A 57,671-nucleotide genomic window follows, 5' to 3' on the forward strand; every position below is an offset into this window, starting at 1 on the left:
CATGAATCTTGGAATAGCAGGACGCTGGGCGCTGGTGTGCGCCGCCAGCAAAGGCCTGGGTAAAGCCTGCGCACAGGCACTCGTCAGCGAGGGCGTGAACGTGGTGATCACCGCACGGGGCGAGGACACGCTGAATGAAACAGCCCGTCAGCTCAGGGCGATCAATCCTGAAGTGACGGTCATCGCCGTGGCCGGAGACATTTCCACGCCCGAGGGTCGGGCGGCAGCGCTCAAGGCCCATGAGCATTTCGATATCCTGATCAACAACGCCGGCGGCCCTCCTCCCGGGGATTTCCGCGAATGGAATCGCGACGCCTGGCTCAAGGCGCTGGATGCCAACATGCTGACCCCTATCGAGCTGATCAAGGCCACCGTAGACGGCATGGCGGCACGCGGATTTGGCCGGATCATCAACATCACTTCGAGCGCCGTGAAGTCCCCGATCGAAAGCCTGGGCCTGTCCAATGGCGCGCGCAGTGGCCTGACGGGGTTCGTTGCGGGGCTGGCCCGGCAAGAAAACATTGCCAACCGCAATGTGACGATCAACAACCTGCAACCGGGCTCGTTCGACACCGATCGACTGCGCGACAACCTGGTCGCCGCTGCCCACGAAATGGGGCAAGACAGTGAGGCATTCCTTGACGAATGCCGTCGCGAAATTCCTGCCAAACGCTTCGGCTCACCCGAGGAGTTCGGTGCGCTTTGTGCCTTCGTCTGCAGCAGCCATGCAGGCTACCTGACCGGGCAGAACCTGTTGATTGACGGAGGGGCCGTTCGCTCCAGCCAGTAATAACCGCCAGTACCCCGGGAGCGGATGGCACAGAGACTTTCGCCATCCGTCCCGCCCCTCTCGACACGCCCCCCCTCCCCCCCAAACAATCTTTTTTTGGTGCTTTCACTGGTTTGGAGGTCACTTCATTTTCTGCGTGGGCACGTTCCCTTGTAGGAGCTGGCTTGCCAGCGATGGTCGTTAACGATAACGCGTGCGAACCGGATAAACGCGGCGCACTGGAGTCCATCGCCAGCAGGCTGGCTCCCACAGTTTCAGAGTGGGCAACCCCCTTGTAGGAGCTGGCCTGCCAGCGATGGTCGTTAACGATAACGCGTGCGAACCGGATAAACGCGGCCCCCTGTAGGAGCTGGCTTGCCAGCGATGGTCGTCAACGATAACGCGTGCGAACCGGATAAACACGGCGCACTGGAGTCCATCGCCAGCAAGCTGGCTCCCACAGTTTCAGTGTGGGCACACCCCCTGTAGGAGCTGGCTTGCCAGCGATGGTCGTTAACGATAACGCGTGCGAACTGGATAAACACGGCGCACTGGCGTCCATCGCCAGCAAGCTGGCCCCTACAGTCACGCCCGAATCTGATATGTTTTTTTTCAGTTATCTTGCATATGGATTTTTATTGTGTCATTTATAGCCTCGCCGATCACAGGACTGATCCACCGCGCCAACCCGGATGGCGGGCACCCGTTCCCCCCAATGCCCTCCAGGGAGTCAACAATATGAACAAGACAGAACTTCTAGGTGCTCTGGCGCTATGCGCTTTCAGCTTTCTGGCACATGCCGACGAAGACAGCCTGCGTATCGGTATCGAAGCCGCCTACCCGCCCTTCTCCTTCAAGACACCGGAGGGCAACGTCAGCGGGTTCGATTACGACATCGGCAACGCCTTGTGCGAAGAAATGAAGGTCAAGTGCGAGTGGGTCATTCAGGAGTTCGACGGCATGATCCCGTCGCTCAAAGTGCGCAAGATCGATGCCGTGCTGTCGTCGATGTCCATCACCGAAGACCGGATGAAGTCCGTGGACTTCAGCAAAAAGTACTACCACACGCCGGGCAAGTTCGCGATGAAGGCCGGCAACGTGATCAACGACCCTCTGGTCGACCTCAAGGGCAAGAAACTCGGCGTGCAACGCGCCTCGACCTACGATCGTTTTGCCACCGAGCAACTGGAAAAAGCCGGCGTCGTCGTGGTGCGCTACTCCTCGCAGAATGAAGCCTTCCTCGACCTCGCCTCGGGTCGTCTGGACGCCACCCTCGCCGACATCGTCAACACCGATGAGAGCTTCATCAAGACACCGGCCGGCCAGGGTTTCGCATTGACCGGGCCCGACATCAACGACCCGAAATATTTTGGCCGGGGCGCCGGGATCGCCGTGCGCAAAGGCGACAGTGCCAACGTTGCGCGCCTGAGTGCCGCGATCGACGCCATTCGCGCCAACGGCAAGTACCAGCAAGTGATGGCCAGGTACTTCGCGTTCGATATCTACGGCGAGTAAGCCTGCGCCCTGAAACCTGAAACCTGACCCCGGCGCCGGCCCCTGCAGGCGTCTGCCGGGGCTTGTCCTGCGCGCCTCGCGGCGCTCGCTTGAGGAACTTCATCATGCTCCACGGCTACGGATCGAGCATTCTCGATGGCGCCTGGCTGACCATCAACCTGGCCTTGACCTCCATGTCCCTGGCGATTGCCCTGGGCCTGATCGGTGCGGCCTTTCGGCTGTCGCCACTCAAATGGCTGGCCATGCTCGGGGAAAGCTACACCACCCTGATTCGCGGCATTCCAGACCTGGTGCTGATCCTGCTGATCTTCTACGGCGGCCAGGACCTGGTGAACCGCCTCGCCCTTGCGCTCGGTTACACCCGCTATATCGACATCAACCCCTACATCGCCGGCGTCTGCACCATGGGCTTCATTTTTGGCGCCTACCTCTCGGAAACCTTTCGCGGCGCCTTCATGGCGATCCCCAAGGGCCAGGCCGAAGCCGGCGTGGCCTATGGCATGGGCGGTGCGCAGGTGTTCTGGCGAATCCTGGTACCGCAGATGATTCGTTTCGCCATTCCCGGGTTCACCAACAACTGGTTGGTACTGACCAAATCCACTGCGCTGATCTCGGTGATCGGCTTGCAGGACATGATGTTCAAAGCCAAGAACGCAGCGGATGCCACACACGAGCCCTTCACGTTCTTCCTCTCGGTGGCGGCGCTGTACCTGATGCTCACCAGCCTGTCCTTGCTGGTGCTGCGCTATCTGGAAAAACACTATTCGGTCGGCATCAAAGCCGCCGAATTGTGAGGGGAGCCACCCATGATTCTCGACTACAACCTGATCTGGGAAAACCTGCCGCTGTACTTCAACGGCGCCTTGTTGACCCTCAAAGTCCTGCTGATTTCCCTGGCCCTGGGCCTGGTGTTGGCGATTCCGCTGGCGCTGATGCGGGTGTCGCGATCGCCGCTGATCAACTTCCCGGCCTGGCTCTATACCTACGTGATTCGCGGCACGCCGATGCTGGTGCAGTTGTTCCTGATCTATTACGGCCTGGCGCAGTTCGAAGCGGTGCGCCAAAGCGTGCTCTGGCCTTACCTCTCCAGCGCCACCTTTTGCGCCTGCCTGGCCTTCGCGATCAACACCAGTGCCTACAGCGCAGAGCTACTGGCCGGCAGTCTGAAATCGACCAACCATGGTGAGATCGAAGCCGCCAGGGCCATGGGCATGTCACGCCTGACCCTGTACCGGCGCATTCTCATGCCGTCGGCCTTGCGCCGGGCATTGCCGCAGTACAGCAACGAAGTGCTGATGATGCTGCAAACCACCAGCCTGGCCTCCATCGTCACCCTCGTCGACATCACCGGGGCCGCGCGGACTGTCAGCTCACGGTACTACCTGCCGTTCGAGGCGTTTATCACCGCCGGCCTCATCTACCTCGCCCTGACCTTCATTCTGGTGCGTCTGTTCAAGCTGGCCGAGCGCCGCTGGCTGGCGTACCAGGCACCGCGCAAGCACTAAGGAGCTGACATGGAGCACATTCAACACCTGTTGCCGTGGAGTGCCTCGGGCACCGAACGCACGCTGTCGCTGTTCCGCTTTGGCAGTGGACCACGCAAAGCCTACATACAGGCGTCATTGCATGCCGACGAGTTGCCGGGGATGCGCGTCGCCGTGGAACTCAAGCGCCGTCTGCTGGAACTGGAGACTCAAGGCCGCCTGACCGGGGTGATCGAGTTGGTGCCCATGGCCAACCCGATCGGTATCGCCCAGATGTTCCAGGCCACCCATCAGGGGCGCTTTGAGTTCTCCAGCGGCAAGAACTTCAATCGCGACTTCCCGGAGTTGGTCGATGCCGTTGCACCGCTGCTGGAAGGCAAATTGACAGACGATGCCGACGCCAACATCGCCCTGATCCGCCGCGCCATGGGCGATGCCCTCGCAGCCATGCCGGCACCGGCCTCGGAACTCGACGGCCTGCGCCGCCTGTTGCTGCAGCATGCCTGTGACGCCGATGTAGTGCTGGACCTGCACTGCGACTTCGAATCGATCATGTTGCTGTATGCGATGCCGCAACACTGGCCACGCCTGCAGTCACTGGCCGCACGCCTCGGCGCGCAAGTCACATTGCTGGCCGAAGGTGCCGGCGGCAGCGCCTTCGACGAAGCCTGCGCCATTGCCTGGCTGCGCCTGGCCGAGCGGTTTCCCGAAGCCGATATTCCCCTGGCGTGCGCAGCCACCACCATCGAATTGCGCGGCATGGCTGACACCGAGCGCGAGCAATGCGTCGACAGCGCCCAAGCCATTCTCGGCTATCTCGCCGAACAGGGCCTGATCAGCGGTGACTGGCCAGCGGCACCACCGAGCCGTTGCCAGGCCATGCCATTCGCCGGCGCCCAGTACGCCTGTGCGCCCCATCCCGGTGTGGTGAGCTTTCTGCAACCGCTGGGCGCGCAGGTCAAGGTCGGCGATCCGCTGTTCGAGGTCATCGACCCGCTGACCGACCGCCATAGCGTGGTAAGCGCCAGCACCGACGGCATTCTCTATGCCCGCGAACGCCTGCGTTTTGCCCAGCCTGGATTGTGGCTGGCCAAAGTGGCAGGCGTCACCCCCATTCGCCAGGGTCGCTTGCTCAGCGACTGATTCCAGAGAGTTCAAACCATGTACAAACTTGAAGTTCAGGACCTGCATAAAAGCTACGGCGCACACCAGGTGCTCAAGGGCGTGTCCCTGCAAGCGCAGGCCGGCGACGTGATCAGCATCATCGGCTCCAGCGGCTCCGGCAAAAGTACCTTCCTGCGCTGCATCAACCTGCTGGAGCAACCCAATGCGGGCGATATCGTGCTCAATGGCGAACCGCTCAAGCTGGTGGCCAACAAACTTGGCGGGCTGAAAGCGGCCGAACCCAGACAGTTGCAGCGCATGCGTTCGCAGCTGTCGATGGTGTTTCAACACTTCAACCTCTGGTCGCACATGAGCGCTCTGGAAAACGTCATGGAAGCCCCGGTGCATGTGCTGGGCCAAGGCAAGAAAGAGGCACGGGAAAAGGCCGAGCACTACCTGGACAAAGTCGGTGTAGCGCACCGCATGCACGCCTGGCCGGCGCACATGTCCGGTGGCGAGCAGCAGCGCGTGGCGATTGCCCGTGCACTGGCGATGGAACCGCAAGTGATGCTGTTCGATGAGCCGACGTCGGCCCTCGACCCCGAACTGGTCGGCGAAGTGCTTAAAGTCATGCAGGACCTGGCGCAGGAAGGCCGCACCATGGTGGTGGTGACTCACGAAATGGGCTTTGCCCGCGAGGTTTCCAACCAACTGGTGTTCCTGCACAAGGGCATTGTCGAAGAGCGCGGCGACCCGCGTGAGGTGCTGGTCAACCCGCAGTCCGAACGCCTGCGGCAGTTTCTGGCCGGGAGCCTGAAGTAAGACCGCCACCCGTCCACTGCTCGGCGCTGCCCTGACAAGGCAGGCTTGGGATACACTCCGGCCAACCTTGTCAGGGCATCAGGCACAGCCCTTCTCTCACCTTCAGGAAACGTTGAGCCGGATATGCCAACCCCATCGAAAGACACCACCGTCTATGCCGCGCCGGTCATGCGCAAACTGACGGAAATCGTTTCCGAACTGCCACCGTCACTGCGCAAGGTAGCGGACTTCATCCTGCGTCACCCGCTCAAGGCCGCGACGCTGACCATCGAGGAGATGGCTCAAGAAACACTGACCTCGCCCGCCGCCGTCAACCGCCTGGCCAAAGCGCTGGACCTCGGTGGCTACAGCGGCATGAAGGCCGAGCTGGTCGCCACCTTGCAGCAGATGGTGTCGCCGGTGGACAAACTGCGCAACGAACTGGCCCATCGTCCGGGCGGCGCGTTTGGCCTGCATGAACAACTGCAGAGCGCCAGCAGCAACCTGGCCACGGCGGTGACCAACAACCACGCCGACACCTTTGAAGCCTTCGTCACTCGCCTGACCACGGCACGCAAAATCTACATCCTGGGGTTCGGCAACAGTGTTTACTTCGCCGGCCTCGCCGCGTCGACCCTGATGCCCTTCTGTGCCGAGGCCACGGCCATCAGCATGGAGGGTGGCAACGAAAATGCCGCGTACCGCCTGGCCGCGATTACCGATCAGGACGTGTTGCTGGCGATCTCCCTGCCCCGCTACTCCCTCGACACCCTGCAACTGGCACGCTTCGCCAATGAACGCGGCGCATCCGTGCTGGCAATCACCGACTCTCCCGCCTCGCCGCTCACCGGCATTGCCGAGCACACGCTGTTTGCCCCTTGCGACCACCCGGTGCTGACCAGCTCCAACATCGCCGTGCTGGCCCTGATCGAAGGCCTGGTCGCCGGCGTGATGGCGCGTAATAAGGAAGCGGTCAAACTGGCAACCGAACTGACTGAAAGCGTGATGTCGTACCTGCACATCCCTGCCAGCGGCAAACCTGCGAAGAAGTGATTGCGTTGTGGATTTGCCTTGCAAACCCGGGCCGTCACTGACAGCCATGGGTTGAATCCACAGTGGTTTTCTGCCTCTTGCGACGGGCAGAAAACGGCCAAAAGGGGAAATTGAAGATTGGCCGATAACGGGCGGTGCTTAATGTAGTTCGCGGGTACTGGATACCGGGAGTGAACAGCATGGGCAGTGGCTTAGCTCTCAGGTCAAGCCGATAAGCACTCTCCACTTGCTTCAACAAGCCTTGGTCCCTCAGGCCCTCTGCAAAGCACACGGCTGCACGCATCGGCCCGACAGCGTGCGAACTGGAAGGACCGATGCCAACTTTTAACAGATCAAAAACACTCCAGCGGCAAACTTATTCCGTAGCTAACGCTGGTGGATGATCAGGCTTTGTAGACCGGAAAGCGTTCGCACAGCTCTGAAACGTGGCGAGCGATGCGGGCCTCTACGTCGGCATCACCGAGTTTATCGAGGATGTCGCAGATCCAGCTGGCAAGGACACTGCATTCTGGCTCCTGGAATCCACGCGTAGTCACCGCAGGAGTTCCTATGCGCAGGCCGGAAGTAACGAAAGGCGACTGTGGGTCGTTCGGCACGGCATTTTTGTTCACGGTAATGTGAGCCCGACCTAAGGCGGCGTCAGCATCCTTGCCCGTTAGGCGCTGGCGGATCAGACTGACAAGGAACAGATGGTTGTCGGTTCCACCCGAAACCACGTCATAACCTCGGTGGATGAATACGTTTGCCATCGTCCTGGCGTTTTTGATGACCTGTTGTTGATAGGCTTTAAAGCCTGGCTCCAGCGCTTCCTTGAAACACACAGCCTTGGCGGCGATCACATGCATCAATGGGCCACCCTGCCCACCTGGAAAGACTGCGGCGTTAAGTTTTCGCTCAAGGTCTTCATTACCTTTGGCGAGAATCAAGCCACCACGGGGGCCGCGCAGCGTCTTATGAGTGGTAGTCGTGACCACATGCGCATAGGGAAGCGGATTCGGATACAGCCCTGCCGCTACCAATCCGGCCACGTGGGCCATATCGACGAACAGGTAGGCGCCGACCTTATCGGCGATGGCGCGAAACCGCGGAAAATCCAGGGTTTTCGAGTAAGCGGAAAACCCGGCGATGACCATCTCCGGCTGATGTTCGACCGCCAGTCGCTCCACCTCGTCGTAATCAATCAATCCCGTGACGGTATCGATACCGTATTGCACCGAGTTGTAGAGCTTGCCGGAGAAACTGACTTTGGCACCATGGGTCAAATGCCCACCGTGGGCCAGGCTCATCCCCAATACGGTGTCACCCGGCTGGAGGAGCGCCAAGTAAACAGCGGCGTTGGCCTGACTACCTGAGTGCGGCTGAACGTTGGCGTAATCTGCACCAAACAGTTCCTTGGCTCTGTCGATCGCCAACTGCTCAACCTTGTCGACGTGCTCGCAGCCGCCGTAGTAACGCTTGCCTGGGTAACCTTCAGCATACTTGTTGGTCAGCCCGCAGCCTTGGGCTTCCATCACACGCTGACTGGTGTAGTTTTCTGAAGCAATAAGCTCGATGTGCTGTTCCTGACGGCGCTCTTCGGCATCAATCGCACTTAGCAGTTCATCATCGTAGCCCTGAATCTGGTCTTGCTGGCTGAACATTGTTTATCTCTCCTTCAACTTTTATTTTTGTTCGGATCAGGAAATCCAGCGCGCAGAAACGCTTCCAACAGCGAACGTGAACGCGCTGGATGAACGACTTGGGAATGTTTTTAGTTGATCAGCTCGTATAGGCCGTAAAAGCATTGACGCCTGCTTGCGCCACAATTTCATCCTGATCGGGAGTACCGGAACTGCACCCTACCCCACCCACGATAAACTCTTGCATGAAGAGCGGCAGCCCGCCGGCGACAATGGAAAAGCGACCCTGGTTGCTGGTATTGATGCCGAAGGCCGGTTTGCCTGGCACGCTGATGTCGCCATAGGCGCGCGTCGATTTACGTGCGGCCGCAGCCGTGAAGGATTTGCTGATGGCAATGTCGATACTGGTGATCCGCGCATTGTCCATGCGCTGAAACATGATCAGATGTCCCGCGTCATCGGTAATGGCGATGTCCATATCAACTGCCAGTTCCTTGGCTTTCGCAAGGCAAGCTTGCATGATGTGCTGAGCATCAGCCATTGTCAGTCTGGGTACCATTTTCATTGTCTTCGACCTCAGATTTGATGAATTAAAACCACTCCAACCCTATGTGTTTAAAACTCCAGAATTCTCTTCTTGGTTTTTACTTCTGCACGTCCTCGCTCAATCTCTGCAAAGAACTCAGGCAGTGACGTCGACAGCGCGGACAGGATCTTGCCCAGCGTATTAACCCCAGGACTTGCTTGATTCTTTTCTATGACTGATATGGAGCTATGGGTAACCCGTGCTTTTTCGGCGAGCTTGCGCTGTGTAAGGCCCTGTCGAAGACGTATTGATTTGAGCGTTTGCGCCATCACAAAATCATCCGCCTCAGCGGCTTGCAGGGTCAGCACGTCGCTGGCGACAAGGACAGGTTTTTGCTCGGCAGGCATGTCCCGCTCGAACTCAAGCCAGGTGGCTTTATAGGTTTTACCGGTGACGGGATGCACTCCATCCGGGGCGAGCACAGCAAGCGGCATCATCACGTAAGGTCTATCGATGAGATCCGACCTTGGGAGCACCCCATGCTCGTAAACACCCACAAAATCCCCGTACAGCAAAATATCGATATCCACCGGCAAGACGATTCGAGGAGCCAGTCCCCGTGCGTACCTGGCCTCAAAACGCTTTAGAACATCACTCAACTGGTCCAGTGTTAGATCAGTGCGACCGGAAAGAACAACGTTAAAAAAATCGTCGCCCACGCAGCCGGCAGCCACGGAGGAATAGACCGGGGAGCACTGAACATCCACTAGCAATGCGGCCAGGAAATCCCACGCCAGCCCCAAATGATGATCTCGGTCCTGGTTACTCCCTAGCCCGAGGTAAATCAAAGTCGACATGGCGTTGGACTCCTGAGAAGGCTGTAAAGGCAAAGGTTTACTTTGTCAGCCAGGCATTGAAGCGTTCATTGAGTTCGTCGGCGTGGTCCCCCCACCACTCGGCATTCATTTGTAATGCTGTCTTGAAGTTTTCCGGGGAGGTCGGCAGATGCGGTTTCATCTCCTCGCTGACCAGAGCTTGCGAAGATTTACGCGTCGGGCCATAGGCGATGTATTTGCTTTGCTCAGCCAGCACCGGGGTGCTCGTGGCGAACTTGAGGAACTCCATGGCCCGCGCTTTGTTCTTGCTGCCGGCCGGCACAGCCCACACATCCATGTCGTACAGCTGACCGTCCCAGATAATCTTGAACGGTTGCTTCTCTTGGGTCTGGGCCGTCCAGATACGTCCATTCCATGCCGAGGTCATTACGACCTGGCCGTCCGCAAGCAACTGCGGCGGCTGGGCACCTGCTTCCCACCAGATCACCTGACTCTTGATCGAGTCGAGTTTGGCGAATGCCCGCTCGATACCCGCCTCGGTTTCCAAGGTGGAATACACTTCATTACGAGGCACCCCATCAGCCAGCAGTGCCCACTCCAACGTGCCTTGAGGCGCCTTGCGCAAGCCACGCTTGCCAGGGAATTTGTTCAGGTCGAAGAAATCCTTAAGCGTTGCGGGCTGCTCACCTTTGAACGCGTTGACGTTGTAAGCGACCGCCGTCGACCAAATGATGTTTGCCACCGCACAGTCGGTGACGGCGCCGGAGATGAAGTCCACGTCAACCGGGGCGCCGCCCGTCCCCGCTTCCAAGTCCTTGCTCGGGTTGATACGTTCGAACAGCCCCGCATTGCACGCCCGGACGGCATCCGGTAATTCCATGTCGACAACGTCCCAGGTGACGTTTTTGGTATCGATTTGAGCCTTGAGCTGAGCGATGCCACCGGAGTAATCCTCCAGCGTGGTTTTCACTCCGGTTTTCTCGCTGAATGGCTTGATCGCTGCCTTGGTCTGGGCAGCAGCCAATGAGCCACCGTACGTGACAATCGTCAGATTCTCCTGCGCCATCGCAGACACACACGCGAGGCTTGTTACCGCGCATATCAACATCTTTTTCATAACTGCTTCCCTAGATCTCAGATCAATTAGTGATTCCACGAACGCGGAGCGAACGACGGCGCAGGACTTCGATAGACAGCAACAGCAGGACAGACAAAATGATCAGCAACGTTGCAGCGGCGAGAATCGTGGGACTGATCTGCTCACGCATTCCGGACCACATCTGACGAGGGATGGTGCGCTGCTCGACCCCACCCAAAAACTGAACGATCACCGCCTCATCGAACGAAGTGATGAATGCGAACAGCCCGCCTGAAATGATGCCGGGGCGAATGAGGGGAAACGTCACGTTGAAAAACGTATAGGTCGCCGATGCCCCCATGCTGGCGGCGGCACGGGTCAGTGAATGATCGAACCCCACGAGCGTTGCGGTGACGGTCAGAATCACGAAAGGCGTACCCAGCACAGCGTGCGACAGGATCAGCGCGAGCAGGCTCTGGCCAATCCCCAACTTGCTGTAAAAAAAGTACATGCCAGCGGCTGAAATAATCACAGGGACGATCATCGGCGAAATCAGAATGCCGGTGAGCAGGCGCTTGTACGGCAGGTCAGCGCGGCTCAGCCCAATGGATGCGAGAGTACCGAGTGCGGTAGCGATCACCGTTGCACCACACGCCACCAGGAAACTGTTCTTGATCGACAGCACCCAAAGGGGGTCGTTGATCAGCTGGTAATACCAGCGTAGGGAAAATGCCTCCGGTTTCAGATGAAGCATGTCCGACGTGAAGCTGAAATACGGCTCGACGTTAAAGGACAACGGGATGATGACCAGAATCGGCACCACCAGAAACAGCAGGACGAGTAGGGCAAATCCGCGCACGGTGAAAAACCAGCAGCGTTCGAAAGGTCCGATGTATTTTGGAAGGCTCATGGCTCACCCCAACTTCATATTGGTAATGCCTACGAATCGGTCGTAGACCCAGTACATCAGCAGCACCACCACCAGAAGCAGGCTGGCGATTGCCGAAGCCAGGCCCCAGTTCAAGGACGTCTGCATGTGATAGGCGATGAAGTTGCTGATCATCTGGCCGGTTCGGCCGCCCACGAGTGCGGGCGTGATGTAGTAGCCCACCGCGAGAATGAAGACCAGAATCCCCCCCGCACTGACGCCCGGTAGGGACAGCGGAAAGTAGATTTTGAAAAAAGTGCGCATGGAGCTTGCGCCCATTGAGTGCGCAGCTCGGATGTAGGTCTGGTCGACACCACGCATGACGCTGTAAAGCGGCAGCACCATGAACGGCAGCAGGATGTGGGTCATAGCGATGATCGTGCCGTAAAGGTTGTACATCAGATCGAGCGGCTGATTGATGATGCCGAGACTGCGAAGGACATCGTTGAAAACCCCGTTTGACTGGAGAATCACGATCCAGGCGCTGGTCCGGACCAGCAACGATGTCCAGAACGGCAGTAGCACGAGAATCATCAGCAAGTTGCTGAAGCGGTCCGGCAAGCTGGCCAGGAAGTACGCCAGCGGATAGCCCAATAGAAAACAAATGAAGGTGATCGCGACACTGACCGCCAGCGTCTTCAGCAGGTTGTCGACATAGATCTGCCGGCTTTCCGGCTGCTGGGCGATGTCGCCGTTATCGTCGTATTGACGATCCACCGCCGCCAGGTAATGCACTGCGGAAATCGAGGGCGCCATTACCTTGAGCTGCGACCACGTCGCGGTTTCACCCCAGCGTTTGTCGATGCTGATCATTAGCGGCTTGAATTCGGTGATCCCAGCCTGACTCTGTTTTTCCAGACCTCTCGCCGTCTTGTTCAACAGCAGCTTCATGCCGCTTTGCACGCGATTCAAGTCAGTCCCAACCCGATCCAGGTTCTGCGATTTGAGCAGGGAGAGAATATCGTTGCCGAGGACTGCAAACGTCTTCTCTTCAGGCAGTGCCTGCCGATCCCATTGCTTCAACTCAACCGCACTGTTCGGCATGTAGTCTGCGAGCGTGCCGTTTTGCACGCTACGCATCAGCATGTCGCCAATAGGCATGAGAAAAAACACGGCGATAAACGCAAGCAGTGGTAACACCAGGAGCACGGACTTGAACTTGTTCCGACGCTCGGCCTTGTCCAGGCTTTCCTTTATTGACTGGCCAACCTTCGGCTGCACAAACAGCCGATCCGCAGGCCCTTCAGACATTACAGGGCGATTCATGGAGTGATCTCCGTGTGAGCGGTGACGAAAGTTAGATAACGGTGTTGAGCGCTCGACAGTCGTCAGCACGCCACCCTACGGTCACCAGGGCGCCGGGAGTCGGCGTCGACTGGTTGACGCCGTTGACCACTTTGACGATGAAGTCATCCTGGTCCGCGACGCTCAACCGCAGACGCAGATGGTCCCCGTGATAGATCAGCTCTTGAATTTTTGCCGGTAGCCGGTTGTCGCATTGACCCTCGGTTGGATCGAGGTAGACGCGCTCCGGACGAATCGACAAGGTGGTTTTCGTGCCACGGGCGGTACTCGCGGATTTCGCCGCAACGGCCTTCACTCGAAGGTTGCCGATTTGCACTTGGCAGTAATCCCCGTCGCGCTCGATGACCTCCCCCGTCAGCCGGTTGTTTTCACCGATGAAGCTGGCAACGAAGGCGGTCTCGGGTTTCTCGTACAGGTCGGACGGATTGGCCAGTTGCTGAACCACACCATCGTTGAACACCGCAATGCGATCGGACATGGTCAGTGCTTCAGTCTGATCGTGGGTGACGTAAACAACGGTAATGCCCAGTTGCTTGGAAAGGCGCTTGATCTCGTACTGCATTTGCTCGCGCAGTTGTTTATCGAGCGCGCCGAGCGGCTCGTCCATGAGCACCAGGCGAGGTTCAAAAATCAGCGCCCGAGCCAGGGCCACTCGTTGTTTCTGCCCACCGGACAGTTGTGCCGGCATGCGATTGCCCAGCGGGCCCATGGCGACCATGTCCAGGGACTTCTTGACTTTGCCCTGGATGTCGCTTGAAGACAGGCCGCGAACCTTGAGCGGAAAAGCCAGGTTCTCAGCAATGGTCATGTGCGGGAACAAGGCATAGTTTTGAAAGACCATGCCGATACCCCGCTTCTGTGGCGAGATGTCGTTGACCGGCAGGCGGTCGATGGAGATTTCCCCGTGAGTGACGGTTTCAAAACCCGCCAGCATCATCAGGCACGTTGTCTTTCCAGAGCCGGACGGCCCAAGCATGGTGATGAATTCGCCACGCTGAATATCCAGATTGAAGTTTTTGACCACGAGGTTTTCGCCGTCGTAGCTCTTCTGCACATTGCGAAAACTCACAAAGGATTCTGTTTGCATGTGAACACCCTTCTGCAATTCTTTGATCAGCTAAGTGCGAAGCCGTCCTAAACGGCGCTCACACGGTTTCTCTTGTTCGCGTGGACTCAGGACAGCCATCAATCAGGCGTACGGACGCCCGTGTCTGTTGGTCAACGCGGCAAACTCAAGAGGAATCTTTCGGCAGAAAAGGCTCAGGGCGAGCCCGGAATCGATAAGGTGTGATGGAGCGGCACGAAGTGGCGAACCCTGTTGGATTGTCGACGACTTCGACCTGACGATGCATTTTGCATTCATGGTTGTCTCCGGCGATTTTTGCGCCTGGCCCGGAGTCGAACCTCCGGGCACTGCGCGACTCAATCGACTTGTTGTTATGAGGTTTCTATACCGTGCCTGACCGCCGTTAATACGGTTGGCCCAGGGGGGTCAGCACTTGATTTTGTTCATTTCAGGGTCGTAGAACGCACGAAGGCTGGCCTCAACCTCATACCGTTTCGTCGCCACCTCAATCTCGTACTTGCCTTCTTTCACCCAGTCAGTCGTTGCACCTTCGGCGTTGCAGACATACCCCATGGCGACGTTGCCGCCGATGTAATGGCCGTACATCCCAGAGGTCGTGCGGCCGACGATCTCTCCGTTCCGATAGATCGGCTCTTCGTGATAGTTGGTAGCTTCCGGATCGAGGAACTTGAACAGGACCATGCGTTTTTTCACGCCTTCGGCTTTCTGCTTGAGCAAAGCCTCTTTGCCGATGAAACCGCCGGCCTTGTTGAAGTCCGAGGCAAACGACAGTCCTGCTTCCAGCGGGGTGTCCTCCTCCACCACGTCGTGGCCGAAGTGGCGATAGCCCTTTTCGATACGCAGGGAGTTCAGGGCGTGATAACCACACAACTTAAGGCCGTGTGGCTCGCCCGCGGCAACGATTCGGTCAAATACATCCGGAGCGAATTCAGTTGGGATGTACAGTTCCCAGCCCAGCTCGCCCACGTAGGTAATCCGTGACGCTCGTACACGGGCATAGCCGAGTTCAATCTCCCTGGAGGTGGCAAACGGGAAGCCCTCGTTGGAGAGGTCGTCGGTGGTCAGCGGTTGCAGCAAATTGCGGGCGTTAGGGCCCATCACGCTGATCACGGCCATCGACGAGGTGACATCGGTGTAGACCACATTCGCCTCGTCCGGCGTGTTGCGGCGCAGCCAGTTCAGCTCGCGAGTCTGCGTCCATGGACCGGTGACGATGAGGAACGACTCCTTCTCAAGACGTGTCACCGTCAGGTCGGCCTCGATACCACCTCGCTCATTGAGCCACTGGGTGTAGACGATCTTGCCCGGCTCGACATCAATGTTGTTGCTGCAGATCCGGTTGAGCACCGACATCGCATCGCGGCCCTGGACCAGGATCTTGGCGAAGGAACTTTGATCAAACAGGCCGACGGTTTTGCGCACCGCGTTGTGTTCGGCTGCCGACCACTCGAACCAGTTTTGCTTGCCCCAGCTGTACCCGTATTCCGGCTTCTGACCCTGCGGTGCAAAGAAGTTCGCGCGCTCCCAGCCGACCACTTCGCCGTAGCAGGCATTGGCGGCCACCAAACGGTCATGGAGGATGCTTTTGCGTGCGTTGCGAGCGGACTCGAACTGACGGAATGGCCAGTGCATGGCATACAACAGGCCCAAACCTTCAGTGGTGCGGTCATACAGGTACTGAGAGTTGCCCTGAAAAGGCAAATTACGCTTGATATCGACGTCCCACAGATCCATCGGAGCATGACCTTTAGCGATCCACTCGGCCAGCACCTTGCCGGCGCCACCCGCTGACTGGATGCCCACCGAGTTGAAGCCTGCGGCGACAAAATAGTTGCGCAACTCAGGTGCTTCGCCCAAGTGGTAGCGGTCATCGGGGGTAAAGCTTTCTGGACCGTTGAAGAACACTTGCAGCCCGGTCTTCTCCAGCGCAGGGATTCGGCGAATGGCCGCTTCCAGGTAGGGTTCCAGGTGATCGAAATCAGGTGGCAACTCGTCAAAACTGAAGCTGTCAGGAATGCCTTCATGCCCCCAAGGTTTGGCGTTGGGTTCAAAGGTGCCGATCAACAGTTTGCCGGCGTCGGTCTTGAAGTAGTTGTAGTAGTCCAGGTCACGCAATGTCGGCAGCATGATGCCGTTGATTTCCGGCATCGGCTCCGTGACCACGTAGTAGTGTTCTGCGGCATGAAGGGGAATGTTGACCCCGGCTTTCTTGCCGAAATTACGCGCCCACATACCGGCGCAGTTCACCACGAACTCAGCGTCGATATCGCCCTGAGCCGTGACGACGCCTGCGGCCTTGCCATCCTTGATTTTGATATCCAGGACTTGGGTATTTTCAATGATTTTAGCGCCGCCCATTCGAGCGCCCTTGGCGAGTGCCTGGGTGACGTCAACCGGGTTGACCACACCGTCCAATGGCAAATACACGCCACCGACGATGTCTTCGATGTTCAGCAGTGGCCACAGGTCAAGCGCTTGCTCAGGGTTAACCACTTCACATGGAAAGCCACAGAGCTTGGCCATCGACGCGCCGCGCTTGAGTTCGGTGAAACGCTCCTGGTGAGTCGCGACGCTCAAGGAACCGTTACGCACGAAGCCAGTGGCCTGGCCGGTTTCTGCTTCAAGGCCCTCGTACAGACCAGCGCTGTACTTCGCCAGCATGCTCATGTTGTAAGTCGCACGCAGGGTCGGCACCAGGCCGGCGGCATGCCACGTCGTGCCACAGGTCAGCGTCTTGCGCTCCAGTAGCACGACATCTTTGATGCCCAGTTTGGTCAGGTGGTATGCAACGCTGCACCCGATAACCCCACCACCGACGATGACGACACGAGCCGAACTCGGAACGGTATTACTCATTTTAAACTCCAGGGCCAGCACCCCAGGCAGGGCAACTGGCTCGACGATTGGGGGTGCTTAGAACACGATGGTTTTATTGCCGTACACGAGCACGCGATCTTCGAGATGGTTTCGAAGCCCACGGGCCAATACGGTTTTTTCGACGTCTTTGCCTAACCGCACAAGATCATCGACAGACTGTTCGTGGCTGACGCGCGCGACGTCCTGCTCAATGATCGGCCCCTCGTCGAGGTCTTCGGTCACGTAGTGACAGGTCGCGCCGATCAGCTTTACTCCACGACGGGACGCCTGGTGATACGGCTTTGCGCCGATGAACGAGGGCAGGAAGCTGTGATGGATATTGATCACTTTGTGGCGGTATTTTTCACACAGGTTCTGCGGCAGGATTTGCATGTAACGCGCCAGAACGATGCAGTCCGCGCGGTACTCATCGATCAGTTGTTCGGTTTTGGCAAACCCTGCTGCCTTGTTGTCTTTGTCGACCGGTACGTATTCGAATGGAATGCCGTACCACTCAACCAGGCTGCGTAAATCCTCATGGTTGGAAATCACACAGGCGATGTCACAGACCAAGTCACCGGTCTTCCAGCGGTCCAGCAAATCGGTCATGCAGTGCGAGCCTTTGCTGCACATCAACACCACTCGCTTGAGCTGGTCACTGTCGACCAGACGCCAGTTCATCGACATCTCCTGTGCGAGCGGTTCGACTTTGCGTTTCAACACTTCGATGTCAAACGGCAAGGTCTCCGCGCGAACAACCATACGACTGAAGAAGCGATTGCTCTCTTCGTCAGAGAACTGCGAGGCCTCCTCAACCCAGCCGCCATGACTGGCGAAAAGACCCGCCGTGCGGGTGATGATTCCCACCCGATCCGGACAATCGAAAGCAAATGTATAGGTACGCTTGGCGCTCATTTCAGACTCCTTAAGACAGGGCAGCTTCAAGAGCCGGAACGGCTTCGAACAAATCGGCAACCAGACCGTAGTCAGCAACGCGGAATATCGGTGCTTCTTCGTCCTTGTTGATCGCGACGATGATTTTGGAATCCTTCATGCCCGCCAGATGCTGAATGGCACCCGAGATGCCGACAGCGATGTACAAGTCAGGCGCCACGATCTTGCCTGTCTGGCCGACCTGCATATCGTTGGAGACGAAACCGGCGTCGACGGCTGCGCGAGAGGCACCCACCGCGGCACCCAACTTGTCGGCAACTTTTTCCAGCAGGGCGAAATTTTCGCCACTGCCCATGCCGCGACCGCCGGAAATGACGACTTTGGCCGAGGTCAATTCGATGCGGTCAGAGACGCTGAAATCGGCACTCAGGAATTTGGAAAGACCGGTGTCGTGAGTGACGGAAATGGTCTTGATGGGCGCCAATGCCCCCATCCGTTCGGCAGCTGCAAACGCTGTGGTCCGAACGGTCAGCACCTTGACTGCGTCAGAGCTTTCAACGGTCGCCAGGGCATTACCGGCGTAGTACGGCCGAACGAATGTGTTCGGGGAAACGATTTCCACAACGTCACTGACCTGGGCGACATCCAGCAATGCAGCCACACGAGGAAGCAAATTTTTGCCGTACGCCGTAGAGGCGGCAATGACATGACCATAGGTCGAGGTCCTCACCAGCTCGGTAACCAGAGCGGCCACATTCTCGACACCTTGATCGGCATACTCAGGCGCATCTGAAATCAGTACGCAACTCACACCTGCAAACGCAGCCAATGTCTCCGAGACACTGCCCGCTTGCTGACCTGCTACCAAAACGTCGATGTCGGCTCCAAGGCTCGCAGCCGCTGAAAGAGCGTTCAAGGTGCCTGACTTAAGAGTCCCCTCGTGGTGCTCAGCAATCAATAAAACAGCCATCAGATCACCCCCGCTTCGTTCTTCAGCTTCTCGACCAGTTCTTGAACGCTATTCACACGAATACCTGCCTTGCGCTCAGGCGGCGCCGAGACCTTGATGACTTTCAAACGAGGAGCGATATCGACACCGAGGTCGCTGGCATCAATCACCTCCAGTGGCTTTTTCTTCGCTTTCATGATGTTCGGAAGTGAGGCGTAGCGCGGCTCATTGAGGCGCAGGTCAGCGGTGATCACTGCTGGCAAACGCAGGCTTCTGGTTTCCAGCCCGCCGTCGACCTCACGAATGACATTGACCCAGTCACCGACGACGTTGATTTGCGAAGCGAAGGTGCCTTGAGCGCTGCCCATCAATGCGGAAAGCATTTGACCGGTCTGGTTGTTATCACCATCGATGGATTGCTTGCCCAGGAGAACAATGCCGGGTTCTTCACGCTGGGTGACCGTGTAGAGAAGCTTGGCAATCGCAAGGGGTTCCAGATCGTTACCCGTCTTGATCAGCACGGCTCTGTCTGCGCCCATTGCCAGGGCGGTTCGCAACTGTTCCTGACAAACGTCAGGGCCCACCGATACAGCGATGACTTCGCTGGCCTGCCCGCTTTCCTTCAACTGAAGTGCGGCCTCCACAGCGATCTCGCAGAAGGGGTTTATCGACATTTTTACGTTGCTTAACTCAACGTCAGATTCATCCGCTTTGACACGGACTTTGACGTTGGCGTCTACGACACGCTTCACCGCCACCAGCACCTTCATAGCAACCTCCGAATAAGTCCAAACCTCTGGAATCCGATGCTATAAGCCCCTATACCCTCTTACAAACGATCTATATTGAGCACATGGATAAGCAGCACTTATTCGTCGATACGTCTTGCAGGTCACTTTTTTGTTTTTGCGCTGAAATAAAAAAACCCGACGCAAGCGTCGGGCAAAGTGCACCAAGCAGAGAGCAATTCCTTTGATCAGCTCGGCTAATAGCCGCTATCCATCACCGAATCTGGTACTTCGATGGCAAGCCTACCCACACGGCTTAACGGCTAAATTCAGAGGATCACTTTGCAAGCCAAGCATTAAACCGTTCGTTCAGCTCGTCAGCATGATCGCCCCACCACTCGGAATTAACCTGCAATGCCGTCGCAAAGTTGGCCGGGTCTGTCGGCATACTCGACTTCATATCGGCGTGAACCAGTGGCTGGGACGACTTGCGTGTAGGGCCATAAGCGATGTACTGACTTTGGTCAGCCATAATTTGAGTCGAGGTTGCGAAACGCAGGAAATCCATGGCCTTGGCTTTATTGGGAGCACCCACCGGCACGGCCCACACATCGATGTCATACATCTGACCGTCCCAGATGATTTTGAATGGCTGTTTTTCTTTCGCCTGTGCGGCCCAGATCCGACCATTCCAAGCGGAAGTCATCGTGACCTGACCATCTGCCAGCAACTGCGGAGGTTGCGCACCAGCTTCCCACCAAATGACCTGGCTCTTGATCGAGTCGAGCTTTTTGAAAGCACGCTGAAGCCCCTCATCGGTCTCCAGAGTGGCGTACACCTGATCACGAGGAACACCATCCGCTAGCAGAGCCCATTCGAGGTTCGCCTGGGGCGCTTTGCGTAAGCCACGCTTACCAGGATATTTTTTGAGGTCGAAGAAATCAGCCAGTGTTGCGGGGGGCTGCCCTTTGAAGGCATTGGTGTTGTATGCCACCGCCGTGCTCCAAATGTAGGCACCGACCCCGCAATCGTTCAGCGAACCTGGTAGAAAATCCGTCGCCGTGGAGCCATCGGGCGCGGGGGCAAGATCTTTCGCTGGGTTGATACGCTCCAACAGGCCGGCATTACAGGCCCGCACGGCATCCGGCATTTCCATATCGATTACATCCCAAGCCACTTTTTTCGAGTCAACCTGAGCTTTGAGTTGGGCAATACCCCCTGAGTAATCTTCGGTACGGATCTTGACGCCTGTTTTATCGGCATAGGGTTTGATCGAGGACTGTTGCTGAGCCGCTGCGACACTCCCGCCATATGTGACAACCGTGAGGTTTTCTTGCGCCATCACGGCGAAGGAGGTCAAGCCAGAGACGAGGACTAACGCTAATTTTTTCATGATGCTCCCGATAGATTTCTAGTAAGGAAGGCAGTGTGTTCATTGAGTCGTTATTGTTTTGTTCCACGCATCGCACTAGTCACGCTTCGGTCGCTCAATCGCGTAGCGACTCTTTCTCCTCTACATGCTGGTGTAGTTGGGCCCCCCGCCTCCCTCGGGTGCGCGCCAAATGATGTTTTGACTCGGGTCCTTGATGTCACAGGTTTTACAATGCAGACAGTTCTGCGCATTGATCTGGAATCGGCTCGCTGATGCATCCTCCACAACCTCGTACACACCGGCAGGGCAGTACCGTTGCGCCGGTTCGGCATAGGTGGGCAGGTTGAACGCGATGGGGACCGAGGAGTCCCTGAGTGTCAGGTGGCAGGGCTGATCTTCTTCATGGTTTGTGTTCGACAGATAGACCGAGGAGGTCTTATCGAAACTCAGGACGTTGTCGGGTTTCGGGTAGTGAATAACCGGAGCCCAATCGGCAGTAGCCATAGTCGAGTAGTCGGGGCGCTTGTCATGGAAAGTCCAAGGCAATTTCCCTTTCAAAAGATTCAGATCAACCCAGGAGTATACGGCTCCGACTAAATTGCCAAATCGGTGCATGGCAGGACCAAAATTACGCTGCTGGTATAGCTCGTCGTAAATTGATGACGCTCTGAATTTTTCCGCATACGCTGCCAGATCCTGACCGGCCGATTGATTGACAGCAAGCGCTTCATAGATGGTGTCAGCCGCCAGCAGCCCGGACTTCATGGCTGTGTGGGAACCCTTGATCTTTGCAAAATTCAAGGTACCTGCATCACACCCAATCAGCAGACCACCCGGAAAGTGCATCTTCGGCAACGACTGAAGCCCGCCTTTCGCAATAGCTCGCGCGCCGTAGCTGATGCGCGAGCCACCACGCAGATACTGCTCATAAAGAGGGTGATGCTTGAGCTGTTGAAACTCATCAAAGGGCGAAAGATGGGGGTTGCGGTAATTGAGATCTACCACCTGCCCAATTACTACTGTGCCGTCTTCCAAGTGATACATGAAGGCGCCGCCCTGAGTGGCACTCTCGCTCAATGGCCATCCAGTGCTATGAATCACAAGCCCTGGAACATGCTGCTCAGCAGGTATCTCCCAAACTTCTTTGATGCCTAACCCGTAATGTTGAGGGTCGCATTCGGCATCAAGGGAATACTTACTAATCAGTTGTTTTCCTAGGTGTCCCCGACAACCTTCAGCGAAGACGGTTTGCTTACCGATCAGCTCGATGCCTGGCGTAAAGCCCCCCTTTTGCTCACCAGTTCGACCGACACCCATGTCAGCGGTCACAACGCCCCTGACCCTGCCCTCCTCGTCATATAGGACATCGGATGCAGGAAAGCCTGGAAACACATCGACACCGAGAGTCTCAGCTTGCTGACCCAGCCAACGGCATACATTGCCAAGGCTAACGATATAGTTCCCATTGTTGTGCATCGTACTAGGAGCAAATACTCCGGGAACCCGAATGGAACGGTGTGAGCACGACAGATAGAAGATTTCGTCTGACTGTACCGGGGTGTTCAGTGGCGCGCCCATGTTTCGCCAGTCGGGAAACAATTCATTTAGTGCGGAAGGTTCGAACACTGCACCGGACATGATGTGCGCACCGACCTCTGCGCCTTTCTCGACCAGGCATACTGATAACTCCCGGCCTTCTACCATTGCCAATTGACGCAGGCGAATGGCAGCAGACAGCCCGGCAGGCCCTCCTCCTACTACGACGACATCGAATTCCATAGACTCGCGTTGCATCAAAAACCTCCACAGGCATCGAACATAGCCTCTGGAGTGAATCGTACGAGCGGTTTTACACCCACAACAAACGATGTATCAGGTGCTTATTAATAAGCTGTACTGATTCGTAGGTTGCCACGTTGAGGGTTCCACAATCCGTCAGCCGCTCATCGCGAGGGATTCGAGAAAGGTCTCCAATACCAAATGGGGACGGCGACCTTTTCGGGTGGCAGAAGCCAGCGTCAGGTCGTAAAAACAGGAGTAGGGCTTCAACGCTCTGAGCCTACCTTCTGCAACCCAGCTCCGCGCGTAGTGATCAGGCAGGTACCCAATGTATTGGCCAGTAAGAATCAGGAATGCCATTCCCTCTCTGTCCGATGCGCTGGCCGTGCAGTTCAGCGCTTGATAATGCTCCTGGATGGTTGCAGGTAAGCGGAATGTCGGGGCTATGGCGTCCTGCTCCTGAATACGCTGCTCTCTTAAATCCAGATCCTTGACGAAAAACAGAGGATGGCCAACACCGCAATAGAGCTGAGAACGCTCGCTATACAGCGGCTGGTATTCAAGGCCTGAAAGCGCACCGACCTGAGGGATTACGCCTACGTGCAGACGGCCGTCCAGCACGCCTTGCTCCACTTCACCAGGTGTACTCATTCGAATCTGGATCTGAACATCAGGCCCTTTTTTCTTTAGGGAAGCCAATGCATCCGTGACGCGCATGTGAGGCATCGTTACCAGGTTATCCGTCAAGCCAATGATCAACTCGCCCCGGAGATGACTGTGCATCCCGTTGACCTCGCTTCGAAATCCCTCCATCGCCGACAACAAGCGTAAACAAGCCTCATACACCTGCTGCCCATCCTCCGTCAGGGAGAACCCGGCACGTCCCCTCTGACATAACCGTAAGCCTAATCGCTGCTCAAGCTCTGTCATTTGCTGACTGATTGCGGACCTGCCAATACCGAGAACGCTCTCTGCAACGGAGAATCCCCCGCACTCCACGACACTGCGAAATATCTTGAGCATCCGAATATCAAAATCAGTGACTTGAGCAACTGGATTGGGACGGCGCGCTTTCATAGTTTAGGCAACCTGAAACTAATGGTATCGAAAGGTGTGTTTTATCGAATCTAAGCGCGTGTCAGTTTCTAGGCAAGCCTTGAATTCCATTTCAGGACGCTCAACAAGGCCATCTATCCGATTGACCACGATGAGTATCTCTCCACGAGGACCACTGCTCATGAACACACAACAGGCTCACGAACTTCCCTTGGCCAGCCAGCTGAAACTGGATTCACACTGGATGCCGTTCTCCTCGAATCGCAACTTTCAGCGTGACCCACGTTTCATCGTTTCTGCGCAAGGCAGCTGGCTGACAGATTCCGACGGCAGAAAGGTCTACGACAGTCTGTCAGGCCTGTGGACCTGCGGTGCAGGCCATTCGCGCAAGGAGATCCAGGAGGCCGTAGCCCTTCAGTTGGGCACGCTTGATTACTCGCCTGCATTTCAATATGGCCATCCGTTATCGTTCATGTTGTCAGAGCGCGTCGCTGACCTCATGCCCGGCGACCTGAACCATGTGTTCTATACCAACTCGGGCTCCGAGTGCGCGGACACTGCGGTCAAAATGGCCCGGGCGTACTGGCGCCTCAAGGGTCAGTCGACCAAGACCAAAATGATCGGTCGAGCACGCGGCTATCACGGCGTGAACATCGCGGGCACGAGCCTGGGTGGCATCGGTGGCAACCGCAAGATGTTCGGTCAGCTGATGGATGTCGACCACCTGCCCCACACGTTGCAGCCGGGATTGGCCTTCACCAAAGGAATGGCGGAAACCGGTGGTGTGGAACTGGCAAATGAGCTGCTCAAACTCATTGAACTGCATGACGCGACGAACATCGCAGCCGTTATTGTCGAGCCGATGTCGGGCTCCGCAGGTGCCATCGTGCCTCCCAAAGGCTACTTACAGCGCCTTCGTGAAATCTGCACTCAACACAACATCCTGTTGATCTTTGACGAAGTGATCACCGGGTTCGGGCGGATGGGCACCTGGAGCGGCGCGGAGTATTTCGGCGTGAAGCCGGACATCATGAACGTGGCCAAGCAAATCACCAATGGAGCCATTCCAATGGGCGCCGTGATCGCCTCCAGTGAGATCTACCAAACCTTCATGAATCAGACGAGTCCGGAATACGCGGTCGAATTTGGCCATGGCTACACCTACTCGGCGCACCCGGTTGCCTGCGCTGCGGCCCTCGCAACATTGGATCTGCTGGAGAAGGAAAACCTCATCCAGCAATCAGCTGACCTGGCGCCGCATTTCGAACGCACATTGCACGGCGTCAAGGGCGCAAAACACATCGTTGATATCAGGAACTGCGGCCTCGCAGGCGCTATTCAAATTGCACCCCGCGAAGGTGATGCAATTGTTCGCCCGTTCGAGGCGGGCATGGCGCTTTGGAAAGCGGGGTTCTACGTGCGCTTCGGTAGCGACACCCTTCAGTTCGGACCGACCTTCAACGCTAAACCTGAAGATCTTGACCGGATGTTTGACGCCGTCGGGGAAGCCTTGAACCACATCGATTAACGCAACAACGTACAGGCAAGCTGGTGGGTCAACTCCGCCAGCATCACTTCTAGTTTCAATCTTGCAGGTTTTCATCCATGAGCATCATTCAACACCTGATCAACGGCGAACATATCGCCACCGCCGGCCGCACTGCAGACGTGTTCAACCCTTCCACGGGTGAGGTCATCCATCAGGTCTCACTCGCGGATCGCGCCACCGTTCAACATGCCATTGACGTCGCGACAGCCGCCTTTCCAGCATGGCGCAAGACACCGGCCGCCAAGCGCGCTCAGGTCATGTTTCGTTTCAAGCAGTTGCTGGAGCAGAACGAAGCCAAAATCGCGCAGATGATTAGCGAAGAGCACGGCAAAACAATTGAAGACGCCACCGGGGAACTCAAACGTGGTATCGAGAACGTCGAGTTTGCGTGCGCGGCCCCTGAAATCCTGAAGGGTGAGTACAGCCGCAACGCTGGCCCGAACATCGATGCGTGGAGCGACTTTCAACCCGTCGGCGTGGTGGCTGGTATTACGCCGTTCAACTTTCCGGCGATGGTTCCACTCTGGATGTATCCGTTGGCCATCGTCTGCGGCAACTGCTTCATCCTGAAGCCTTCGGAGCGTGACCCAAGCTCGACCCTTTACATTGCAGAGTTGCTGATAGAAGCGGGTTTGCCTAAAGGGGTGATGAGCGTAGTTCACGGTGACAAAGAAGCCGTCGATGCGTTGATCGAGGCGCCTGAAGTTAAAGCATTGAGCTTCGTAGGGTCGACGCCTATCGCTGAATACATCTACGCCGAAGGCACCAAACGCGGCAAGCGTGTCCAGGCCTTGGGCGGCGCTAAAAACCATGCCGTGCTAATGCCGGACGCTGACCTGAACAATGCCGTTAGCGCCCTGATGGGAGCAGCTTACGGCTCCTGTGGCGAACGCTGCATGGCGATTTCCGTCGCCGTTTGTGTGGGCGACCAAATCGCCGATGCTTTGATCGATAAGCTGGTACCGCAGATCCAGGCGTTGAAAATTGGCGCCGGCACATCTTGCGGTCTCGACATGGGACCACTGATCACCGGCGCCCACCGTGACAAAGTGAAGGGCTACGTGGACGAAGGCGTTGAATCCGGGGCCGAGTTGGTCGTAGATGGTCGTGGGCTTCAGGTAACCAACAACGAAAATGGCTACTTCCTGGGTGGATGCCTATTCGACCGCGTGACGCCTGAAATGCGCATCTACAAGGAAGAGATTTTCGGTCCCGTGCTGTGCATCGTACGCGTAGCGAGCCTTGAACAGGCCATGCAACTCATCAACGATCACGAGTACGGCAACGGTACTTGCATCTTCACTCGCGACGGTGAAGCTGCGCGCTTGTTCTGTGACGAAATCGAAGTCGGCATGGTGGGTGTGAACGTTCCGCTACCGGTTCCGGTGGCGTACCACAGCTTTGGCGGCTGGAAGCGCTCGCTGTTTGGCGATCTTCATGCGTATGGTCCGGATGGTGTTCGTTTCTACACGCGTCGCAAGGCTATCACACAGCGATGGCCGCAACGTGCCAGCCATGAGGCTGCGCAGTTCGCGTTTCCAAGTAACGGTTAAGGGAAAGGAGCCCGCCTATGGCGGGCTCCTGACTCCTCACCCAGTCCGCAGAGATTAGCGAAGCTCCGACTCCAGCCAAGTGCAAAAGGCTTGTGCAGCCCCTGATAGCGGCTTGTTGTGCGGCTTCAGCAAGTAGAACCCGGCAAGACACTCAATGCTCTGATCGAGCGGCGACACGAGCTGTCCACGCAGCCTGGATTTCTCCACGAGTTCCTCGTTAAGCAGACACACGCCTGCGTTTTCAATCGCCATACTCGCCGCAATTGCGTAACTGTCGACGTAGAAACGCTGATAGTTTTCTGCCTCGCCTTGCGGGTAATTCGCCAGCCAGTCGCTCCAGCCATTGGGTGTACCCAACACATCGATCAAGGGCAGGCTGAGCAATCCCCCGGCACTCCGAAGTTTGGCAGCAACGTCCAATGAGCAGTACGGTTTCAGCTCAGTCGAGAGCAGCTGTTGGATGTCGTACTGCTGCCAGTTACCCGCACCGTAGCGAATCTCCAGCTCTGCGCTGGAAGGTGGAGCATCTGCCTCCCAGTTAACGCCGTACATGCGAAGAGAAATTTGCGGATACAGCTCAGCAAACCGCTCCATACGGGGGGCGAGCCACAACTGCGCAAAGGAGTTGTTTACGCTCAATTCAAGTACGCCTTGGGCGACCGAGCTGAAGATGTTGTTCATCCCTTGGTGCATATGCCAAAGGCCTTCCCGGACCACTGCCAAATACGCCCGCCCCGATACGGTCAGCTGGATCGAACGTGTTTGCCTTAGGAATAGCGCCTTGCCAAGTTTGTGTTCGAGCAATTTTATCTGCTGGCTGACCGCAGACTGGCTCATGTTCAGTTCAATCGCCGCAGCCGAAAAGCTCAAATGTCGCCCTACTGATTCAAACGTCCGAAGCCAGTTGAGCTGAAGATTGGTCAACGACATCGCGGCACCCCGGCATAAGCCCTACTTATAAATGACACCGGTATACATCGTTTGTAGTGCCATCTCAAGCACCTTAGCATCGAATCCAGACGCCCGGAGCCCCGGCGAATCATGTCTCCAATTGACCCGTCAAAGGATCCCCCCGAGATGAAATCGGAAGCCAAAGTTATAGTGATTGGTGGTGGTATTACTGGTGTGAGCACGCTTTACCATCTGGCCAAATCCGGCTGGACGGATGTCATGCTGGTGGAGAAGCTTGAACTGACATCTGGATCAACTTGGCACGCCGCGGGCAACCTTCCTTCGTTCAGCACCAGCCTGAACATCATGAAGCTTCAGAAAAACAGCATCGAGCTGTACCAACAACTCGCGGAACAGACGGGTCAATCGGTCGGTCACCACCAAACAGGTTCGATCCGGCTCGCGCATACCAAGGAACGTCTGGATGAGTTCAAACGGGTCGCAGGCCTCGCTACGCTTGCAGGTTTAAGTGGCGTAGAAGTTGTCGACAATGAGCGACTGAAGGAACTGCATCCCTTCCTGGACACCACCGGATTGCTGGGTGGGCTTTGGGACCCGTATGACGGTCATATTGATCCGACCAGCGTGACCAATGCCATGGCGCAATTGGCACGTGGTTACGGCGCTACCATTGTTCGGCACAATCCGGTTACCGCGATTACTCAACTCGCCGACAAAAAATGGGAAGTGACTACCGAACAAGGTGTCATTCACGCGGACATTATCGTGAACGCCGCAGGTTTCAGGGCCAATGAAGTGGCTGCGATGATCGGCCATCAATTCCCCATCTGTTCCCTGGAACATCAGTATCTGGTCACCGACAATATTCCAGCCTTGGTGGACAGAGCCCACCACCTTCCCCTGCTTCGTGATCCCGATATTTCCTACTACCTTCGCCAAGAGGGCAAGGGGCTGATCCTCGGCCCGTACGAGAGAGAGCCGGTGGCCTGGGCAGTCGATGGGGTTCCAACGACGTTCGGTCAGGAACTGCTGCAACCAGAACTGAACCGTCTCGAAGGCATCATCGGTGCAGCGATGGAACAGGTGGGAATTATTGGTGACGGTGGGATCAAGACCGTGGTCAATGGGCCTATCGTGTACACCCCAGATGGCCTTCCCCTGCTCGGTCCCGTGCACGGCTACGACAACTACTTCGCTTGCGCGGGGTTCAGTTTCGGAATTACCCAGGGCGGCGGCGCAGGCCGTTATCTTGCTCAGTGGATCATCGACGGGCACCCCGAGGTTGAACTTTGGGAGCTGGATTCCCGACGCTTTGGTAGCTACGCCAATCTTTCCTACACCGTCACCAAATCGCTTGAGCTGTACGCCAACGAATACCAACTAAGCTGCCCGAACGAATACGCGATGCGCCCGGCGTGTCGCGAAGTGAAGACCACGCCGATTTACGAAATACTCAAGCACAAGAATGCCGTGTTCGGCGCTTATTACGGCTGGGAGCGTGCCAGCTGGTTTGCACAATCTGCCAATGCCCCTGTCGAAAACTTCAGCTACAGCCGGGGCAATTGGGATGCGGCAGTCCGGTCGGAATGCGAAGCCGTGCAGAATCGTGTAGGTATCCTCGATCTGAGCGCCTTCACAAAATTCGAGATCTCTGGAAAGGATGCTCGTTCATTTCTGGATCGGATCAGCCCCAACCAGGTTCCTGCCAAGTGCGGGGATATAGCTCTCGCCCATGTACTCACCCCATCAGGTAGCGTGGCGTGGGAGTTCTCCATGACGCTGCTGGAAAGCGGCGCATTTTACCTGATGTGCCCGGCGGCTTGTGAGCTGCTAATTGAAGATTGGCTGCGGCAACGGGCAACAAAGTACGCAGATATCTCCATCGCGAACATCACTAGGGATTGGGGCACGCTAATCCTGGCAGGCCCTAGAGCACGAGAAGTACTGGCAAAACTCACCGACGCCGATCTAAGCAATGAGGCGTTCCCATGGTTTACCGGCCAGGAGATCCAGGTTGTCGGCGCTCCCGTTCGAGCATTGCGGATGAACTTTGTCGGCGAACTGGGGTGGGAACTTCACCACCCACTCCAACATCAGCAAGCTCTATACGAAGCCCTCGTCTGGGCGGGAGAAGCACATGGAATCGTCGACTTCGGGCTGCGGGCCATGGACTCGATGCGTATCGAAAAGGGCTATCAAATCTGGGGCCGCGAGCTGACAACAGAGTACTCGGCGCTGGCTGCCAACATGAGCTACTTCATCAAGACCGATAAAAGTGATTTTGAAGGGCGTGCGGCAGTGCTGGCGGAAAAAGAGAAGCCGAGCACCCACCGTCTCGTGCTGATGGAAGTTCAAGCGGGCCCAGCTGATGCATTGGGTAGCGAGCCCATTTTCCATCAAGGGAAACTGGTAGGGCTTACCACATCCGGAGCCTATGGTTATCGCGTTAATAAGAGTTTGGCCATGGGCTTCATCAAGCGCGAACTTGCATCCCTGGATACTGAACTCACCATCACAATTCTGGGTGAAGAATGCTCCGCGAAAGTCATTCGTGGATGCCTTTACGACCCGAAAGGCGAACGCCTGAAATCTTGATTATGCAACTGCCTTCAAGAACCTGGAGGCAGCTTTCTGACCGCTAATGGGTAGGACGAAATGACCACTACACAACCTTTGGATAACGCGCCCAATGCAGAGGCCTCCATAATCGATGGGAAGGCGTTTGCCGAAATCTTGCGCAAGAATGTTGCAGTCGGTGCAAGGGCCTTCAGGGAGAAGCGCGGTAGGGCACCGGGGCTGGCTGTCGTCCTAGTCGGGAGCGATCCTGCTAGCCAGGTTTACGTGAAAACCAAAATGAAAAAGGCGCTTGAGTCCGGGATTGACTCCTTCCCTCACCTACTCGAAAGCGATACGTCCGAAGCGGACCTGCTGAACCTGATCGATAAGCTGAACAATGACCGCTATGTACATGGGATTTTGGTGCAGCTCCCGTTGCCCGCCCATATTGATGAGTCGAAGGTTATTGCGGCAATCAACCCGGCCAAAGATGTCGACGGTTTCCATCCGATCAATGTGGGTCTGCTAGGTCAGGGGAAAGCCAAACTGATTCCCTGCACTCCCCTGGGATGCTTGATGATGTTGAAGGATCAGATCGGTGACCTCAGTGGCAAAAAAGCGGTGATTGTCGGCAGGTCCAACATCGTCGGAAAGCCAATGGCGAGTTTGCTCTTACAAGAAAACTGCACGGTCACGATTGTGCATTCCCGAACGCGCGATCTCATCACTGAATGTCGCCAAGCCGACATCCTAGTGGTCGCAATCGGGCGGGCGGAATTTATTGATGCAAGGGCGATAAAGCCAGGTGCAGTGGTCATTGACGTTGGCATCAACAGAGTCGAGAAAAGTGGAGTATCGGTTCTAGTCGGTGATGTCGATTTCGACTCTGCCAAGGACATCGCAGCGGCCATGACTCCAGTTCCCGGCGGCGTTGGCCCCATGACAGTTGCTTGTTTGATGAAGAACACCCTGGCAGCTGCGGAGGCGATTGAGAGTAATACTGCTGCACGCTACTGACAGTATAAACAGCGACTTGACCTGACAATGGCGCGCTTCCGGCTGTGCTTGTCAGGTCAAGAATTTGCTGATCAATATGCCTGTCAAACTTCCTTTCCAAAACTCCCTGTCGCCACAGACTGCAATCGGCCAAAAGCAGCCAGTCGGTTGCTGTGCTGGCGTTAGTACTCGAAATTATCCTTCACGCCTGGAAAGTCGAAATACTCTCTCGGCACTGCAGTCAGAAATCCCCCTTGTGAAGTCTGTCTCCCCTGAGCACCCGGAATTGAACGCAGGTGCTTACAGTGCTATCACTTCAACGGTATGGCCGACAGGCAGGGCCGAATTGACAGGCCACGTACAAGTAACTCATGTTCGATGAGACCGGCGATGCGGTGCCTTTCTTTCGCAGATTAACGGGCAGCTACTTGAGACTCCCGGCCAGGAACTGCTGCAACCGCTCGCTTTGCGGCTGTTCCAGCAGCGTGCCTGGCGCGCCCGACTCCTCCACCCGCCCCTGATGCAGAAACATGACGTGGTTCGACACCTGCCTGGCAAACGCCATTTCGTGGGTGACGACCACCATCGTCCTGCCCTCTTCGGCCAGTTGCTGCATGACCTTGAGCACTTCACCCACCAGTTCAGGGTCTAGGGCCGAGGTCGGTTCGTCGAACAGCATCACCTCGGGTTCCATGGCCAGCGCACGGGCAATGGCCACCCGTTGCTGCTGGCCGCCGGACAAATGCACCGGGTACTGGGCCTCGACTTTTTGTGGCAGCCCGACCTTGGCAAGGTAATGACGCGCCCGCTCCAGTGCCTGCGCCCGGCTGATACCGAGCACGCTCATCGGGCACTCGATGATGTTTTCCAGCACGGTCATGTGGCTCCACAAATTGAAGTGCTGGAACACCATCGACAACCGGCTGCGCAGGGTCCGCAGCTGCCCGGGGTCAACCACACACAACTCACCCCTTGAGTTTCTGCGGGTGAGCAACTCTTCGTCATTGACGACAATGCGCCCGGCCGACGGTTGTTCAAGATGGTTGATACAACGCAGGAAGGTACTTTTCCCGGAGCCGGAGGAGCCGATGATGCTGATCACATCACCCGCCCTGGCCTTGAGCGAAACCCCTTTCAGCACTTCATGGTTGCCGTAGTTTTTATGGATATCTTCAACGATCAATTTATACATTCGAGCAAGTCCGATAGGGGTCAGTGCGTGCGCGGTTTGAGGTAGGCCAGCCAATGCAGTTCGCCGCGTCGAAACAGCCAGATCAGGAAAAAAGCACAGGCGGCGTACAACACCCCGGCAATGCCAAAGGCCGTGAAGGATGCATAGGTCGCCGAGTTGACATCCCGGGCGATCTTCAGCAAATCGGGCACAGTGGCGGTAAAGGCCACCGAAGTGGAATGCAGCATCAGGATCACTTCATTGCTGAAAAACGGCAGCGCGCGGCGCAACGCCGACGGCAGGATGATCCGCCGATAAAGCGTGAACCGGCTCATTCCGTAGGCACTGGCAGCCTCGACTTCACCGTGGGCGGTCGCCCTGATAGCGCCAGCAAAAATCTCGGTCATGTAGGCGCAGGTATTGAGCCCGAACGCGAGCACCGTGCAGTTGAAGCCGTCACGGAAAAACGCGTTGAGAAAGTCCTGGGACCGCACCACATGCAAGCTGTACACCCCGGTGTAGAAGAACAGCAGCTGGATGTACAACGGAGTGCCACGAAACACGTAGGTGTAACACCAGATCGGCAGGCGCAGCAGCGGATTGTGGCTGACACGGGCCATCGACAACGGCACCGCCAGCAAAAAGCCCATCGCCACCGCCAGAATCAGCAACCACAAGGTCACCACCAGCCCGGAAAAGTGCGGCCCGTCACTCCACAGGTAAGACTGCCAGTAGCTTTCGAGAATGGCGGTCATAGCGCAGCCTTCCTGACGCCTACCGAGTAGCGGCGCTCAAGCCACAGCAACACGCCATTGGAGACCGTGGTAATGGCGAGGTAAATCAGGCCGCCGACCAGGGTGAAGTAAAAGAACTGCATCGAGCCCTTGCCCGCATCCTGCGTGGCCTTGACCACGTCGGTCAGGCCGATGATCGACACCAGGGCCGTCGACTTGATCAGCACCTGCCAGTTGTTGCCAATGCCCGGCAAGGCGTGGCGCAGCATTTGTGGAAAGAGGACCTTGCGAAAGGTTTCCCCACGGGTCATGCCGTAAGCCCTCGCCGCCTCGATCTGCCCCGCCGGGACGGCCTGGAAGGCGCCGCGAAACGTCTCGGTAAAGTAGGCCCCGTAAATGAACGCCAGCGTCACGACACCGGCCAGAAACGGGTCGATGTCAATCTGCGTGATGCCCAGCCAATCGGTGATCCGGTTGAGCAACATCTGCAGGCTGAAGAACAGCAGCAACATGATCACCAGGTCCGGCATGCTGCGGATCACGGTCGTATACCCCGCAGCCAGTGCGCGCAACAATCGATTGGACGACAACTTGGAACTGGCGCCTATCAGCCCGGCCAGGACGGCGATCAGCAATGAACAAAGCGCCAGTTTGACGGTAGCCAGGGTGCCCAACAGAATCTGCGGGCCAAAACCTTCCAGAAGCATCTCACTCTCCTTGTTCTTGTTAGGGTGAGGTGAAGGGGGCAATAGAGCGCTCGAACGAGCGCCCTGCTCAAGGTCACGACGACGGGTTACCGGGCGCCGTTACCGGACGCCGTAGACGTCGAAATCGAAGTACTTGTCGTTGATCCGCGCGTAAGTACCGTTGGCGAGAATGGTGGCCAGGGCTTTGTTCAAGTCTTCGCGCAACGCGACATCGCCCTTGCGCAGACCAAGGCCATCGCCGACGCCGAAGAAGCCCGGGTCCTCCAGGGTGGCACCGGCAAATTCATAGTCCTGACCCGCCGCTGTTTTCAGGAAGCCGTAACTGGCTTGAATGGAACCCTGCAACGAGGCATCAAGTCGCCCCACTACCAGGTCGGCGTACACCTGGTCCTGATTCTGATAGGACAGAACGTCCACGCCTTTGGAACCCCAAACCGCTTTGGCATAGGACTCCTGGGTCGAGCCCTGCTCCACACCGATGCGCTTGCCCTTGAGCGATTCGAGGGTCGGCTGCAATCCCGATCCACGTTTGGCCACCAGGCGTGCCGGTGCATTGGACACCTTGTCGGTAAACGCAATCTGCTCAAGGCGTTTGGGGGTGATGGTCATCGAGGACGCCACCGCATCGAACTTGCGCGCCAGCAGTGCCGGGATCATCCCGTCCCAACTGCTTTCCACCCAGACGCAGCGGGCTTTCAGTTCGGCGCACAACGCCTCGGCGATGTCGACCCCGAAGCCGGTCAGCGTGCCATCCTGGTTCTTGTACTCCAGCGGTGGGTACGTCGGGTCCACTCCCAGCTTCAACACTTTACCTGACCAGTCGGCCGCCCCCGCCAGGCTCGAGGCCGTCAGGAACACCAGGGAAACGGCTGCAATCATCTTGTTCATTTTTATTCCTCTCAGACCGTAGATTTTTTACCGGCACAACGAGTGAAAATGCGCCGTCTCAACTCAGAAAACGTTCCACCAACTTGACCCAATAGCTCGCCCCTACCGGCAGGCAGCCGTCATTGAAGTCATAGTCGGGGTTGTGCAGCAGGCACCCGCCTTCGCCCTCGCCGTTGCCGATCACCAGATAGCTGCCAGGGCACTTTTCCAGGACAAAGGCAAAGTCCTCGCTGGCCGTGAATGGCCGCAAGTCATCGATCAGGTGTTCATCTCCCAGCCACTCGCGGGCGACTTCATGGGCAAATGCCGTCTGTTCGGGATCGTTGATCAACACCGGATGGCAATGCTGGTAATCGATGTGGGCCCGGGCGCCGAAACTCTCGGCCTGGCCCTTGACCAATTCGGTGATCCTGACCTCCAGCAAACGGCGAACCTCGGGGGTCAGGGCGCGTACGCTCAGGCTCAAGTCGGCGCTGGACGGGATGACATTCGAAGCGCTCCCGGCATGCAGGGAGCCCACGGTGATAATCGCCATCTCCTGCGGGTTGACGTTGCGCGAGACGATACTTTGCAGGGCCAGCACGATCGAGGCGCCGACCACCACCGGGTCGACGGCTTTGTGCGGCACCGCGCCATGGCCGCCGTTGCCGATGATCTTGATGTTCACCGTATCGGCAGACGCCATGAACGGTCCGCTGTAAAAACCCAAATGCCCGACGGGATAACCCGGCACGTTATGCATGGCGAAGATCGCGTCACACGGAAACCGTTCGAGCAGTCCTTCCTCCAGCATTTTCCTGGCACCACCCAGCCCCTCTTCCGCAGGTTGGAAAATCAGGTGCACGGTGCCGTTGAATGCTCGTGTCCGCGCCAGATACTGACCCGCCGCCAGCAGGATGGCGGTATGACCGTCGTGACCGCAGGCATGCATGACACCGTCTATCCGGCTGGCATAAGGCAAACCGGAGGTTTCCTGGATCGGCAACGCATCCATGTCGGCGCGCAAGCCAATGGACCGACCCTCGCCATTTTTCAGGGTGGCAACGACCCCGGTCTTGCCCACCCCGGTGCTGACCTCAAAGCCCCACTGAGTCAGACACGCGGCAACCCGCTCACTGGTGGCGAATTCTTCAAAACCCAGCTCAGGGTGCGCGTGAATGCTGTGACGTATCGCGATCATTTCATCTTGCATCGCGGCAATACCAGGCAGGACCAAACCGGCATTCATGAGTGTTCTCCTTCGAGGGCTGTGCGGCAGCGAAAGCGCTGTTGGGCTCGATCTTAGGGAACTGGCGCTGGGCTGGGGAGGCGCAGTTTGGTTATGATGACAACCATGAGTTGTCACCAGGGTGAGCAGATGAAACTGCATCAATTACAGGCGCTGATTGCCAGCGCCGAAACCGGCAGCATCCGCGCGGCCGCACGTTCGCTGGAGATTTCCCAGGCTGCGGTGACCAAAGCGCTGCGCGAGCTGGAAACCAGCCAGCAGCTACCGCTGTTTACCCGAACCGCCAGCGGTCTGAACTTCACCGAATACGGCAAAGTGCTGCTGACTCATGCCCGGCTGGTGATCAAGCAACTGGAGCACGCACAGACCGAGCTTGATCACATGCGTGGGAAGGCCCAGGGCCGGCTCTGCGTCGGGATCACCCCATGGGTCGCCCTGACCTTCCTGCCCGAAGTCGTGTCGGTTTTTCGCGAGCGGATGCCACAAATCAGGCTGGAACTGTTCGAAAGCCTGATGGCCGTTGCCCAACCGCTGTTGCGCGACGGCAGCATGGACTTCGCGATTGGCCAGCTCCATCCCACCCAATCGACCCAGGAATTCGCCTGCGAAACCTTGCTCGATTACCAGACCTCAGTGCTGGTCCGCGAGGGTCACGCCCGACAGCATGCGCGATCGATCCACGAGTTACTGGAAGAAAACTGGACCCTGAACTACGCGCCGGACGGGCACGATGGGTTGATGCAGGAACTGTTCTGGAAACACGGCGCGCAGATTGACGAGAATCGAATCCTGCGTGCTCATTCACTGGCCATTTTGCAGATGATGGTCGAGCGGGCCGACATGTGCACCTGGGGGCCTTCCATCGTGAGCACCGCCCCGCCATTTCTGGGGCGCGTGGTATCCCTGGGGCTGACCGAGCAGTTCGAGCCCCGGCAACTGAGCATCGTGACGCGCCGCAATGGCGCACTGAGCAACCCGGCAGTCTGCTTCACCGAATGCCTGTTGCAGGTCATTCGGCGCCATGCGCGCTCGGCAAAAAAAGAAGACCGCGCACTGTTTGAAACCTTGCGGCTGCGGTGAGGTGAACCTGGCCGCGCTCAAGGCGTCATCGCAGACTATTCTTGATCTGGGTAACCAACCGGTCGCACCGAAGGAGGTCTCTCGTTTATGCACTGTGTCCTTTTCAAAATCTGCTGATCCAACGGTCTGGGGCACGGCCCCAGGCACCTTTGTCTGCCCCCTGAAACGGAGACGCCAGCATGAGCACCCTGCAACTTCACCCTGCACTGGACAATGGTATCCAACCCGCCGCCGCGAATTTCACAGGCGGCACCCTGCAATGCCTGTGTGCGACCGACAAGGTCGAGGTCAGGATCGACGCTCAAACCCTGCATAACCACGCGTGCGGCTGCAGCAAATGCTGGAAACCACAAAACGCGGTATTCGCCGTCATCGCCGTGGTGCCTCGAGATAAGGTCAGCGTGATTGCCCACGGCGAAAAACTGGCGATTGTCGACGAAGCCGCCACCATCCAGCGCCACGCCTGCAAGCAGTGTCACGCCCATCTCTTCGGGCGCATCGAGAACAAGGACCATGCGTTTTATGGCCTGGACTTCGTCCACACCGAGCTTTCGCCACAGCGCGGATGGGCGGCGCCGGGATTCGCGGCGTTCGTGTCCTCCATCATCGAAACCGGCACACCGCCAGCGCAAATGAAGGCTATCCGCGAGCGCTTGCGCTCGATCGGCCTGGAACCTTATGACTGCCTTTCCCCGGACTTGATGGACGCACTGGCGACCCATGTCGCCAAACAGAGAGGCCTGCTGCCCGCCGCCTGATCGATTGGTCGCCGCGGTTTCTTGTCCGGACCGCGGCGCCGATTCACCTTGAGATTGAAGCCAGTTCCCCCACCCCGGATGGACTCATTTATCGCCCCATCCGATGTAACGAACTATTTCGTGGATATTTACCTATAGAGAGGATCCTTATACGATGAGGCCCGCATCCACTGCTCTCCCTCAGGCGCGAGTAAGCCATCTAAATTTAGTGCATGACAAAGCGACTTGAAAATTGAGCTTTACAGACGAAAAACCTTGCGCGGGCAAATACGCGAAACCGGACACGGACTCAATCGCCCCCACCTATAAATACAATATCATTGAGCACCCGAACAATGAACAGTACTAGCCCCCCGACTGAATTCCCCAATAATTTCAGCATCGTCATCGTGAACTACAAGACACCGGAAATCACCAAGATATGCTTAGAGTTATTGCACCAGCACGTGGGTGGCCACAACGTCCCAATCTGGGTGGTTGACAACTACTCGGCCGATGAAAGCACTGAATACTTGCGAACACTGGACTGGATCAATTTAATCGAACGATCCGTTTCCGAACCGGAAGCAGGCCATATCGCGCACGGCAAGGCACTCGACATGGTGCTGGAGCGAGTCGAAACCGATTATTTGATCCTGATGCATACCGACACGTTCGTTTTCGATAAAAATGTCTTTCCGATGATACTGAACAAGTGCATCAATAATAAAAAAGTCGCAGCCGTCGGGTGTGTAGAGCAATTAAATCGTGGCACCGCGAGAACGCTTTGGCGCTTTAGCTCGCGACTGTTCAAACACCACTATCGACGCTTTAAAATCTCCATGGGATTACGCTCCAGAGAACCAAAACCCTACAAAGAAGTCTACTTGAAGAGCTTCTTTACATTGTGGAACTGCAAACTCGTCAAACAGCACGGCATGCACTTTTCGATGGATGATCGTGTTCCCGGGTATACTCTTCAAGACCGAATGACCCAACTTGGTTATATCGTTGAAACTTTATCGCCACGTAAAATCTTCAGCTATCTTGATCATATCCAGGCGGGGACTGTTGCAGCAGCTGGCGGCTATGGAAAGACTCATAGACGAACCAAAATGTACAATAATATACTTAAGCGTCTGAACAAGGGTGACGGCAAGGCTTAAGCTACGCCGACACGCATAAGCCAGTCACCCGCAGGTCGTTATATCAAGTTATCGGAGCAATAATGGCAGTCATCACTCAGGCACTACCCATCACCCTCTCACCGGAGCTTGATTTCGACCAGAACGACGCCAGCGCCTTTGGTGAGTCATTGACTGGCCAATATGTGCAGGCCACGCCATTTCCGCACATCGTCATCGACAACTTCTTGCACGAAGACCTGATTGCAAGCATTTGCTCGAACTTCCCGGTCGAGCCAACCAACAACGAAATGCTCTACGAGCGCGGCTATAAAGGGCAACGAAAGCGTCAAATCAGCCCCAACGAATGCTCTCCGTTTTTAAAGACTGTTTTCAATGCTTTCAACTCGGCACCCATGCTGCAGTTTCTTGAGAAGTTAACCGGCATCGAAGGCTTGATACCTGACCCCTACTTTACCGGTGGTGGCTTGCATGAAACGAAAAGCGGCGGTTTCCTGGGGGTGCACTCGGACTTCAGGCTCAACAAGAAGCTTAACGTCGAGCGCAGGCTGAATATCATTATTTATCTGAACGAAGACTGGAAAGAGGAGTATGGAGGCAACCTGGAACTTTGGGATGTCAACATGAAAACCTGCCTTAAAAAGGTCTTGCCCATTTACAATCGCTGCGTCGTTTTCAATACAGACAAAGACAGCAACCATGGGCACCCGGAGCCTTTGACGACCCCAGAGCACATCACTCGCAGGTCTATAGCGCTTTATTACTACACCGCCGGCACCTTGGCGATCGATCCCGCGCAAAGAAACAAAACCCACTACAAACCAAGACCCAAAGATCGTTTCAGCCTCAAGTACTACATGAACAAATTAATCAAGAAGAAAAACTGAGCCATACCGCCAGACGATTGAGTTCGTGCTTTTCAGGCTTTAGCTCGATGCCCGGTCGCGAGCAGCTCCGTCGGGCACCAGCACTCGGTGCACGGTCACGCGCCGGCAAGCCGAAAGCCTCTGGATCGCTCCTGCTGCAAGGGTAACGGAACGGAAACGTGAACGAGGGTGTCAGCTGTTTAGACACCCCTGTTTCTTCCCTCAACCCAAATGAAGCGGTGAAGTCATGAACAATATTATCTACCTCGTTGGCGCCGTCGTGATCGTCCTGTTTATCCTGTCGTTTGTCGGCATGGTCTGATCCGGACTGCCAGATGCCAAGGGCAAAATAGCCCGCTCAATGGCGGGCTTCGTAATCGGCTTTTTTATGGCACGCGGCTCAAACCCTTGCGCAAATCGTCCTCCAGCTTTCGACAAACCTCCGCGATGATGCTTTTTCCGACTGCCGGGCCGGAGTAGCTGTCTATTTCCTCGCGGCATTGTTCGGCGGCCTCACGGGCCTGCATGCTTTCCTTGTCTTGCGATGTGTTGCTGACATAAAAACCGACTGCCAGGTACAAGGTGATTGCGACAGTGAGTCCAACGACGATCTTGCCGACCCGGCCCATTTTATTTTCTGACGGTATTGGCCACCCGGGCGGGATTCGTATTTTTTGCCTGAGGTCGGATTGGCAGTGTTTACATAAAATGGCTTCAGCCATGATGACTTCCGCGCAATAGGAGCAATTCTTTTTTCCAGCCTCCACAGATGAAACTCCTTTTTCAAAAACGAGATTCTATCATTGGGTTCGGGGGCGAGAGACAACGTCGCTGTTCAGCCGGTTGAATCCACAGCCAGAAGCGGACAGTCGAGCGTGGCCCGCCCCCAAAGCGCCGGCATCTCCCCGCCTATTTTTGTTGAATAGTCTGTTTGAGGTATTACCGAGGGCTGAGTTTGATCAACCATGACGCCAGTATTTTCCCCACATGTCTGCACGGTTGCTTCATCCATCAATCACAACGAGGCGCTTGATCGCTATGGAAAAAGTCATCTATCTGCTGTGGCGTGATGCTCAAGTCAGTCCTGATACCTTCAGCCATCGCCTGCGCAGTGAAGTCGCCGGGCAATTGCTGGCACTCGGTGCCAGTAGCGTGCAACTGAACCTGTCCGATGTCGATGTGCAGCCCGCAGCCGGGCTGCGCCAGGAAAACAACCGACCACTGCCCGATGCCAGCCTGTCGCTGTGGCTGGACAGTGCCAACGGTCCCGCTCGTCGTCCTTTCGACAGCGTCATCACGGCCGCAACGGCACGCATGGCTGCCTACCTGGTATGCGAGTCGGTAGCCATCGCCAATACTCGCTTCCCGTCAACGCCCGGTGAACGTACTCACGGGTTCGCCCAGTTGGCCCTGCTGACCCGACCTCCGCGTCTGACGCACGAAGCCTGGCTGGACATCTGGCGCAACCATCACACTGAGGTGGCCGTAGACACGCAGGACAACTTCCAATACGTGCAAAACCTGGTGGTGTTGGCGTTGTCGCACGGTGCGCCAAGGATCGATGCCATAGTCGAAGAATGTTTCCCACCCGCTGCCATGACCGATCCCCGGGCCTTTTTCGATGCCGTGGGCGACGAAGCGAAATTCCAGCGTAACCTGGCGACGATGATGGACAGCTGCAGCCGATTCCTTGATTTCGACAAGATCGACGTGCTGCCTACCAGCCAGTACTGTCTATAGGACCGGGTAATCGCCAAGCGTGCGCGGCTGAATGTTGATGTCCACTTTTCCAGGGTGCTGATTCGGCCATCAGTCACCCATCGACCCCAGGAGCCACTGGCGAAATATCTCGGCAGCGGCAGAACGCTTACGATGCTTGAGCGACACCAGGAATTCGCCATTGCCTGTCACGCATTCGAAAGGCGTCACCCGCTGCAATTCTCCCTTGGCCAGCGCCTCATCGGCCATGAACGTCCAGGCCAGGCCGATGCCCATGCCTTGTTGAACGGCCCGATACGCCAACGTCAGCTGGTTGAAGACCGGGGCTTTGTCGCGCGCGACGAAGTCGATACCAAAGTGGCCGAACCATTGATGCCAGTCCAGACACTGCCAGGCGCAGGTGTCGATCTGCACCAGGTTGGCTTGCGCCAATTGTTCCAGCGTCTCAACCCCCGAGACATCCAGAGAAGGATGAGCCACGGCATAGACGATTTCCGGCAGCAGGAAATCGCTGTCCAGCGAAGGCCATTGGCCAGAACCGTAGAGAACACCCACGTCGAAATCATTGAGGCTGGCCTCATCGAATTCATTCATCGCGTGCACGTGCACGGCGATGTCGGGGTACGCCTTGTTGAATTCGATCAGTTTCGGGAACAGCCAGAATTGGGCCAGGGCATGGGTCGCCAGCACAGAGACGGCGTTGGACTGATGAACGTTGCGAATTCGCGTGACGCTTTGGTACATCGTGGTGAGGAGCACGTTGACTGTCATCAGCAGTTCATCCCCTGCGCTGGTCAACTTGACCCCTCTCGGTTTGCGCTCGAAGAGCGGGACGCCCATGCAGTCTTCAAGCTGGCGCATCTGTTTGCTCACGGCGCTCTGGGTCAGAAACAGTTCGCCGGCGGCGCCCGTGAAGCTGGCGTGTCGTCCCACGGCCTCGAACGTGATCAGGGTCTCCAATGGGGGCAAGGTACGCAGATAACGGTTGATGACGGATCTCCAGGACTGGCGATTGCTGCAAGACATTCCCCTGCGGAATGGGTGACCAACTTTATATCGCAGGTGGCGCTTATCTGCCATGGCTAGAATGCGGCTAAACAGCCTGCCAGAGCCAAGATGATGAACAGTGGCGTTGTATTTGCGATATTGGCGGGTGCCATCTGGGGTGGCGTGATTATCGGCCCTTCGTTGCTGCCGGAATTCAATGCCGTGCTGATCAGCAGCGTAAGGTTTGCCCTGTACGGGATGATCTCGCTCCTCGTGGCCTTGCCCTTCGCGTCCCGGCTGCTGTCGCGTTTGACGCGCCGCGATGTCTGGATGCTGCTGCGTCTGTCACTGACCGGCAATGTCCTGAACTACGCGCTCCTGGGCGCTTCCGTACAACTGAGCGGGGTGACCGCGGCCGCCCTTATCAACGGCATGATGCCGGTCGCCATCACCTTTCTGGGGCGTAGCGATGCAGGGTCCCTGCCCCTGACCAGGCTCAAGCTCCCCTTGCTGCTGGTATTCCTGGGCATCGTATCGGTCAGTCTGGAACATACCGGCGTGCAGGTGGAGAGCACCTCGCTGTCTTCCCGGTTACTGGGCCTGGCGTGCGGGTTCAGTGCCGTGGCCTGCTGGTCGTGGTACGCCACCCACAACGCCCGGTATCTCAAACAAAGCCATTTCAACAGCAGCGAATGGTCGACGCTGACCGGCATCGTGACAGGCATCGTGGCGATCGTGTTCGGCATCGCGGCTTTAATGCTGTTCCCGAACCTGGTGCCCTCTGAGGTTGAAAGCAGCCGCTGGACGACTTTCCTGTGGGTATGCCTGTTCCTGGCACTCTGTGGTTCATGGCTGGCCAATGGGCTTTGGAATGCTTGCTCGCGTCGCATGCCCGCGTCGTTGAGCGGCCAGATGATCGTGTTCGAAACGCTGTTTGCCTGCGTTTACGGTTTTCTGTTCAGCCAGCGCATGCCTGGCTTGATGGAAGTGGTCTCGATCGTGTTGCTGGTGGGCGGGGTCGTATGGGCGGCGAAACGTCATCGGATAATGCCGGTGAAACAGGCTGAACCCTGCGAATGACAGCCGATACCGTGGCGCAAAGCCGGGTATCGGTGCCGACGCTTTCGGCGACGTCGAGACGACGGTCAGGGCAGAGGTTGGAGATTGGTCTTGAAGGCAGTGACCACACGGTTACGGCCTTCGTGTTTAGCGTGATACAGGCGTTGATCGGCTGTACGCAGAATGGCCTCGATGGTGTCGCCATCGCGACCGGATTGCGATACGCCGATGCTCACTGTGACCACGGTTGGCCGCTGCAGGCCATGAAAAGAACTATTGGCAACGGTGCTTCGCAGACGCTCGGCGATTTCGTGCGCGCCTTCAAGTGAAGTCTGAGGCAGCAGTATCATGAATTCTTCTCCGCCCACTCGGGCCACGCCGTCATACGGCCGGATCGAATCGAGGCATTTCTCCACGAAACTCTTCAGGATGTCATCGCCCACCTGATGCCCGAAGCGGTCGTTGATGGACTTGAAATTATCCAGATCCAGTGCCAACACGGAGAACGGCGCATCGCCACGTTTGGTCCGGCCAATTTCGCCTTCGACCCGCTCCATGAACCGACGCCGATTATCAGCGCCTGTCAGTGGATCGGTCGCCGCAAGGTGCCCGAGTTCTTGATTGGTGCGCTGGAGTTCCTGCAGGGCGCTCTCGGCATACGCCATCGCTTCGGCAAGACGCACCATCAACTCCTCTTGGCTGTAGATCCTGGAAAACGACCGCGTGGTAAGGAACGCTTGCCCGACCCCATAGCTCAACATGAAGAATCCACCGGCGAAGATCGCGTGAGCGAGCCACCACATATGGTTCCACGGACGTGCAAGGATGAAGGCAAGGGAGGACAGCGCGAACGCGGTGACCGAGATGATGAAAATGGTCATCAGCGGCGAACGGATACGGCGCAGCAGAAGTATTGTCACGGTCAACGTGGAAAGAACGAGGGCACCCCCCTCCATCGAGAGGCGCACCGCGAGATTACCGGCGATCGGCAAATTCGCGACGTACGCCACTGCCAGGTCAACCACCAGGAACAGTCCTATCCAGGTCAACCACGGGCGGGCCTTCATTCGTTGGTCCGCGGCATCCGGTGGGCGGTGGTACGACAGCATTCCGATTAACAGCAAAATCGACATGACCAGTCGAGAGGCCGGTCCATAAAGCAGGAAGAGCCAGATATTGTGGTGTGCAAGCCCGGTGAACGCACCATGCAACGCGTAGATCACTACAAAGCCGAGAAATCCAAGCGTCATCCATCGCAGCAGCGGCTCTCCCGATGACTGATAACAGCGCCACGTGACGTAAGTCACAAACAGGCCTGCCAGGGTGGCTGCCGTGATCGCAAAGATATGGAACAGGTGATTTTCGAATAAAAGCGTGGGGTCCTGAAAAAAGTACAAGTAGCCAATCAGATACGCCGGAACAAGCGAAAACCCTGCGAGCAGCAAGCAGGCGTAAACCTTGACCATCAGGCGAACGGCTTCAGGTGGCTCGTCGGTGGCGATGAGATTGCTCATGGGACCCTCCGGTTTCGATCCGTTCATAGTTTTTTCAGGAACCCCAGTAGCAGCTCATTGACCTCTGTCGCCCGCTCTTGCTGTATCCAGTGGCCGGCACCTTCGAGGATATGACACCCGCGCAGTTCCGGCAGTGTCTGCGCGAAGGCTTCGATCTGCCGCGGGGAACTCGGAAACTTCAGCACGGCGTCGCGGCTCCCGGCAATGAACATCGAAGGCTGGCGGATAATGCAACCGCGCCAGGGTGCCAGCAGTGCCCATGAGCGCGTCATGTTGCGGTACCAGTTCAAGCCGCCGCGAAATCCGCTGCGGGTGAATTCGCGGGTGTAGTAGGCAATATCCTCCAGGCTTAGCCAGCCTGGCAGGGTTTCAGGCTCGATCATCGCGCCCAGGAAGCCCTGGCCCGGCTGCAGCCGGCCGAACACCGGCCCCTCGGGCGCGTCCCCCGAGCCACTGAAGTAGATGCACCGGATCGACGACTCGACGTCTCTTTCCAGCTCGGCCTCGGCCACACCCGGCGCCTGGAAATACTGGATGTAGAAGTCGCTGATACCCCGCGAGACCAGCGCGCTGAGGAGCTCCACGCGCGCCGGCGGCGAGAAGGGAACGCTCATGCCGACCACTGCGTGGAACATATCGGGTCGCAGCAATGCGGCGCTCCAGGCCACCTGCGCACCCCAGTCATGGCCGACGATCACGGCTTGCCGTTCGCCGAGTGCGTTGACCAACTCGACCATGTCGCCTACCAGGTGGAGCGTGGTGTAGGCGTCGGGTTCGGCCGGCGCATCTGTGCCGCCATAGCCGCGCATGTCGGGCGCTACCGCCCTGTAGCCGGCGGCCGCCAGCGCCGCAAGCTGGTTGCGCCACGAATACCACAGCTCCGGAAAACCGTGGCATAGCAAAACCAGCGGGCCGCTACCTTGCGTGGCTATCCGCATGCGGATGCCATTGATGTCGAGCAGTTCGAGGTGTGGCTCGTTCATGTGCGCTTCCTGCGATTCAAGCGATGGCCCCCAGCAACCGTGGCAAACTCGCCACAGCCTGCTGCCTGCTGACATAGAGTCGATGCAGCTGTGCCAGTTTCTCGGTGTCGGTTTCTTGCAAACCCCTGACCACCGCCGTCATGAAGTACAAACGCGACTGCTTGATCCAGCGGGCCAGGCCGTCATGCTCTCCCCAGCGTAGTTGATTACCCAGGTAGACCGCCCAGATTCTGATCCAGTCCGTGGGGACGTGAGGCGGGGGGACCATTGTGCAGAGCGCATTCATCTGCGTTTGATCGACCAGGTGGCTTTCCACATAGGCGATCAAGGCCGCGCTGAACACGGGTTGGCAACTGCTGACCATCCACAGGTTGATCTTGCCGCCATCGAACACCTTCATGTCCGGGAGTGTCGGGATGGCACTGGCGCTGCAATCAATGTGCAGAGCATTTGGGCCCGTGGCGATACTGCCCTGCTCGAGCACGATGCGCGTTGGCTCGATCACCCGCACCCGCCCCAGGCGCACGATGTTGTCGATGCGTCGCAGCTCACGCAGTTCCGCCTGTGTGACGCTGGCGCAACGGTAGGCAGTGGGTTCGACGGACGTGTCCAGGCGCAGGAGCTGACCTGTCGCCTCAAGCCTGGTGAACAGGTCCGGGATCGAGTCTGCGGCGGCGATGGCCTCGAACTGTGCCGTGAGCCCCCCGATGGTTCGTTCGAAGCTGTCGAGACCGGGTTGCATGTTGGCCCGGTCGATCAACCACGGATCGTTCGGCATGATCCAGCAGATTGTTGCGGGCGCAACACCGTTTTGCAGCAACCACAGGCAAGCGTCGATCCCGGTCTTGCCCGATCCCACCACGACGTAGCTGGCGTATGGGTGGCGGATTTTCGGCAAGTCGTTCAGTGGCACGCATTGCACGCCGGGTTCCACCCTGTACCTGGGCGGATGGGTCGAGGGCACGGCCGTCCGGGCATGGGTGGCGTCCACCACCTTTTTGCTCACTCGGACCTGATGGTCTGCGCCGCTGACGAGCGAGGTAAACCGGTGATCGTCAATGCGGTCGCCGGTGTAGTTGCACATGGGGAAAAAACGGACTCGACCTGACGGCAGAAACTGCTGATTCATCACCTGATCGAAGTAGCTCACCACCTCGGCACCGGAGGCCAGCTCATACAAGCCCTCGTTCAGTGCCGTCGTGTCTTTCGTTCCGCTGCCCAGTTCCCGTGAGTTGACGCCATAGAAGGCCGAGGGCTGGTGCAATCGGACAAAGGGATAGGCATCATTCCAGTGCCCGCCAGCGCGTTCGTGTCGATCCACCATCACGATGCGTGCATTCGTTTCCTTGAGTAGCGTATCGACGAAGGCCATGGCCATCGCGCCAGCACCGATGACCAGGTAGTCGGTTTCAATCGGATTTTCGTCCATATGGCTGCACCGTTCTGAAGGTTGCCCTCCTTCAACCTCCGTAGATTAGCCACCCATGCCACGGGCAATAGAACGAATGCTTCTGACTTCCATAACCAATGGAATTAATGGCTGCAGCCCGCGCGCCAGACGGATGCCCCGCCAACCGCCGGGCTCTATTGTGGTGATCACCGGTTGAATCCACAGCCGATTGCTGCCTGTCACGAAGGACTCGGCCAACTGATTTGAAGGCACTGATTCACCCTGCGTAAAAATCCGTCATGACATGTTATGACCTCCTTCAAAAACGGACTTTAACCAACAAATTCAGGGGTTTTAGGACGAATGGTCGAGAGGCGTCAAGCGCGGGGAATTGCAGAGAGTTTGCAGCCACTACAGGCTTTTCAGACGGGCACGTTCGTCGTGGTGAAGTGAACTTCACTTTCGTCACGTGTCACATTAAGTCCTTGTCAAGTGAACTTCAGTGGAGGTACAGCCTTATGAGCATGGCCACGATCGTCAGTGCCGTGATTTCCAGTCTCGCACCCAGTGTCTTTGACCAGAACAACCTGCAAGACCCCGGTGCGCATGTCTCAGCCGTCGAATACCACTACGGTATGGACATCGATGTGAAACGGGTGCTGCAGCGCACCGATACATCCGACAAGACCGGCGTAGTACCGGTGACCCTGGTCTACGAAGACAGCGAGGGCGAGATTCACAAGATCCGTTTCCTCGAATGGGGTGGAAGCCCTGCCGACCCTACCAGCATTGCCTGATCAACTCGTCGATCGGGTTCCGGGCCTAGCCGCCCCCCCCAACAAGAAACGGAAGTTAAACCTCCTGTGCACTCAGTGCGATTGAGGTTTTGTGTTACCTGAAAATGGACATATTCGAATGACTGAAAGTTCATTCGCGAAACTCACTATTATCTTGGTGGCGTGTTGCCCCAGGATTAATTGATAACAATGGCTGGATCTGAATGGCTGTCAGCAACGGTAAATTCCAATCATGCCGTGTCGCGAGCCAAGTTGATTCACTATTGAATAAAAGAGGTCACCATGGAACTTAGTATGTTCTCTTCGTCCACCGTGGAATATGTGCGTTTGGGCGTTGTATATTTTCATCTTATCGCCTGTTGCGTGGCAATCGGGCTGGTGTTGACCAGTGACATTGCAATGGTCAAGCAACTCCTGAAGGGGGATGCGTCGGGTCACCACGATGACGCGCACATGGAAAGCCTTCAAAAAACCGTATCGCTTGCACTTGTAGCGCTTTGGATTACTGGCATTGGTATCGTCGGGATCGATTATGCCGGTAAAGGGATGGAGTATTTCCTCAATCCAAAACTGCAAGCCAAAATCGGCATCGTTGTACTGCTGACCTTTAACGGCTTCCTGTTGCATAGCGCTGTATTGCCGGCGCTGAAAAAAGCCGGTTCGTTACTCAAACTCTCCTTCAGCCTGCGCATGCTGGCGCTGTTCTCCGGCGCTCTCTCTGCCGTGTCCTGGTTCTATGCCGCCATGCTCGGTGTCGGTCGTCCGCTGGCCTGGAAGTACTCGCTGGTCGAGTTGCTGGCAGCCTATCCGGTTCTCATCGTCGGCGGCTTCGGGATGATGGTCCTGCTCACTGCCTGGGCAAAAGACAGAGACACCGAAGCGCGTATGGAGCAAGGCTTCAGGGCTCCAGGAAACGCCGCCCTCGCTGGATGGTAAAGCCCGGCTGAACAAGGAAGTTCGGCTTCAGCCAATAAAACCCGCTGTTAGCAGTACGGAAACGGTGCTGCTAACGCCGGTTTAAACGAGATCCCGCGGCCTCTATCGCTTCCCCTTCATGCAGACTACGGAAAGATAGGCCCCCCAAAGAACACCACATACGGCAAGTATCAGCTCCGGATTGAAAATACTCTGATCGACCGGTGCCACCAGGATTTCGCTGTAAAGGCACAGGGCGCCTGCGATCAACGCAATAAAGTAGCCAGTCCGTGTTCTGGTCCGGCGCAGCAACAGAACCTTTTTCAGACCCTCTTCTTTCCATTCCTGACGGGGCATGAGTTGGATTTCCTCCAGCAGCACCACACCCCACAGTAATGCGCATAACCCATAACCTATCATCATGACTCCCTCCAGTTTGAACGTTGATTCAACATGAATGCAGCGTGCACTCAGTGCTCAACTTGTGAATATCCATTCCGGAGTCTTTTCTGACTCGTTGACGTAGACAACTCCATAGAGCGGACCAAAATTCTCCGAGGGGTAAATATGCTTGATTGGGACGGCCCCCGCTATCGACGTTAGCAGGAGTTCTTTGTGGAGATATCGACCGAAAGCTTGTAGTGGTTCCACTACAAGCAGTCCCCCTAGGTTAACAAGCCGTTTTCAAGTGCATAGCGGGCCAGTTTCGCGTTGCTGTCCATCCCGGTTTTTTCCAGGATGCGTGCCCGGTACGTTGTGACGGTACTCGGACTCAAATGCAGTATCTGAGCGATGCGCACAATTCTTTCGCCTGCAGCGAGGAGCTTCAGTACTTCAAGCTCCCGGTCGGATAGCGCTTCGTGGGGTGCCTCGTCGCCTCTGCCGATCGCGTTGACCAGTTTTTCTGCCAGCTCGGGACTGACGTGCTTGCCGCCTGAGGCCACCTTGCGAACGGCCGCCACCAGGGTGGCGGCGGAAATATCCTTGGTGAGGTATCCCGCTGCGCCGTGCTTGATTGCGCGTAACGCATAGGCCTCGACCGAATGCATGCTCAACATCAGAACGGCGAGCTTGGGCTTGTGCGCACGCATGAGTTTGAGGAGTTCGAGGCCGTTCTTGTCGGGAAGCTGAATATCGACCAGCGCCACATCGAAATCCTGCTCGCGGACCAGGAGCATGGCGTCTTGTGCCGTCTCGGCTTCACCCGTTACGTCGATCTCGCCGGCCGTCTCCAGCATGCGTCGCACGCCGCTACGCACGATGCTGTGATCATCCACCAGCAAGACTCTGATTTTGTGGTCAGTCATCTGTCTTTTCCATTCGCACCCGCAAGGCCCTGGCCATATCGTGTCTCGATGCACAGATGATGTTGAACCCACAGGCCCCGCCGACACAGAGGCGCGCGCTCATGCATTCCCACACTAACCCTGCGGCCAGTGGCCAGCAAGCCATTGAATCTGCTGCCGGGTTCTACGTTAGCAGGTCGGGATTGCACTGCAATATGACAATTTCCCCCGGGATCCGGGGCATTGCGCCAACCTTGCTAGTATTTCGTAAGCCAGCGCTCAGTTTTCGACAGGGTAAATACTGCAATGCCGGCTCCTGCGGCAAAGGTTGATGCCTTGCCCGCGGCATCCATTTTGACTGGACACAGACATGGCCACAGTGACGACACCGATCGAAGTATTGGACATGAAGACATTGCTGGCAGCGCTGAAGTCGTTGCGCAAAGGTGACTTCACCACGCGTATGCCGGAAGACTGGACCGGCATGCCGGGCAAGATCGCCGACACGCTCAACGAGATCATCGACATGGCGGCCGAGACCACCACCGAATTCGAGCGCGTGGCGCAACTGATCGGCAAGCAGGGCAAGGTCGATGAGCGTATCGAATTGCCGATGATGAAAGGCTCGTGGCAAAAGATCGTCAACTCCAGCAATGCGCTCACCAGCGACCTCATCAGCCCGATGAACGAGATCATTCGCGTGGTAGGTTCGGTGGCCGAGGGTAATCTGAGCCAGCAGGTACCGCCGGTACTCGAAGGTCTGAAACTGCGGGGCCAGTTCCTCAAATCCGCCGAGATCGTGAACACCATGGTGACGCGCCTGGGTTCCTTCGCTTCCGAGGTCACCCGCGTGGCGCGGGAAGTCGGTACTGAGGGGATTCTCGGTGGGCAGGCCAATGTCAAAGGGGTGTCCGGCACCTGGAAAGACCTGACCGACTCCGTCAACGACATGGCCGCCAACCTGACCACCCAGATGCGCAACATCGCTTACGTGACGACGGCAGTGGCCAAAGGCGATCTGGGCAAGACGATTACCGTCGAGGCCAGGGGTGAGATTCTCGAGCTGAAAAACACCATCAACACCATGGTCGGCCAGCTCTCGAGTTTCGCTGCGGAGGTGACCCGCGTGGCGCTGGAAGTCGGTACCGAAGGCAAGTTGGGCGGCCAGGCGGAAGTGCGCGGCGTGTCAGGCACCTGGCGCGACCTGACCGAATCGGTCAACGGCATGGCGGCCAACCTGACCACCCAGGTGCGCAACCTCGCACAGGTGACGACGGCGGTGGCGCGCGGCGACCTCGGCAAGAAAATTACCGTTGAAGCCAAGGGCGAAATTCTCGAACTGAAAAACACCATCAACACGATGGTCGACCAGCTCTCCAGCTTCGCCTCGGAGGTGACACGGGTCGCGCTGGAAGTCGGCACCGAAGGCAAACTGGGCGGACAGGCCGAAGTCACCGGCGTGTCCGGTACCTGGAAGGACTTGACCAATTCGGTCAACGGCATGGCGGCAAACCTGACCACCCAGGTGCGCAACATTGCCGACGTGACGACGGCGGTGGCCAACGGCGACCTGTCGCGCAAGATCACAGCCGAAGCGAAAGGTGAAATTCTCCAGCTCAAGGAAACCATCAACACCATGGTGGACCAGCTCTCGACCTTTGCCGACGAAGTGACGCGCATGGCTCGCGAGGTGGGCACTGACGGCAAACTCGGCGGCCAGGCCAAGGTGACGGGCGTCGGTGGGACCTGGAAAGACTTGACCGACTCGGTCAACAGCATGGCGGCCAACCTGACCAATCAGGTGCGCAACATCGCCGACGTGACGACGGCGGTGGCCAAAGGCAACCTGGGACGCAAGATCACCGTGGAAGCCAAGGGCGAAATCATGGAGCTGAAGAACACCATCAACACCATGGTGGACCAGCTCAATAGCTTCGCCGCTGAAGTGACACGGGTGGCGCGCGAAGTCGGCACCGAAGGCAAGCTCGGGGGGCAGGCACAGGTGCAAGGCGTGTCCGGCACCTGGAGGGATCTGACCGAGAACGTGAACTTCATGGCGGCCAACCTGACCAGCCAGGTGCGAGGCATCGCGAAGGTGGTGACCGCCGTCGCCAACGGCGACATGAAGAAGAAGCTGACACTGGAAGCCAAGGGTGAGATCGCCGAACTGGCCGACACCATCAACGGTATGACCGATACGCTGGCGCTGTTCTCCGACCAGGTGACCTCGGTGGCGCGTGAAGTGGGCGTCGAGGGCAAGCTGGGGGGCCAGGCCAACGTGCCGGGTGCTGCCGGCACCTGGCGCGACCTGACTGACAACGTGAACGGTCTGGCGGCCAACCTGACCAACCAGGTACGTGCAATTGCCGATGTGGCGACGGCCGTGACCAAGGGTGATCTGACCCGTTACGTGGAGGTGGAAGCAAAGGGTGAAGTGGCGGAACTGAAGGACAACGTCAACGAGATGATCCGCAACCTGCGGGAAACCACGCGGCAAAACGCGGAGCAGGACTGGCTCAAGAGCAATCTGGCGAAATTCAACCGCCTGCTGCAGGGCCAGCGCGATCTGGCGGCAGTCTCCAAGATGGTGCTGTCTGAACTGGCTCCGCTGATCAACGCCCAGCACGGTGTGTTCTACATGATGGACGAGAACCCGCCGGATCCGGCGAAACTCAAGCTGCTGTCCGCTTATGCGTACAAGGGCAACATCAATGTCAACGATGAGTGGCGGCTCGGCGAGGGCCTGGTCGGGCAATGCGCCTACGAGAAGCGGCGCATCCTGTTGACCGATGTACCGGCCAATTACGTCGCGATTTCATCGGGACTGGGTGCTGCCGCCCCGCTGAATATCATCGTGTTGCCGATCCTGTTCGAGAACAAGGTCAAGGCCGTCGTCGAAATGGCTTCGTTCACGCGCTACAGCATCATTCATCAAACCTTCCTTGATCAGTTGGCCGAATCGATCGGTATCGTGCTCAACACGATCGAAGCGAATATGCGCACCGAAGAACTGCTCAAGCAGTCGCAATCGCTGGCGCACGAGCTGCAAAGGCAACAGGAGGAATTGAGACAGACCAACGAGGAACTGGAGGACAAGGCCGGACTGCTGGCGGAGCAGAAAGCCGAAGTCGAGCGCAAGAACCGCGAAGTCGAGATCACCAAGCTGTCGCTGGAGGAGAAGGCGGAGCAGCTGACACTGACCTCGAAGTACAAGTCCGAATTCCTCTCCAGCATGTCCCATGAGCTCAGAACGCCATTGAACAGCTTGCTGATCCTGGCCCGACAGCTCAGCGACAACGCGGAACACAATCTCACCCCCAGGCAGGTCGAATATGCCAAGACCATCCGCAGCGCGGGCAAAGACCTGCTGGAGCTGATCGACGAGATTCTCTACCTGTCCAAGATCGAGTCGGGTACGGTCACGCTGGATCTGAATGAAGCGCGGTTCGCCGATCTGCACGACCAGATCGAACGCACCTTCCGGCCGGTCGCCGAAAGCCGCGGCCTGACCTTCACGATTGAACTGGCGCCTACCCTGCCCCCCGTCTTGTGGACCGACGAAAAGCGCCTGCTGCAGGTGGTCAAGAACCTGCTGTCCAACGCCTTCAAGTTCACGGAACAAGGCAGCGTCAAGATCAGCATCGCGCCCGTTGCGTCCGGGTGGAGTGTGGATCACAGCGAACTGAATCGCGCCGATGCGGTGGTCGCCTTCGTGGTCACCGACACCGGCATTGGCGTATCGGCCGGCAAGCAGAAGCTGATCTTCGAGGCGTTCCAGCAAGCCGATACCGGAACCTCACGAAAATACGGTGGCACCGGCCTCGGCCTGTCGATCAGCCGCGAGCTCGCACACCGGCTGGGCGGTGAGCTGCGGCTGATCCCCGGTGAGATCGGCAAGGGCAGTACGTTCGCGCTGTACGTGCCCTTGCGTACGCAGGATGCCCAGCGTCAGACGCTGGACGAATCAGTGACAGAGGCAATGCCAGGCCAGGTCAGGCGCGACCTCCTGTCAGGCCCGACTGCACAGATACTCGACGACCGCGAGTCGGTCCAACCCGGCGACCAGGTGCTGCTGATGCTCGAGGGCGACGCCCGATTCGCCGGCATTCTGCTCGAGGCCGCGCACCAGAAGGGGTTCAGGGCAATCGTCACGACCCGTGGCGCGGATGCACTGGAGCTGGTCGAACGTTTCAAACCCGCCGCGATCACGCTGGACCCGGGCCTGACGGACATCGATGGCTGGTTGCTGCTCGAGCAGTTGAAGGGAAATTTCGCCACACGTCATATCCCGGTCCAGATCATCTCGAACACTGACGACCGCACACGCGGGCTGCGCTATGGCGCTTTCGACTATCTGCTCAAGCCGGTCACAGCCGACGAGATTCAACAGGCGCTGGTCGGCATCGTCGCATTCGCAGGGCGCAAGACCAGGAACCTGCTGCTGGTCGACGGCGACGAAGCGAACCGCGCCCGCATCCTCGATCTACTCGGTAACACCGACGTGAAGATCGAAACGACCGCCAGCGGCGCTGAAGCCTTGAAGAAACTGGCAAAGAAACGCTATGACTGCATGGCAATCCATCTCGAACTGCCCGACGCATCCGGCATCAAGCTCCTCGAGGCGTTGCAGGAAGACCAGGCCAGGCGTGAATTGCCGATCGTCGTCTACGGTGCAGAGACACTGACCAAGCCGCAACACGAGCGTTTCCGGACACTGCTGGGCACGGGCGTGATCAAGGCCGTTCAGTCTCCCGAACGCATCCTCGACGAAACCGCACTGTTTCTACACCGTGTCGTCGATAGGCTGTCGCAGACCCAGCGCAGGATGCTGGAAAAACTCTATGAGGGCTCGGACAGCCTCGAGGGTAAAAAGGCCCTGGTGGTCGACGACGACGTGCGCAATATCTTTGCCCTGACCAGCGTGCTCGAGAGCAACAACATGCGGGTGGCCACGGCCGAAAACGGCCGGACCGCCATAGAACTGCTGCAGCAGCAGCCCGATACCGACATCGTGCTGATGGACATCATGATGCCCGAGATGGATGGCTTTGAAACCATGCGCCAGATCCGTACCTTCAAACGATTTGAAGCCCTGCCCATGATTGCGCTGACGGCCAAGGCGATGATGGGTGACCGTGAAAAGTGCATCGAGGCAGGCGCCTCGGATTATGTCAGCAAGCCGGTGGATACCGACCAGCTGCTGTCGCTGATGCGCAAATGGCTCTATCGATGAAGCAACCTCCGGTATTCAAAGAGAGCGCCCAGGTGCGGCACCCTGCCCCGCCTGATGGCGTGCCAGCCTCCGTATTGCTGGTGGATGACAATCCCGCCAAGCTCACGGCGCTCGCCGCGGTGATTACCGACATGGGCCTCGATGTCGCCACGGCGAATTCCGGACGCGAGGCGCTGCGCCTGCTATTGCAGCGCGACTTCGCCGTCATTCTGCTCGACGTGAAAATGCCGGCGATGGACGGTTTTGAAACCGCTGCACTCATTCACGGCCGCCCGAAGTCGGCCCATACCCCCATTATCTTCGTCACCGCAGAGGCCGACACGGATTCCGAGCGTTTCCGCGGTTACACGTCCGGCGCCGTGGATTACATCTTCTCGCCGATTGTGGCCGAGGTGCTTCGCGCCAAGATCCAGGTGTTTGTCGACCTGTTCTACTTGCAGCGCAAACTGACGATACAGGCCGAAGAATTGCTGCAATCGAAACGGCAGCTGCGTGAACTGGCCTCCTATCAAGAGCACATCAAGGAAGAAGAGCGAAAGCGCATCGCACGCGACATCCACGACGAGCTTGGACAGAGTCTGCTGGCGTTGCGCATCGATGTCTCCATGCTGCAGGCGCGCACCGGCACCCTGCACCCCAGGCTCAACGAAAAGGCCAGCGATGCGCTGAATCACCTCGATACCGCCATCCGCAGTGTGCGCAGTATCATCAATGATCTTCGGCCACCCGTACTCGACCTGGGATTGCAGGCCGCGATCGAGTGGCAACTTGAAGAGTTCCGCCAGCGCAGCGCGATCGATTGCACGATGTCGGCGAAAGACGAAAATTTCCGCTGCGACCTGAATGAAAAATCCGCCACGACGCTGTTCCGCATCGTGCAGGAATCACTGTCGAATATTGCCCGGCACGCGCAAGCGACACAGGTGCATATCGAACTCTACAGGGAGGGTCGCCAGCTTTACCTGCAGATCAAGGACAACGGCGTCGGCATGACGGATCGCAAAAAACTCAACTCGTTCGGGTTGGTCGGCATGAAGGAACGCATCAGCATGCTGGGTGGGGAGTTCTCGATCGACAGCGCACCGGACAAAGGAACGAGATTGACGATATCGCTGCCACTGGACTGACGCGGATGGCACTTATGCCAACAGCGCCTTCATCACTCTGGGCCAATAGCGGCCCTTCGGACTTGCCCCGCAAGCCCGGCTGCTGACCGGTCAATGCAGATAACGAAAACTATACATGTCAGTCGGAGTATCGGCTTTAATGTCGGTGCAGATTCACCTGCTCACGGCGCATCATTTCTATAATTTGCGAGATGTGATGCACGCTATCGGTGGGTTCCAGGTTCGGAACCCCTATCTAAATCAAGGAAGACAACCCATTGAAAACAGCTCACGGCGCCCTGCTTTTAACCTGTCTGACGACCAGCGCTCTCGCTGACGTCAACTCTGTCGGCTTCCAATCCTACACCCTGGCGGACCCACACAATGAGCGTCCGCTGGAGATGGTCGTCTGGTATCCCAGTACAACGACCGTCACCCCACAGTTGATAGGCGACGATGTGGTGTTTGTCGGTGCTTCTGCGGTTCGCAACGCGCCACCCTCTGCTGGCGAGCACCCATTGGTGGTGCTCTCCCATGGATTCAGAGGCAATTGGAACAATCAGATCTGGTTGGCGAGTGCATTGGCCCATAAGGGTTACATTGTCGCAGCGGTCAACCACCCCGGCACCACGACCCATGATCGAAGCCCGCAAGCGGCGGCGCAGTTATGGCAGCGGCCCATTGACCTGCATCGGGCCATTGAGGCGGTCACCACTCAACCTGAAAAGTTTGGCGTGGTCACAAAGCGTCAAATTGCTGTAGTGGGCCATTCACTCGGCGGCTGGACTGCAATGGAGATCGCCGGCGCTCGTTTCGACCCC

49 protein-coding genes and 1 pseudogene (1 of these 50 running past the window's edge) are annotated in these 57,671 nt (G+C 57.3%); 22 read left to right on the forward strand and 28 right to left on the reverse strand.

Going from position 1 to position 57,671, the window contains the following annotated elements; translation table 11 throughout:
• Window position 1: 1 nt before the first annotated feature.
• The 7 genes from CD175_RS08155 (at window position 2) to CD175_RS08185 (ending at window position 6,726) form a co-directional block, all read left to right on the forward strand.
• A complete protein-coding gene (locus CD175_RS08155; RefSeq protein WP_104448455.1) occupies window positions 2-790 on the forward strand; it encodes an SDR family oxidoreductase in 789 nt (262 codons plus the stop codon).
• A 717-nt stretch (window positions 791-1,507) separates the two neighbouring features.
• Window positions 1,508-2,284, forward strand: a complete 777-nt coding sequence (locus CD175_RS08160) for an ABC transporter substrate-binding protein (RefSeq protein ID WP_104448456.1) — start codon at window positions 1,508-1,510, stop codon at window positions 2,282-2,284.
• 104 nt (window positions 2,285-2,388) lie between these two features.
• Window positions 2,389-3,078, forward strand: a complete 690-nt coding sequence (locus CD175_RS08165) for an ABC transporter permease (protein ID WP_104448457.1) — start codon at window positions 2,389-2,391, stop codon at window positions 3,076-3,078.
• A 12-nt stretch (window positions 3,079-3,090) separates the two neighbouring features.
• A complete protein-coding gene (locus CD175_RS08170) occupies window positions 3,091-3,789 on the forward strand; it encodes an ABC transporter permease (RefSeq protein WP_104448458.1) in 699 nt (232 codons plus the stop codon).
• 9 nt (window positions 3,790-3,798) lie between these two features.
• Window positions 3,799-4,911, forward strand: a complete 1,113-nt coding sequence (locus CD175_RS08175; protein ID WP_104448459.1) for a succinylglutamate desuccinylase/aspartoacylase family protein — start codon at window positions 3,799-3,801, stop codon at window positions 4,909-4,911.
• Window positions 4,912-4,929: 18 nt separating this feature from the next.
• The gene (locus CD175_RS08180; RefSeq protein ID WP_104448460.1) at window positions 4,930-5,694 is read left to right on the forward strand and encodes an ABC transporter ATP-binding protein; all 765 of its coding nucleotides are present in this window, start codon (window positions 4,930-4,932) and stop codon (window positions 5,692-5,694) included.
• Between the two features lie 123 nt (window positions 5,695-5,817).
• Window positions 5,818-6,726, forward strand: coding sequence for a MurR/RpiR family transcriptional regulator (locus tag CD175_RS08185; protein WP_104448461.1), 909 nt, complete (start codon window positions 5,818-5,820; stop codon window positions 6,724-6,726).
• 223 nt (window positions 6,727-6,949) lie between these two features.
• Here the strand turns inward: CD175_RS08185 and CD175_RS08190 are convergent.
• The 15 genes and pseudogenes from CD175_RS08190 to CD175_RS08260 all read right to left on the reverse strand — a co-directional run.
• A pseudogene (locus CD175_RS08190) lies at window positions 6,950-7,057 on the reverse strand (serine dehydratase beta chain); the annotation flags it as partial.
• Window positions 7,058-7,109: 52 nt separating this feature from the next.
• A complete protein-coding gene (gene glyA / locus CD175_RS08195; protein WP_104448462.1) occupies window positions 7,110-8,366 on the reverse strand; it encodes a serine hydroxymethyltransferase in 1,257 nt (418 codons plus the stop codon).
• Window positions 8,367-8,484: 118 nt separating this feature from the next.
• On the reverse strand, window positions 8,485-8,910 hold the full coding sequence (locus CD175_RS08200; RefSeq protein ID WP_007978249.1) for a GlcG/HbpS family heme-binding protein: 426 nt from the start codon (window positions 8,908-8,910) through the stop codon (window positions 8,485-8,487).
• 50 nt (window positions 8,911-8,960) lie between these two features.
• Window positions 8,961-9,728, reverse strand: a complete 768-nt coding sequence (gene folK / locus CD175_RS08205; RefSeq protein ID WP_104448463.1) for a 2-amino-4-hydroxy-6-hydroxymethyldihydropteridine diphosphokinase — start codon at window positions 9,726-9,728, stop codon at window positions 8,961-8,963.
• Window positions 9,729-9,765: 37 nt separating this feature from the next.
• Window positions 9,766-10,824 (reverse strand): ABC transporter substrate-binding protein, encoded by a 1,059-nt coding sequence (locus tag CD175_RS08210; protein ID WP_104448464.1) that lies wholly within the window; start codon window positions 10,822-10,824, stop codon window positions 9,766-9,768.
• 22 nt (window positions 10,825-10,846) lie between these two features.
• Window positions 10,847-11,695 (reverse strand): ABC transporter permease, encoded by an 849-nt coding sequence (locus tag CD175_RS08215; protein ID WP_104448465.1) that lies wholly within the window; start codon window positions 11,693-11,695, stop codon window positions 10,847-10,849.
• Between the two features lie 3 nt (window positions 11,696-11,698).
• Window positions 11,699-12,979, reverse strand: coding sequence for an ABC transporter permease (locus CD175_RS08220; protein WP_205886323.1), 1,281 nt, complete (start codon window positions 12,977-12,979; stop codon window positions 11,699-11,701).
• A gap of 31 nt (window positions 12,980-13,010) precedes the next feature.
• On the reverse strand, window positions 13,011-14,105 hold the full coding sequence (locus CD175_RS08225) for an ABC transporter ATP-binding protein (protein ID WP_007978237.1): 1,095 nt from the start codon (window positions 14,103-14,105) through the stop codon (window positions 13,011-13,013).
• A 405-nt stretch (window positions 14,106-14,510) separates the two neighbouring features.
• Complete coding sequence (locus CD175_RS08230; RefSeq protein WP_007978235.1) at window positions 14,511-16,961, reverse strand: GcvT family protein; 2,451 nt, start codon at window positions 16,959-16,961, stop codon at window positions 14,511-14,513.
• Window positions 16,962-17,018: 57 nt separating this feature from the next.
• The gene (gene purU, locus CD175_RS08235; protein ID WP_007978233.1) at window positions 17,019-17,876 is read right to left on the reverse strand and encodes a formyltetrahydrofolate deformylase; all 858 of its coding nucleotides are present in this window, start codon (window positions 17,874-17,876) and stop codon (window positions 17,019-17,021) included.
• Window positions 17,877-17,886: 10 nt separating this feature from the next.
• Window positions 17,887-18,825 carry an electron transfer flavoprotein subunit alpha/FixB family protein gene (locus CD175_RS08240; protein ID WP_007978230.1) on the reverse strand — a complete coding sequence of 313 codons (939 nt, stop codon included), beginning with the start codon at window positions 18,823-18,825 and terminating at the stop codon, window positions 17,887-17,889.
• Window positions 18,825-19,574: an electron transfer flavoprotein subunit beta/FixA family protein gene (locus tag CD175_RS08245; RefSeq protein ID WP_104448467.1), complete on the reverse strand. Its 750-nt coding sequence runs from the start codon at window positions 19,572-19,574 to the stop codon at window positions 18,825-18,827. Before CD175_RS08245 ends, CD175_RS08240 begins: the two co-directional genes overlap by 1 nt.
• Window positions 19,575-19,869: 295 nt before the next feature.
• A complete protein-coding gene (locus CD175_RS08250; protein WP_104448468.1) occupies window positions 19,870-20,925 on the reverse strand; it encodes an ABC transporter substrate-binding protein in 1,056 nt (351 codons plus the stop codon).
• A gap of 120 nt (window positions 20,926-21,045) precedes the next feature.
• Entirely contained in the window at window positions 21,046-22,698 is a 1,653-nt protein-coding gene (locus CD175_RS08255) for an electron transfer flavoprotein-ubiquinone oxidoreductase (RefSeq protein ID WP_007978225.1), read from the reverse strand.
• A gap of 141 nt (window positions 22,699-22,839) precedes the next feature.
• A complete protein-coding gene (locus CD175_RS08260; RefSeq protein ID WP_104448469.1) occupies window positions 22,840-23,760 on the reverse strand; it encodes a LysR family transcriptional regulator in 921 nt (306 codons plus the stop codon).
• A gap of 160 nt (window positions 23,761-23,920) precedes the next feature.
• Here CD175_RS08260 and aptA point away from each other — a divergent pair, with 160 nt between their 5' ends.
• Both aptA and CD175_RS08270 read left to right on the forward strand, forming a co-directional pair.
• Entirely contained in the window at window positions 23,921-25,267 is a 1,347-nt protein-coding gene (gene aptA / locus CD175_RS08265; protein WP_104448470.1) for an omega-aminotransferase AptA, read from the forward strand.
• Between the two features lie 77 nt (window positions 25,268-25,344).
• Complete coding sequence (locus CD175_RS08270) at window positions 25,345-26,841, forward strand: CoA-acylating methylmalonate-semialdehyde dehydrogenase (RefSeq protein WP_104448471.1); 1,497 nt, start codon at window positions 25,345-25,347, stop codon at window positions 26,839-26,841.
• Between the two features lie 54 nt (window positions 26,842-26,895).
• Here the strand turns inward: CD175_RS08270 and CD175_RS08275 are convergent, their stop codons facing one another.
• On the reverse strand, window positions 26,896-27,771 hold the full coding sequence (locus CD175_RS08275; protein ID WP_007978216.1) for a LysR family transcriptional regulator: 876 nt from the start codon (window positions 27,769-27,771) through the stop codon (window positions 26,896-26,898).
• Between the two features lie 147 nt (window positions 27,772-27,918).
• Here CD175_RS08275 and CD175_RS08280 point away from each other — a divergent pair, with 147 nt between their 5' ends.
• Window positions 27,919-30,348, forward strand: coding sequence for an FAD-dependent oxidoreductase (locus tag CD175_RS08280; protein ID WP_158255659.1), 2,430 nt, complete (start codon window positions 27,919-27,921; stop codon window positions 30,346-30,348).
• A gap of 60 nt (window positions 30,349-30,408) precedes the next feature.
• Window positions 30,409-31,326, forward strand: coding sequence for a bifunctional methylenetetrahydrofolate dehydrogenase/methenyltetrahydrofolate cyclohydrolase FolD (gene folD / locus CD175_RS08285; RefSeq protein ID WP_104448473.1), 918 nt, complete (start codon window positions 30,409-30,411; stop codon window positions 31,324-31,326).
• Between the two features lie 403 nt (window positions 31,327-31,729).
• Here folD and CD175_RS08290 read toward each other — a convergent pair whose 3' ends face one another.
• The 5 genes from CD175_RS08290 to CD175_RS08310 all read right to left on the reverse strand — a co-directional run bounded on the left by CD175_RS08290 (window position 31,730) and on the right by CD175_RS08310 (window position 36,033).
• Window positions 31,730-32,497 (reverse strand): ABC transporter ATP-binding protein, encoded by a 768-nt coding sequence (locus tag CD175_RS08290; protein ID WP_104448474.1) that lies wholly within the window; start codon window positions 32,495-32,497, stop codon window positions 31,730-31,732.
• A gap of 20 nt (window positions 32,498-32,517) precedes the next feature.
• Window positions 32,518-33,231: an ABC transporter permease gene (locus CD175_RS08295; protein ID WP_104448475.1), complete on the reverse strand. Its 714-nt coding sequence runs from the start codon at window positions 33,229-33,231 to the stop codon at window positions 32,518-32,520.
• Window positions 33,228-33,917, reverse strand: a complete 690-nt coding sequence (locus CD175_RS08300; protein ID WP_015094755.1) for an ABC transporter permease — start codon at window positions 33,915-33,917, stop codon at window positions 33,228-33,230. The genes CD175_RS08295 and CD175_RS08300 overlap by 4 nt, the downstream gene beginning before the upstream one ends.
• 99 nt (window positions 33,918-34,016) lie before the next feature.
• The gene (locus CD175_RS08305; protein ID WP_104448476.1) at window positions 34,017-34,805 is read right to left on the reverse strand and encodes an ABC transporter substrate-binding protein; all 789 of its coding nucleotides are present in this window, start codon (window positions 34,803-34,805) and stop codon (window positions 34,017-34,019) included.
• Window positions 34,806-34,863: 58 nt separating this feature from the next.
• On the reverse strand, window positions 34,864-36,033 hold the full coding sequence (locus tag CD175_RS08310) for a M20 aminoacylase family protein (RefSeq protein ID WP_104448477.1): 1,170 nt from the start codon (window positions 36,031-36,033) through the stop codon (window positions 34,864-34,866).
• A 129-nt stretch (window positions 36,034-36,162) separates the two neighbouring features.
• Between CD175_RS08310 and CD175_RS08315 the strand changes: the two genes are divergently transcribed.
• The 4 genes from CD175_RS08315 (at window position 36,163) to CD175_RS08330 (ending at window position 39,882) form a co-directional block, all read left to right on the forward strand.
• Window positions 36,163-37,113: a LysR substrate-binding domain-containing protein gene (locus CD175_RS08315; RefSeq protein ID WP_104448478.1), complete on the forward strand. Its 951-nt coding sequence runs from the start codon at window positions 36,163-36,165 to the stop codon at window positions 37,111-37,113.
• A gap of 179 nt (window positions 37,114-37,292) precedes the next feature.
• Entirely contained in the window at window positions 37,293-37,871 is a 579-nt protein-coding gene (gene gfa / locus CD175_RS08320; protein WP_104448479.1) for an S-(hydroxymethyl)glutathione synthase, read from the forward strand.
• A 335-nt stretch (window positions 37,872-38,206) separates the two neighbouring features.
• Entirely contained in the window at window positions 38,207-39,016 is an 810-nt protein-coding gene (locus tag CD175_RS08325; RefSeq protein WP_104448480.1) for a glycosyltransferase family 2 protein, read from the forward strand.
• 62 nt (window positions 39,017-39,078) lie between these two features.
• Complete coding sequence (locus tag CD175_RS08330; RefSeq protein ID WP_104448481.1) at window positions 39,079-39,882, forward strand: 2OG-Fe(II) oxygenase; 804 nt, start codon at window positions 39,079-39,081, stop codon at window positions 39,880-39,882.
• Between the two features lie 365 nt (window positions 39,883-40,247).
• Here CD175_RS08330 and CD175_RS08335 read toward each other — a convergent pair whose 3' ends face one another.
• A complete protein-coding gene (locus CD175_RS08335; RefSeq protein ID WP_240628945.1) occupies window positions 40,248-40,583 on the reverse strand; it encodes a hypothetical protein in 336 nt (111 codons plus the stop codon).
• Between the two features lie 316 nt (window positions 40,584-40,899).
• On the opposite strand from CD175_RS08335, the gene CD175_RS08340 reads away from it, so the two are divergent.
• The gene (locus CD175_RS08340) at window positions 40,900-41,601 is read left to right on the forward strand and encodes an EthD domain-containing protein (RefSeq protein ID WP_104448483.1); all 702 of its coding nucleotides are present in this window, start codon (window positions 40,900-40,902) and stop codon (window positions 41,599-41,601) included.
• 69 nt (window positions 41,602-41,670) lie between these two features.
• Here CD175_RS08340 and CD175_RS08345 read toward each other — a convergent pair whose 3' ends face one another.
• Window positions 41,671-42,606 (reverse strand): LysR substrate-binding domain-containing protein, encoded by a 936-nt coding sequence (locus tag CD175_RS08345; protein WP_104448484.1) that lies wholly within the window; start codon window positions 42,604-42,606, stop codon window positions 41,671-41,673.
• Between the two features lie 90 nt (window positions 42,607-42,696).
• Here CD175_RS08345 and CD175_RS08350 point away from each other — a divergent pair, with 90 nt between their 5' ends.
• Window positions 42,697-43,647, forward strand: a complete 951-nt coding sequence (locus CD175_RS08350; RefSeq protein WP_104448485.1) for a DMT family transporter — start codon at window positions 42,697-42,699, stop codon at window positions 43,645-43,647.
• Between the two features lie 65 nt (window positions 43,648-43,712).
• Here CD175_RS08350 and CD175_RS08355 read toward each other — a convergent pair whose 3' ends face one another.
• The 3 genes from CD175_RS08355 to CD175_RS08365 are packed head-to-tail and all read right to left on the reverse strand — an operon-like array spanning window position 43,713 to window position 47,552.
• A complete protein-coding gene (locus CD175_RS08355) occupies window positions 43,713-45,140 on the reverse strand; it encodes a GGDEF domain-containing protein (RefSeq protein WP_104448486.1) in 1,428 nt (475 codons plus the stop codon).
• A gap of 23 nt (window positions 45,141-45,163) precedes the next feature.
• Window positions 45,164-46,123 (reverse strand): alpha/beta fold hydrolase, encoded by a 960-nt coding sequence (locus CD175_RS08360; RefSeq protein ID WP_104448487.1) that lies wholly within the window; start codon window positions 46,121-46,123, stop codon window positions 45,164-45,166.
• A 16-nt stretch (window positions 46,124-46,139) separates the two neighbouring features.
• Window positions 46,140-47,552 (reverse strand): NAD(P)/FAD-dependent oxidoreductase, encoded by a 1,413-nt coding sequence (locus CD175_RS08365; RefSeq protein WP_104448488.1) that lies wholly within the window; start codon window positions 47,550-47,552, stop codon window positions 46,140-46,142.
• Between the two features lie 479 nt (window positions 47,553-48,031).
• Here CD175_RS08365 and CD175_RS08370 point away from each other — a divergent pair, with 479 nt between their 5' ends.
• On the forward strand, window positions 48,032-48,310 hold the full coding sequence (locus tag CD175_RS08370) for a DUF2790 domain-containing protein (RefSeq protein WP_095967106.1): 279 nt from the start codon (window positions 48,032-48,034) through the stop codon (window positions 48,308-48,310).
• Window positions 48,311-48,592: 282 nt separating this feature from the next.
• Complete coding sequence (locus CD175_RS08375; RefSeq protein ID WP_104448489.1) at window positions 48,593-49,246, forward strand: hypothetical protein; 654 nt, start codon at window positions 48,593-48,595, stop codon at window positions 49,244-49,246.
• A gap of 102 nt (window positions 49,247-49,348) precedes the next feature.
• On the opposite strand, the gene CD175_RS08380 is transcribed toward CD175_RS08375, so the two are convergent.
• Entirely contained in the window at window positions 49,349-49,648 is a 300-nt protein-coding gene (locus CD175_RS08380; RefSeq protein ID WP_104448490.1) for a hypothetical protein, read from the reverse strand.
• A gap of 242 nt (window positions 49,649-49,890) precedes the next feature.
• Window positions 49,891-50,532 carry a response regulator gene (locus tag CD175_RS08385; protein ID WP_102701131.1) on the reverse strand — a complete coding sequence of 214 codons (642 nt, stop codon included), beginning with the start codon at window positions 50,530-50,532 and terminating at the stop codon, window positions 49,891-49,893.
• 349 nt (window positions 50,533-50,881) lie between these two features.
• Here CD175_RS08385 and CD175_RS08390 point away from each other — a divergent pair, with 349 nt between their 5' ends.
• The 3 genes from CD175_RS08390 to CD175_RS08400 form a co-directional block, all read left to right on the forward strand.
• Window positions 50,882-55,744, forward strand: coding sequence for a response regulator (locus CD175_RS08390; protein ID WP_104448491.1), 4,863 nt, complete (start codon window positions 50,882-50,884; stop codon window positions 55,742-55,744).
• Window positions 55,741-56,871, forward strand: coding sequence for an ATP-binding response regulator (locus CD175_RS08395; protein ID WP_104448492.1), 1,131 nt, complete (start codon window positions 55,741-55,743; stop codon window positions 56,869-56,871). Before CD175_RS08390 ends, CD175_RS08395 begins: the two co-directional genes overlap by 4 nt.
• 257 nt (window positions 56,872-57,128) lie before the next feature.
• Window positions 57,129-57,671: the 5' portion of an alpha/beta hydrolase family protein gene (locus CD175_RS08400; protein WP_104448493.1), read on the forward strand. It continues 510 nt past the right edge of the window; only the first 543 of its 1,053 coding nucleotides appear in the window; it begins with the start codon at window positions 57,129-57,131; the stop codon falls past the right edge of the window.

Origin of the sequence: Pseudomonas laurylsulfatiphila, assembly GCF_002934665.1 — a bacterium.
Classification (GTDB): domain Bacteria; phylum Pseudomonadota; class Gammaproteobacteria; order Pseudomonadales; family Pseudomonadaceae; genus Aquipseudomonas; species Aquipseudomonas laurylsulfatiphila.

What these genes read in the sequence shown, in the direction of transcription:
- CD175_RS08155 (WP_104448455.1), top strand. Translation starts at nt 2, where the DNA reads ATGAATCTTGGAATAGCAGGACGCTGGGCGCTGGTGTGCGCCGCCAGC.
- CD175_RS08160 (WP_104448456.1), top strand. Translation starts at nt 1,508, where the DNA reads ATGAACAAGACAGAACTTCTAGGTGCTCTGGCGCTATGCGCTTTCAGC.
- CD175_RS08165 (WP_104448457.1), top strand. Translation starts at nt 2,389, where the DNA reads ATGCTCCACGGCTACGGATCGAGCATTCTCGATGGCGCCTGGCTGACC.
- CD175_RS08170 (WP_104448458.1), top strand. Translation starts at nt 3,091, where the DNA reads ATGATTCTCGACTACAACCTGATCTGGGAAAACCTGCCGCTGTACTTC.
- CD175_RS08175 (WP_104448459.1), top strand. Translation starts at nt 3,799, where the DNA reads ATGGAGCACATTCAACACCTGTTGCCGTGGAGTGCCTCGGGCACCGAA.
- CD175_RS08180 (WP_104448460.1), top strand. Translation starts at nt 4,930, where the DNA reads ATGTACAAACTTGAAGTTCAGGACCTGCATAAAAGCTACGGCGCACAC.
- CD175_RS08185 (WP_104448461.1), top strand. Translation starts at nt 5,818, where the DNA reads ATGCCAACCCCATCGAAAGACACCACCGTCTATGCCGCGCCGGTCATG.
- glyA (WP_104448462.1), bottom strand. Translation starts at nt 8,366, where the DNA reads ATGTTCAGCCAGCAAGACCAGATTCAGGGCTACGATGATGAACTGCTA.
- CD175_RS08200 (WP_007978249.1), bottom strand. Translation starts at nt 8,910, where the DNA reads ATGAAAATGGTACCCAGACTGACAATGGCTGATGCTCAGCACATCATG.
- folK (WP_104448463.1), bottom strand. Translation starts at nt 9,728, where the DNA reads ATGTCGACTTTGATTTACCTCGGGCTAGGGAGTAACCAGGACCGAGAT.
- CD175_RS08210 (WP_104448464.1), bottom strand. Translation starts at nt 10,824, where the DNA reads ATGAAAAAGATGTTGATATGCGCGGTAACAAGCCTCGCGTGTGTGTCT.
- CD175_RS08215 (WP_104448465.1), bottom strand. Translation starts at nt 11,695, where the DNA reads ATGAGCCTTCCAAAATACATCGGACCTTTCGAACGCTGCTGGTTTTTC.
- CD175_RS08220 (WP_205886323.1), bottom strand. Translation starts at nt 12,979, where the DNA reads ATGAATCGCCCTGTAATGTCTGAAGGGCCTGCGGATCGGCTGTTTGTG.
- CD175_RS08225 (WP_007978237.1), bottom strand. Translation starts at nt 14,105, where the DNA reads ATGCAAACAGAATCCTTTGTGAGTTTTCGCAATGTGCAGAAGAGCTAC.
- CD175_RS08230 (WP_007978235.1), bottom strand. Translation starts at nt 16,961, where the DNA reads ATGAGTAATACCGTTCCGAGTTCGGCTCGTGTCGTCATCGTCGGTGGT.
- purU (WP_007978233.1), bottom strand. Translation starts at nt 17,876, where the DNA reads ATGAGCGCCAAGCGTACCTATACATTTGCTTTCGATTGTCCGGATCGG.
- CD175_RS08240 (WP_007978230.1), bottom strand. Translation starts at nt 18,825, where the DNA reads ATGGCTGTTTTATTGATTGCTGAGCACCACGAGGGGACTCTTAAGTCA.
- CD175_RS08245 (WP_104448467.1), bottom strand. Translation starts at nt 19,574, where the DNA reads ATGAAGGTGCTGGTGGCGGTGAAGCGTGTCGTAGACGCCAACGTCAAA.
- CD175_RS08250 (WP_104448468.1), bottom strand. Translation starts at nt 20,925, where the DNA reads ATGAAAAAATTAGCGTTAGTCCTCGTCTCTGGCTTGACCTCCTTCGCC.
- CD175_RS08255 (WP_007978225.1), bottom strand. Translation starts at nt 22,698, where the DNA reads ATGCAACGCGAGTCTATGGAATTCGATGTCGTCGTAGTAGGAGGAGGG.
- CD175_RS08260 (WP_104448469.1), bottom strand. Translation starts at nt 23,760, where the DNA reads ATGAAAGCGCGCCGTCCCAATCCAGTTGCTCAAGTCACTGATTTTGAT.
- aptA (WP_104448470.1), top strand. Translation starts at nt 23,921, where the DNA reads ATGAACACACAACAGGCTCACGAACTTCCCTTGGCCAGCCAGCTGAAA.
- CD175_RS08270 (WP_104448471.1), top strand. Translation starts at nt 25,345, where the DNA reads ATGAGCATCATTCAACACCTGATCAACGGCGAACATATCGCCACCGCC.
- CD175_RS08275 (WP_007978216.1), bottom strand. Translation starts at nt 27,771, where the DNA reads ATGTCGTTGACCAATCTTCAGCTCAACTGGCTTCGGACGTTTGAATCA.
- CD175_RS08280 (WP_158255659.1), top strand. Translation starts at nt 27,919, where the DNA reads ATGAAATCGGAAGCCAAAGTTATAGTGATTGGTGGTGGTATTACTGGT.
- folD (WP_104448473.1), top strand. Translation starts at nt 30,409, where the DNA reads ATGACCACTACACAACCTTTGGATAACGCGCCCAATGCAGAGGCCTCC.
- CD175_RS08290 (WP_104448474.1), bottom strand. Translation starts at nt 32,497, where the DNA reads ATGTATAAATTGATCGTTGAAGATATCCATAAAAACTACGGCAACCAT.
- CD175_RS08295 (WP_104448475.1), bottom strand. Translation starts at nt 33,231, where the DNA reads ATGACCGCCATTCTCGAAAGCTACTGGCAGTCTTACCTGTGGAGTGAC.
- CD175_RS08300 (WP_015094755.1), bottom strand. Translation starts at nt 33,917, where the DNA reads ATGCTTCTGGAAGGTTTTGGCCCGCAGATTCTGTTGGGCACCCTGGCT.
- CD175_RS08305 (WP_104448476.1), bottom strand. Translation starts at nt 34,805, where the DNA reads ATGAACAAGATGATTGCAGCCGTTTCCCTGGTGTTCCTGACGGCCTCG.
- CD175_RS08310 (WP_104448477.1), bottom strand. Translation starts at nt 36,033, where the DNA reads ATGAATGCCGGTTTGGTCCTGCCTGGTATTGCCGCGATGCAAGATGAA.
- CD175_RS08315 (WP_104448478.1), top strand. Translation starts at nt 36,163, where the DNA reads ATGAAACTGCATCAATTACAGGCGCTGATTGCCAGCGCCGAAACCGGC.
- gfa (WP_104448479.1), top strand. Translation starts at nt 37,293, where the DNA reads ATGAGCACCCTGCAACTTCACCCTGCACTGGACAATGGTATCCAACCC.
- CD175_RS08325 (WP_104448480.1), top strand. Translation starts at nt 38,207, where the DNA reads ATGAACAGTACTAGCCCCCCGACTGAATTCCCCAATAATTTCAGCATC.
- CD175_RS08330 (WP_104448481.1), top strand. Translation starts at nt 39,079, where the DNA reads ATGGCAGTCATCACTCAGGCACTACCCATCACCCTCTCACCGGAGCTT.
- CD175_RS08335 (WP_240628945.1), bottom strand. Translation starts at nt 40,583, where the DNA reads ATGGCTGAAGCCATTTTATGTAAACACTGCCAATCCGACCTCAGGCAA.
- CD175_RS08340 (WP_104448483.1), top strand. Translation starts at nt 40,900, where the DNA reads ATGGAAAAAGTCATCTATCTGCTGTGGCGTGATGCTCAAGTCAGTCCT.
- CD175_RS08345 (WP_104448484.1), bottom strand. Translation starts at nt 42,606, where the DNA reads ATGTCTTGCAGCAATCGCCAGTCCTGGAGATCCGTCATCAACCGTTAT.
- CD175_RS08350 (WP_104448485.1), top strand. Translation starts at nt 42,697, where the DNA reads ATGATGAACAGTGGCGTTGTATTTGCGATATTGGCGGGTGCCATCTGG.
- CD175_RS08355 (WP_104448486.1), bottom strand. Translation starts at nt 45,140, where the DNA reads ATGAGCAATCTCATCGCCACCGACGAGCCACCTGAAGCCGTTCGCCTG.
- CD175_RS08360 (WP_104448487.1), bottom strand. Translation starts at nt 46,123, where the DNA reads ATGAACGAGCCACACCTCGAACTGCTCGACATCAATGGCATCCGCATG.
- CD175_RS08365 (WP_104448488.1), bottom strand. Translation starts at nt 47,552, where the DNA reads ATGGACGAAAATCCGATTGAAACCGACTACCTGGTCATCGGTGCTGGC.
- CD175_RS08370 (WP_095967106.1), top strand. Translation starts at nt 48,032, where the DNA reads ATGAGCATGGCCACGATCGTCAGTGCCGTGATTTCCAGTCTCGCACCC.
- CD175_RS08375 (WP_104448489.1), top strand. Translation starts at nt 48,593, where the DNA reads ATGGAACTTAGTATGTTCTCTTCGTCCACCGTGGAATATGTGCGTTTG.
- CD175_RS08380 (WP_104448490.1), bottom strand. Translation starts at nt 49,648, where the DNA reads ATGATGATAGGTTATGGGTTATGCGCATTACTGTGGGGTGTGGTGCTG.
- CD175_RS08385 (WP_102701131.1), bottom strand. Translation starts at nt 50,532, where the DNA reads ATGACTGACCACAAAATCAGAGTCTTGCTGGTGGATGATCACAGCATC.
- CD175_RS08390 (WP_104448491.1), top strand. Translation starts at nt 50,882, where the DNA reads ATGGCCACAGTGACGACACCGATCGAAGTATTGGACATGAAGACATTG.
- CD175_RS08395 (WP_104448492.1), top strand. Translation starts at nt 55,741, where the DNA reads ATGAAGCAACCTCCGGTATTCAAAGAGAGCGCCCAGGTGCGGCACCCT.